At 29.9% G+C, this 57,671-nt stretch carries 50 protein-coding genes, 5 pseudogenes and 1 other annotated feature; of the genes and pseudogenes, 45 read left to right on the top strand and 10 right to left on the bottom strand.

Annotation, left to right across the window (positions count from 1 at the left end):
* The first annotated feature begins 740 nt into the window (after positions 1-740).
* From T483_RS0128080 to T483_RS0128045, 8 genes are all read left to right on the top strand, one after another.
* A complete protein-coding gene (locus T483_RS0128080; protein ID WP_026889803.1) occupies positions 741-2,249 on the top strand; it encodes an IMP dehydrogenase in 1,509 nt (502 codons plus the stop codon).
* Between the two features lie 623 nt (positions 2,250-2,872).
* Complete coding sequence (locus T483_RS0128075) at positions 2,873-4,759, top strand: endonuclease MutS2 (RefSeq protein WP_026889802.1); 1,887 nt, start codon at positions 2,873-2,875, stop codon at positions 4,757-4,759.
* Between the two features lie 739 nt (positions 4,760-5,498).
* Positions 5,499-6,752, top strand: coding sequence for an HD-GYP domain-containing protein (locus T483_RS0128070; RefSeq protein ID WP_026889801.1), 1,254 nt, complete (start codon positions 5,499-5,501; stop codon positions 6,750-6,752).
* A gap of 636 nt (positions 6,753-7,388) precedes the next feature.
* A complete protein-coding gene (locus tag T483_RS0128065; RefSeq protein WP_026889800.1) occupies positions 7,389-8,093 on the top strand; it encodes a response regulator transcription factor in 705 nt (234 codons plus the stop codon).
* Complete coding sequence (locus tag T483_RS0128060) at positions 8,068-10,254, top strand: sensor histidine kinase (protein ID WP_347460445.1); 2,187 nt, start codon at positions 8,068-8,070, stop codon at positions 10,252-10,254. The genes T483_RS0128065 and T483_RS0128060 overlap by 26 nt, the downstream gene beginning before the upstream one ends.
* A 123-nt stretch (positions 10,255-10,377) precedes the next feature.
* Positions 10,378-10,560, top strand: coding sequence for a hypothetical protein (locus T483_RS0128055; protein WP_026889798.1), 183 nt, complete (start codon positions 10,378-10,380; stop codon positions 10,558-10,560).
* A gap of 755 nt (positions 10,561-11,315) precedes the next feature.
* Positions 11,316-11,657, top strand: coding sequence for a hypothetical protein (locus T483_RS0128050; RefSeq protein ID WP_026889797.1), 342 nt, complete (start codon positions 11,316-11,318; stop codon positions 11,655-11,657).
* A 439-nt stretch (positions 11,658-12,096) separates the two neighbouring features.
* A complete protein-coding gene (locus T483_RS0128045; RefSeq protein WP_051560593.1) occupies positions 12,097-13,152 on the top strand; it encodes an alpha/beta fold hydrolase in 1,056 nt (351 codons plus the stop codon).
* A 64-nt stretch (positions 13,153-13,216) separates the two neighbouring features.
* Here T483_RS0128045 and T483_RS0128040 read toward each other — a convergent pair whose 3' ends face one another.
* Positions 13,217-14,629 carry a peptide MFS transporter gene (locus T483_RS0128040; RefSeq protein WP_035790661.1) on the bottom strand — a complete coding sequence of 471 codons (1,413 nt, stop codon included), beginning with the start codon at positions 14,627-14,629 and terminating at the stop codon, positions 13,217-13,219.
* Positions 14,630-15,001: 372 nt separating this feature from the next.
* Between T483_RS0128040 and T483_RS0128035 the strand changes: the two genes are divergently transcribed.
* From T483_RS0128035 to T483_RS0127965, 13 genes are all read left to right on the top strand, one after another.
* Entirely contained in the window at positions 15,002-15,904 is a 903-nt protein-coding gene (locus tag T483_RS0128035) for a M15 family metallopeptidase (protein ID WP_026889794.1), read from the top strand.
* 33 nt (positions 15,905-15,937) lie between these two features.
* A complete protein-coding gene (locus tag T483_RS0128030) occupies positions 15,938-17,050 on the top strand; it encodes an amidase domain-containing protein (RefSeq protein WP_026889793.1) in 1,113 nt (370 codons plus the stop codon).
* A 155-nt stretch (positions 17,051-17,205) separates the two neighbouring features.
* On the top strand, positions 17,206-17,760 hold the full coding sequence (locus tag T483_RS0128025) for a GNAT family N-acetyltransferase (protein ID WP_026889792.1): 555 nt from the start codon (positions 17,206-17,208) through the stop codon (positions 17,758-17,760).
* Between the two features lie 202 nt (positions 17,761-17,962).
* Positions 17,963-18,219: a binding site (T-box leader), on the top strand.
* A 127-nt stretch (positions 18,220-18,346) separates the two neighbouring features.
* The gene (gene aspS, locus T483_RS0128020) at positions 18,347-19,636 is read left to right on the top strand and encodes an aspartate--tRNA(Asn) ligase (protein ID WP_026889791.1); all 1,290 of its coding nucleotides are present in this window, start codon (positions 18,347-18,349) and stop codon (positions 19,634-19,636) included.
* A 275-nt stretch (positions 19,637-19,911) separates the two neighbouring features.
* Positions 19,912-20,196, top strand: coding sequence for an Asp-tRNA(Asn)/Glu-tRNA(Gln) amidotransferase subunit GatC (gatC, locus tag T483_RS0128015; protein WP_026889790.1), 285 nt, complete (start codon positions 19,912-19,914; stop codon positions 20,194-20,196).
* A gap of 15 nt (positions 20,197-20,211) precedes the next feature.
* Positions 20,212-21,651, top strand: a complete 1,440-nt coding sequence (gene gatA / locus T483_RS0128010) for an Asp-tRNA(Asn)/Glu-tRNA(Gln) amidotransferase subunit GatA (RefSeq protein ID WP_026889789.1) — start codon at positions 20,212-20,214, stop codon at positions 21,649-21,651.
* Between the two features lie 13 nt (positions 21,652-21,664).
* Positions 21,665-23,104, top strand: coding sequence for an Asp-tRNA(Asn)/Glu-tRNA(Gln) amidotransferase subunit GatB (gene gatB, locus T483_RS0128005; RefSeq protein ID WP_026889788.1), 1,440 nt, complete (start codon positions 21,665-21,667; stop codon positions 23,102-23,104).
* A gap of 193 nt (positions 23,105-23,297) precedes the next feature.
* Positions 23,298-25,169, top strand: coding sequence for a hypothetical protein (locus tag T483_RS0128000; RefSeq protein WP_026889787.1), 1,872 nt, complete (start codon positions 23,298-23,300; stop codon positions 25,167-25,169).
* Positions 25,170-25,758: 589 nt separating this feature from the next.
* Positions 25,759-26,157, top strand: coding sequence for a MerR family transcriptional regulator (locus T483_RS0127995; RefSeq protein WP_026889786.1), 399 nt, complete (start codon positions 25,759-25,761; stop codon positions 26,155-26,157).
* Between the two features lie 96 nt (positions 26,158-26,253).
* Entirely contained in the window at positions 26,254-28,014 is a 1,761-nt protein-coding gene (locus T483_RS0127990) for a 1-deoxy-D-xylulose-5-phosphate synthase (protein ID WP_026889785.1), read from the top strand.
* 391 nt (positions 28,015-28,405) lie between these two features.
* Positions 28,406-29,260, top strand: coding sequence for a DUF3737 family protein (locus tag T483_RS0127980; RefSeq protein WP_026889783.1), 855 nt, complete (start codon positions 28,406-28,408; stop codon positions 29,258-29,260).
* On the top strand, positions 29,250-30,422 hold the full coding sequence (locus T483_RS0127975) for a MalY/PatB family protein (RefSeq protein WP_026889782.1): 1,173 nt from the start codon (positions 29,250-29,252) through the stop codon (positions 30,420-30,422). The genes T483_RS0127980 and T483_RS0127975 overlap by 11 nt, the downstream gene beginning before the upstream one ends.
* A gap of 332 nt (positions 30,423-30,754) precedes the next feature.
* Positions 30,755-31,297 (top strand): cyclophilin-like fold protein, encoded by a 543-nt coding sequence (locus T483_RS0127965; RefSeq protein ID WP_026889781.1) that lies wholly within the window; start codon positions 30,755-30,757, stop codon positions 31,295-31,297.
* Positions 31,298-31,518: 221 nt separating this feature from the next.
* On the opposite strand, the pseudogene T483_RS29960 reads toward T483_RS0127965, so the two are convergent.
* Both T483_RS29960 and T483_RS0127950 read right to left on the bottom strand, forming a co-directional pair.
* Positions 31,519-31,836 (bottom strand): annotated as a pseudogene (locus T483_RS29960) (carboxymuconolactone decarboxylase family protein); the annotation flags it as partial.
* Between the two features lie 350 nt (positions 31,837-32,186).
* Positions 32,187-32,609: a cupin domain-containing protein gene (locus T483_RS0127950; protein ID WP_026889780.1), complete on the bottom strand. Its 423-nt coding sequence runs from the start codon at positions 32,607-32,609 to the stop codon at positions 32,187-32,189.
* A 442-nt stretch (positions 32,610-33,051) separates the two neighbouring features.
* Between T483_RS0127950 and T483_RS0127945 the strand changes: the two genes are divergently transcribed.
* Positions 33,052-33,660: a hypothetical protein gene (locus T483_RS0127945; RefSeq protein ID WP_026889779.1), complete on the top strand. Its 609-nt coding sequence runs from the start codon at positions 33,052-33,054 to the stop codon at positions 33,658-33,660.
* A gap of 133 nt (positions 33,661-33,793) precedes the next feature.
* Here the strand turns inward: T483_RS0127945 and T483_RS0127940 are convergent, their stop codons facing one another.
* Complete coding sequence (locus T483_RS0127940) at positions 33,794-33,988, bottom strand: hypothetical protein (RefSeq protein ID WP_026889778.1); 195 nt, start codon at positions 33,986-33,988, stop codon at positions 33,794-33,796.
* A 246-nt stretch (positions 33,989-34,234) separates the two neighbouring features.
* Here T483_RS0127940 and T483_RS31410 point away from each other — a divergent pair.
* The 3 genes and pseudogenes from T483_RS31410 to T483_RS0127925 form a co-directional block, all read left to right on the top strand.
* Positions 34,235-34,393 (top strand): annotated as a pseudogene (locus T483_RS31410) (AAA family ATPase); the annotation flags it as partial.
* Positions 34,383-34,568, top strand: a complete 186-nt coding sequence (locus T483_RS0127930) for a hypothetical protein (RefSeq protein ID WP_026889777.1) — start codon at positions 34,383-34,385, stop codon at positions 34,566-34,568. The pseudogene T483_RS31410 and the gene T483_RS0127930, both read left to right, overlap by 11 nt.
* A gap of 196 nt (positions 34,569-34,764) precedes the next feature.
* Positions 34,765-36,432, top strand: coding sequence for a tannase/feruloyl esterase family alpha/beta hydrolase (locus T483_RS0127925; protein ID WP_026889776.1), 1,668 nt, complete (start codon positions 34,765-34,767; stop codon positions 36,430-36,432).
* 475 nt (positions 36,433-36,907) lie between these two features.
* Here T483_RS0127925 and T483_RS32370 read toward each other — a convergent pair.
* Positions 36,908-37,072: pseudogene (locus T483_RS32370) on the bottom strand (sigma-70 family RNA polymerase sigma factor); the annotation flags it as partial.
* A gap of 676 nt (positions 37,073-37,748) precedes the next feature.
* On the opposite strand from T483_RS32370, the gene T483_RS29955 reads away from it, so the two are divergent.
* The 9 genes from T483_RS29955 to T483_RS0127875 all read left to right on the top strand — a co-directional run bounded on the left by T483_RS29955 (position 37,749) and on the right by T483_RS0127875 (position 43,559).
* Positions 37,749-37,952, top strand: coding sequence for a hypothetical protein (locus tag T483_RS29955; protein WP_051560591.1), 204 nt, complete (start codon positions 37,749-37,751; stop codon positions 37,950-37,952).
* 74 nt (positions 37,953-38,026) lie between these two features.
* A complete protein-coding gene (locus T483_RS0127910) occupies positions 38,027-38,908 on the top strand; it encodes a LysR family transcriptional regulator (protein WP_026889775.1) in 882 nt (293 codons plus the stop codon).
* Between the two features lie 407 nt (positions 38,909-39,315).
* Positions 39,316-39,660, top strand: a complete 345-nt coding sequence (locus T483_RS0127905) for a MerR family transcriptional regulator (protein WP_026889774.1) — start codon at positions 39,316-39,318, stop codon at positions 39,658-39,660.
* 15 nt (positions 39,661-39,675) lie between these two features.
* Positions 39,676-40,257 carry a histidine phosphatase family protein gene (locus tag T483_RS0127900; RefSeq protein ID WP_026889773.1) on the top strand — a complete coding sequence of 194 codons (582 nt, stop codon included), beginning with the start codon at positions 39,676-39,678 and terminating at the stop codon, positions 40,255-40,257.
* Between the two features lie 82 nt (positions 40,258-40,339).
* The gene (locus tag T483_RS0127895; RefSeq protein WP_026889772.1) at positions 40,340-40,741 is read left to right on the top strand and encodes a MerR family transcriptional regulator; all 402 of its coding nucleotides are present in this window, start codon (positions 40,340-40,342) and stop codon (positions 40,739-40,741) included.
* A 244-nt stretch (positions 40,742-40,985) separates the two neighbouring features.
* Entirely contained in the window at positions 40,986-41,519 is a 534-nt protein-coding gene (locus tag T483_RS0127890; RefSeq protein WP_026889771.1) for a flavodoxin family protein, read from the top strand.
* A gap of 71 nt (positions 41,520-41,590) precedes the next feature.
* The gene (dmpI, locus tag T483_RS0127885; RefSeq protein ID WP_026889770.1) at positions 41,591-41,776 is read left to right on the top strand and encodes a 4-oxalocrotonate tautomerase DmpI; all 186 of its coding nucleotides are present in this window, start codon (positions 41,591-41,593) and stop codon (positions 41,774-41,776) included.
* A 241-nt stretch (positions 41,777-42,017) separates the two neighbouring features.
* A complete protein-coding gene (locus T483_RS0127880; RefSeq protein ID WP_026889769.1) occupies positions 42,018-43,343 on the top strand; it encodes an MATE family efflux transporter in 1,326 nt (441 codons plus the stop codon).
* A gap of 27 nt (positions 43,344-43,370) precedes the next feature.
* A complete protein-coding gene (locus T483_RS0127875) occupies positions 43,371-43,559 on the top strand; it encodes a transketolase C-terminal domain-containing protein (RefSeq protein WP_196244933.1) in 189 nt (62 codons plus the stop codon).
* 189 nt (positions 43,560-43,748) lie between these two features.
* On the opposite strand, the gene T483_RS29950 is transcribed toward T483_RS0127875, so the two are convergent.
* Both T483_RS29950 and T483_RS29945 read right to left on the bottom strand, forming a co-directional pair.
* Positions 43,749-44,024 carry a MarR family winged helix-turn-helix transcriptional regulator gene (locus T483_RS29950; RefSeq protein ID WP_242841940.1) on the bottom strand — a complete coding sequence of 92 codons (276 nt, stop codon included), beginning with the start codon at positions 44,022-44,024 and terminating at the stop codon, positions 43,749-43,751.
* Between the two features lie 116 nt (positions 44,025-44,140).
* A complete protein-coding gene (locus T483_RS29945; RefSeq protein ID WP_278247499.1) occupies positions 44,141-44,548 on the bottom strand; it encodes an MFS transporter in 408 nt (135 codons plus the stop codon).
* 316 nt (positions 44,549-44,864) lie between these two features.
* Between T483_RS29945 and T483_RS0127860 the strand changes: the two genes are divergently transcribed.
* Entirely contained in the window at positions 44,865-46,622 is a 1,758-nt protein-coding gene (locus T483_RS0127860; protein WP_026889766.1) for a 1-deoxy-D-xylulose-5-phosphate synthase, read from the top strand.
* 233 nt (positions 46,623-46,855) lie between these two features.
* Here T483_RS0127860 and T483_RS0127855 read toward each other — a convergent pair whose 3' ends face one another.
* The gene (locus tag T483_RS0127855; protein ID WP_026889765.1) at positions 46,856-47,284 is read right to left on the bottom strand and encodes a MerR family transcriptional regulator; all 429 of its coding nucleotides are present in this window, start codon (positions 47,282-47,284) and stop codon (positions 46,856-46,858) included.
* A gap of 208 nt (positions 47,285-47,492) precedes the next feature.
* Between T483_RS0127855 and T483_RS0127845 the strand changes: the two genes are divergently transcribed.
* From T483_RS0127845 to T483_RS29940, 9 genes and pseudogenes are all read left to right on the top strand, one after another.
* Positions 47,493-47,903 carry a cupin domain-containing protein gene (locus tag T483_RS0127845; protein WP_026889764.1) on the top strand — a complete coding sequence of 137 codons (411 nt, stop codon included), beginning with the start codon at positions 47,493-47,495 and terminating at the stop codon, positions 47,901-47,903.
* A gap of 58 nt (positions 47,904-47,961) precedes the next feature.
* Positions 47,962-48,282: a carboxymuconolactone decarboxylase family protein gene (locus tag T483_RS0127840; RefSeq protein WP_026889763.1), complete on the top strand. Its 321-nt coding sequence runs from the start codon at positions 47,962-47,964 to the stop codon at positions 48,280-48,282.
* 301 nt (positions 48,283-48,583) lie between these two features.
* Positions 48,584-49,153, top strand: a complete 570-nt coding sequence (locus T483_RS0127835) for a histidine phosphatase family protein (RefSeq protein WP_026889762.1) — start codon at positions 48,584-48,586, stop codon at positions 49,151-49,153.
* Positions 49,154-49,420: 267 nt separating this feature from the next.
* The gene (locus tag T483_RS0127830) at positions 49,421-49,903 is read left to right on the top strand and encodes a flavodoxin (protein WP_026889761.1); all 483 of its coding nucleotides are present in this window, start codon (positions 49,421-49,423) and stop codon (positions 49,901-49,903) included.
* 91 nt (positions 49,904-49,994) lie between these two features.
* Complete coding sequence (locus tag T483_RS0127825) at positions 49,995-51,032, top strand: aldo/keto reductase (RefSeq protein ID WP_026889760.1); 1,038 nt, start codon at positions 49,995-49,997, stop codon at positions 51,030-51,032.
* 41 nt (positions 51,033-51,073) lie between these two features.
* Positions 51,074-51,214, top strand: a complete 141-nt coding sequence (locus T483_RS31400) for a hypothetical protein (RefSeq protein ID WP_155268555.1) — start codon at positions 51,074-51,076, stop codon at positions 51,212-51,214.
* Positions 51,215-51,587: 373 nt separating this feature from the next.
* Positions 51,588-52,484, top strand: coding sequence for a MurR/RpiR family transcriptional regulator (locus T483_RS0127815; protein WP_026889759.1), 897 nt, complete (start codon positions 51,588-51,590; stop codon positions 52,482-52,484).
* 383 nt (positions 52,485-52,867) lie between these two features.
* Positions 52,868-54,748, top strand: coding sequence for a beta-glucoside-specific PTS transporter subunit IIABC (locus T483_RS0127810; RefSeq protein WP_026889758.1), 1,881 nt, complete (start codon positions 52,868-52,870; stop codon positions 54,746-54,748).
* Positions 54,749-54,772: 24 nt separating this feature from the next.
* A pseudogene (locus tag T483_RS29940) lies at positions 54,773-56,189 on the top strand (6-phospho-beta-glucosidase).
* Positions 56,190-56,419: 230 nt separating this feature from the next.
* Here the strand turns inward: T483_RS29940 and T483_RS0127800 are convergent.
* Both T483_RS0127800 and T483_RS0127795 read right to left on the bottom strand, forming a co-directional pair.
* Positions 56,420-56,638 carry a DUF2922 domain-containing protein gene (locus tag T483_RS0127800; protein WP_026889757.1) on the bottom strand — a complete coding sequence of 73 codons (219 nt, stop codon included), beginning with the start codon at positions 56,636-56,638 and terminating at the stop codon, positions 56,420-56,422.
* Positions 56,639-56,681: 43 nt separating this feature from the next.
* A complete protein-coding gene (locus T483_RS0127795; RefSeq protein WP_026889756.1) occupies positions 56,682-56,906 on the bottom strand; it encodes a DUF1659 domain-containing protein in 225 nt (74 codons plus the stop codon).
* A gap of 243 nt (positions 56,907-57,149) precedes the next feature.
* On the opposite strand from T483_RS0127795, the pseudogene T483_RS32365 reads away from it, so the two are divergent.
* Positions 57,150-57,671 (top strand): annotated as a pseudogene (locus T483_RS32365) (hypothetical protein); the annotation flags it as partial.

Below are 57,671 nucleotides of genomic sequence, written 5' to 3'. Positions count from 1 at the left end.
CAACTAAGACCTGAACTTATGCATATAACTAATCGAATACTGATTAAGCTGTTGTTCCAGTTTCTAAGGAAATTATGATGGATGATTCTAATATCACAAGTTGCATCCAAGATGCTAACCTCAAAGGCGAGCTTTGAACAACTTTTAATCTAAGAATCAGAACTATCAAATTCCTAATGAAACATTTCATATTATGACCTTATGGTTACAAAAGCATAATTGTTATTTATAGTTAGGATATATTTCATAGTATGATTCAACTTATAATTGGTTTACCTATATAGATATCCAAATTATTAATTAAACTTATTATGTGAACATAATATTTACTATATATAAAGGGTTATCTTGGCTAGAAATCATAAATATATTTGTGGAGAAAACATTTGAAAATGAGCTGCTAAGATTCTTAGTTGTAGATTGTTCCGCTTTAGCTTGTCACACTGAAAGTGGGAGCATGCTAAAGTGGTGAAATCTGCTGCTTAGAATCTTCAGGGATATTTTCATAGCTTTTCGGAACAAAATATTTATGATTTCGGTAAGTTATCACATACATATAGTTTTAAAGTAGGATATCTATATATTAATAGGAATGATTTAGCGTATATCGATATATAAAGTTACATTAAATTTTGGTAGTATTTTAAAATAAGTAAATAGATTTTGTTTTACATTGACAATAATAGGATAAATATATTATTATATACAAAATATCTAAAATGTAAAAGGAGTAAGATAAAATGGCATATTATTTTAATGAACCATCCCATACTTTTGGAGAATATTTATTAGTACCAGGTTACTCTTCTGTAGACTGCATACCACAAAATGTAAGTCTGAAAACACCTCTTGTTAAGTTTAAAAAAGGTGAAGAATCTCCATTAAGCATTAATATACCTCTAGTATCGGCTATAATGCAGTCCGTATCAGATGATAAAATGGCAGTAGCTTTAGCAAAAGAAGGCGGAATTTCATTCGTATATGGATCTCAGTCAATTGAAAATGAAGCTGCGATGGTTGCAAGAGTTAAGAACTATAAGTCAGGCTTTGTTACTAGTGATTCTAACATCAAACCTGATACTACTTTAGACGAAGTGGTAGAAATAAAAGAGAGAACAGGACATTCTACTATGGCAGTTACTGAAGATGGGACTCCAAATGGAAAACTTCTTGGAATTGTAACAAGTAGAGACTATAGAATAACTAGAATGGATTTAAGTACTAAGGTTTCAGAATTTATGACACCTTTTAGTGAACTTATATATGCTGATGCTAATATAAGTTTAAAAGAAGCAAACAACATAATTTGGGATAATAAATTAAATATGCTGCCATTAGTTGATAAAGATCAAAAGTTAAAATACATGGTGTTCCGTAAAGACTATTCAGCTAATAAGGAAAATTCAAATGAACTTATTGATTCACAAAAAAGATACATAGTAGGAGCAGGTATTAATACTAGAGATTATGCTGAAAGAGTACCAGCATTAATAGAGGCAGGAGCAGATGTATTATGTATTGATTCATCTGAGGGATTTTCAGAATGGCAAAGAATAACAATTGATTATATACATAAGAATTTTGGAGAAAACATAAAAGTCGGAGCTGGAAATGTTGTTGATAGAGATGGATTTATGTTTTTAGCTGAAGCAGGAGCTGATTTTGTTAAAGTTGGAATAGGTGGTGGATCTATTTGTATAACTCGTGAGCAAAAGGGTATAGGCAGAGGACAGGCAACTTCTCTTATTGATGTAGTTAAAGCTAGAGATGAATATTTTGAAAAAACAGGAGTTTATATACCTGTATGCTCTGATGGAGGTATTGTTCATGACTATCATATTACCTTGGCATTGGCTATGGGTGCAGACTTTATTATGTTAGGAAGATATTTCTCAAGATTTGATGAAAGTCCAACTAATAAAGTAAATATAAACGGAAACTACATGAAAGAGTATTGGGGCGAAGGTTCAAATAGAGCAAGGAATTGGCAAAGATATGACCTTGGTGGAGATAAGAAATTATCTTTTGAGGAAGGTGTTGATTCATATGTTCCATACGCTGGAAGTTTAAAAGATAATGTAAGTATAACACTGAATAAAGTTCGTTCTACAATGTGTAACTGTGGTGCTCTTACTATTCCAGAACTTCAAAAGAATGCAAAAATAACATTAGTTTCTGCAACAAGTATCGTAGAAGGAAGTTCTCATGATGTAATGTTAAAAGATAATCACTATAATGCTCAGCAGTAAAGAATGTTTTGCGATAGAATTTAAATCTTGCAATATATAACTACAATTATTACTTGGAGTAATCAGAGAAAATTAAAAATTGCAATGTGAGATTACCAATTTTTAATATCATAAGTGTTTAAATGATAAAGATTAAAATTGACATCATCTAACTCATATTATATTATATAATATATAGATTTCATTGGAAGGAAGTATTTTTGTGAGTGTTTAGTATCTTAATTATAGTAATTTAATATTAATTCAAAAAGAAGTATTCTATACTTTTATTTCTTGTTGAATTAATTACAACTATTAAAAGATACGAGCCACGAATTTGCTTTCAAAAGATAGGTATATTTCTATCTTTATTTGATGTTGAATTTTTTAGCTGTGGAGGTATCCACAGCTTTTTTGTTTGTTTAAAAATTCAAACTATATATGTATTGCGATTATTTTTCTACATTTTGTATACAGGAATTTACTTATTCTAAAAACATACTAAGTGTAATTTTATTATTGCGACATAGATAAATATTTGATGAATGTATACATTGCATTAAATATTAGTTTGCTAAGTAACACTATTCTGAAATCTATACCCTTATTCGTGGCTTGAATATATAAGAAAAGGAAATAAAAGAATGAATAATGCCACATTAGAAAAATTAAATTATAAAGAATTAAAAGAAATTGTAAAATCATATTGCGTAAGTAACTTAGGGAAAAAGTTAATTGATAAATTAGTTCCAAGTAATAATATAAAACAAGTAAGAAGAATTATTAAAGAAACTTCTGAAGGGAGAAGACTAATCGATGCATCTTATCATATGCCCCTTGAAGGCGTATTCGATATATCTCCATTAATTGAAAAAATAGAAAAAGGTGGGGTGCTGGAGCTATCAGAAGTGATTACAGTAGGAGATTTTCTTAGAGGATGTAGAAAAGTAAAAGCATTCGTTAAAGATAAAGAAGGATATGCAGAAACCTTAAGTGCATATGGAGAAAACATTACAGATTTAAAATATATTGAAGATGAAATAAATATGGCTATTAGAGGAACTATTGTTGATTCTAATGCTACAAAAGAGCTTAAAAAGATTCGTAGAAGCATCGAGCTTTGTGAAGAAAAAATAAAAGAAAATATAGAAAAGTTTATTAAGAATCCAAGTAATAAGGAATATTTGCAAGAATTTTTTGTTAGTATAAGAAATGGAAGATATACAGTTCCTATAAAAGCAGCGTATAAAAATCATGTGCAAGGGACTATAGTTGAAGCATCTTCAAAAGGCACTACTGTGTTTATGGAACCAGCTTCAGTATCAAAATATACAACTGAATTAATAACTTTAAAGGCAGAAGAGAGTGTTGAAGAATACAAAATATTAGCTACATTAAGTGAACTGATTTTTCAAAAGCATCAGGAAATAAAAATAAATATCGAAGTTATCTCAGAATATGACATGATACTTGCAAAAGCAAAATATAGTAAGGAAATAAACGGAATCGAGCCCAAACTTAATGACTACGGTTATATAAAAATAGTAAAGGGAAAATATCCATTAATTAAAGAGTGTGTTCCACTGGATTTTGAAATAGGAAATAAATATAGAAGTTTAATTATAACTGGTCCCAATGCAGGCGGAAAGACAGTTGTATTAAAAAGTGTTGGATTACTGACTTTAGCAACATTAAGTGGATTTCATATAAGTGCACATGAAAATACTGAGATTGCAGTATTTGATGATGTTTTTGTTGATATTGGTGATAATCAGAGTATAGAAAATGCTTTAAGTACATTTTCCTCTCATGTAAAAAATTTAGCGGATATTTTAAAAGAAAGCAGCAGAAATTCATTATTGCTTTTTGATGAAATTGGAAGTGGCACAGAACCAAATGAAGGAGCTGCACTTGCTATTGCAATTTTAGAAGAATTTTATCATAAGGAGGGTATTACAGTAGCAAGCACTCATTATGGGGAAATTAAAAATTTTTCACAAAATCATCCAGACTTCGAAAATGCAGCTATGGAATTTAAAAGAGACACTTTGGAGCCATTATATAAACTTCATATAGGAAAAAGTGGAGATAGTAATGCTTTATATATATCAAGAAAAATGGGGATTAGTGATAATATAATTGAAAGAAGCAGAAAATATATTCAAACGAAAGATTATAATTATAATTTAGTAAAAGAAAGTAAAATTTCTAAAGCGGAAATAGAAAAATCTGAAACTCATGAGTATATTTATAGAGTTGGAGATAAAGTATTACTGTTAGATAAAGATGCAAGTGGGATTGTCTATAAGGAAATTGATAGGTTAAATAATATAATTGTTTTATTTAACAATGAATTTATAGAAGTAAACTGCAAAAGAATTAAACTTGAAATTAGCGCTGAAGAATTATATCCTAAAGATTATGATATGAGCCAGCTATTTTCAAGTTATAAGGAAAGAAAACTTAATAGAGATATTGAAAGAGGATCTAAAAAAGGACTCAAAAAATTTAGAAAACAGGAAGGTATATAAATATCCAACGTTAAAACTTAGACTCATGCGATGACTCAACGAAATCAAATACATTTTTATTCCACAGGGCTATGAAAATTTCGCTGAAAGCACTAAATGGGAGCTTGTATCCACATAGCTTGCTCCCGTTTATAACGTGACAAGCTGATGTGGAACAAGCTTCAATTAAGTGCTTTTGGCAGCGAGATTTTCAAATGCCTATTTCATAAAAATATATTTGATTTCTAGTATGGCAGCATATTTTAATTATAGGTTGAACCCTTAAATTGGATATCCATAAAGTTAAAAACGAAAGAATATAAGAATTTAGGAATAAAGGAATTTAAGAATTTAAGAATTTAAATCTTAAACAAGGAAAGAATTTAAAAAGTTAAAAGTGAAAAAATTTTTAACTAAAAAATATAAAAAGTTAACAATTTATAGTGTTTTCAATGCTTTGAACAATTATATATAATACAAAAATAATTATTCATGATAATTCTAAAAATATTGCAAGAATTTTAGCCGTAATTATGAATTGCAAAATATATATTAAAACGGGTTATCTTATAAAGGTGTATGAACCAATAAGATAACCTTTTTTATAAAAAATTTAAGCGTGTATTAATTCTTTCTAATTCAGGAAACATGTATTAAGTAAGCCTTTTTATTGGTAAATAATAATGCTATAATATGAACAGATTATTACGTATGTCGTAAGTGATAATTTTACTGTTACTGAATGAATTGGAGGAAATACATGAAAGAAAACTTGGAAGTTACATTAAGGCAAATGATTCATATTATTCATAGAGCTATTAATTCTGTGGACAAAAGGCTTTTGAATCATGGGGAAAAAGTTGCATATATAATGTTGAATTTATTAAAAGCAAAAGGAAATTATAATAACGAGGATATGCTTAAAATTTGCGTAATATCAATTTTTCACGATATTGGTGCATATAAGGTTGCGGAAAGAGATAAGCTTGTTGATATTGATATAAAGACTCCATTTGATCATGCTATCTATGGTTCATTATTCATAAAATATTTTTCGCCATTACCTAATTTATATAATATAGTTCTAAGCCATCATTTTACTTGTAAATATTTTAAGGACAAGCATATGGATATTCTATCTAAAGAAGGAATTATATTAAGTTTTGCCGATTATATTGATAGGGTATATTTATCAAAAAAAGAATTAACGAAAGATTTTATTAGAGATCATTCAGAAGAGTATTCCAATGAATATATAGAACTGTTATTAGAAGCAGATAAAAAATTTAATTTTATTGAAAAGCTTATAGATAAAACTTATATTGAGGAGCTGTATGACTTTTTTGGTACTAGAATACTTACTAGAGATGAGGTTGTATCTTATAGTAAAATGTTAGCTTATTCAATTGATTTTAGAAGTGAAGCAACAGTTAAACATACTATATTAGTAGAAGCTGTAAGTTATCAGATTGCAAAGTTATGTGGCTTAGATGATAAAACTTTATCAAAAATTAAAATAGCAGCCGCGCTTCATGATATAGGAAAGATTGCTATTCCAGTAGAAATTTTAGAAAAGCCGGGAAAACTTACAGATGAAGAGTTTGAAATTATGAAAAGCCATGCTATTATAGGATATGAGATTTTAAGTGATTTAAATATAGATGATATAAGAGATATAGGAATATTTCATCATGAAAAATTAGATGGTGCGGGTTATCCTTTTGGACTAAAAGGAAATGAGCTAACTAAAGAAATGAGAATAGTAGCAATAGGAGATATTACTAGTGCCTTATTAGGGGTAAGAAGCTATAAAGAGGAATTTAGCAAAGATAGGATAATTAAAATTCTAAATAATATGGCTAAGGATAAGAAAATTGATTTACATATTACTAATTTACTTATAGATAATTATGATTTTGTAATTGATGAGGCAAAAAAGCAGGCTAGCGATTTAATGGCAAAATATTTAAATATAACGACTGAATATAAGCAATTATTAAAAAAGTATTCGTAAAGACAAGTAAATATCATATGATCCCAAGCAATTAATTATATGTGCTATATAACTAATTGCTTGGGATTTTTAGTTGAAAAGTTATTTTTCATAGAATTTCTAAATTTCTTTAGAAATTCTTTCGATTTAATTGTAAACTATCTTTATTTTTAAATTGTATATTTTAATTGTAGCTAATCAGTATATAAAAAATAAATATGTTGTATTTGAGGCTATACACTTTGCCTTAATTAAATGCTTAAATTACTAGAATCTTAAATGCAAGTATACTAATGAAGCATATTATCATCTAAGAATAGGAGGTGCTTATGGGAGAATCTTTAATTCTATAATTTACAATCTTGAATTTTATAAAAATAAGACTAGTAGGAAAGGATATTTATGAGTTTGGAAATACTTCACATATGATATATAATAAATTTTATGTGAATTTTATTCCAAGTTAAATAAGAATAGGAATTTTAATATGTATTATAAGATTAATCAAATATATATTGCAAAGATAATTCTTCATGACCATTGTAAAAATATTGCAAGAATTTTAGCCGCAATTATGAAGTGTGCATTGTGAATTGCAACATATATATGAATTAATTATTATTTGTAAATTATAGTAAGTGAGGGTGTTAAAGAATAATGAATTTTTATAATGTTTTAATAGTTGAAGATGAAAAAGAAATATGTGATGGAATAGAGATATACTTGAAAAACCAAGGCTACAATGTTTATAGAGCAAGTAATGGAATAGAAGGATTGGAGATAATAGAAAATCAAACTTTACATTTAGCAATAGTTGACATAATGATGCCAAAGATGGATGGAATAACAATGGTGATGAAACTCCGTGAGAATTATGATTTTCCTGTAATAATGCTTACTGCAAAATCAGAGGAAATGGATAAGATTCTTGGTCTTAATATTGGTGCAGATGATTATGTTACAAAGCCTTTTAATCCAATGGAATTATTAGCTAGAGTAAATTCACAGCTTAGAAGATACTCTAAATATTTAAATGTAGTAAATGAATCACAAGTAAAGAGTAATAATTTTATAATTGGAGGGCTAGAACTAAATACAGATACAAAGGAAGTAACTTTAGATGGAGAACTGGTAAAGCTTACGCCTTTAGAATTTAAAATCTTACACTTATTAATAAAAAATCCAGGAAGAGTATTTCCTGCAGAGGAGATATATGAAAAGGTCTGGAATGAAGATGCTATAAATACTGACACCGTAATGGTTCATGTTAGAAAAATAAGAGAAAAGATAGAAATTGATTCAAAAAATCCAAAATATTTAAAGGTGGTATGGGGAGTTGGATACAAAATTGAAAAGCAGTAAAAAATCATATGTTACAAATTTAGTAGCATTTACAATACTTATAATAATGGCGTTTAGTATTTTTGGCTTTTATCCAAAGATAAAGGAATGGTCTAAGGGAGAGCCTTCACCTCCTTATGAAGATTATGAATTAATGAGAACTATATATCAAAGTAATTATGTTTTATATAAAGATCTCTTGAATCAAACAAGTCAAGAAGAATTAAGTGCTGATAAAATTTATATAAAATCATATGATAAAATTTTAAAAAATAATGAGAATTTAGATTATAATGAAGAGTCAAATAACAATTTGGATATGGCTAGAAAATTCGATGATATTTTAGATTTATGGAAAGACAATCTAAATAATGACTATAAAAATTTGAATTATTTAGTTCAGACTAATGATATGTCTATGAAGAAGACTAATACGGAAAACGATTTGAGTCTATTAGAAGATGAAACTAAAAGTAAAGATTTAAACGATGAATATGCTTTTTACATGGTAGTAAAATATGATGAAAATGGAGTTGCTACTGTAAATAAGGTTTATGGTGCCGATGATTATGTAATAAGAAATAGGTTTTTGGATCTTACTATGAAAAAACTTTTTGATGGTGATTATATCGCTATAAATAATATAAAATTTAATCCTATTAAAAACGTGACTTTTGTTTATGGAATTCCTAAGGATTTAAAATATTTTGATAGAATAAGTTCACTTGTAGATAGCTCACAAAATAAAATATACAACAGAGCTGTAGCAACTGTTGTTTTATCAATATTAGGTATTGTGTTAATATTAGCGTTGTTAGTGCCTTATAGGATAGGAAGAAATGTATTTGGAATTAAATATCTCGAAAAGATACCATTTGAGATCAACTGTTTTATTCTTGGTATTGGAGGAATTGGTTCTGGGGTTGTACTTGTATCTACTATTATTGAAACGTTAAAGAATACACTTATTAAACCGGGAATAGATAAGTCGTTGGAAAGTTTTGCTGTAATTATGATAAATGCAATTATATGGACTATAACCATTTATGTCATTTTTGCAGTGACTATGCTCTTGAAGTTTATAATTAATACAGGAGTAATTAAATACTTTAAGGAAAAATTATTAATCATAAAAATAGTAAATTCCTTGAAAAGGTGGTTTAATAATTTATTTAATTATATAGGGAATATAGATTTAAATGATAAATCCAATAGGTTCATTATAAAAGTTATTGGCGTAAATTTGGTAATAACATTAATCTGCTGTATTTTCTGGTTTTTTGGAATAGTAATAGCATTCATTTATAACGCAATATTATTTTATTCAATTAGAAAACAGTATGGAGATATAAGAAATAAGTTCAGTATACTTTTAAATGAAGCAGATAGAATTGCTGGTGGTAATATAGAAGTAGAAATAGCAGATGATTTAGGAGTGTTTAATCCACTAAAAGATAGAATTGAAAAAATAAAAGATGGTTTGAAAAAAGCGGTAAATGAAGAGGTTAAAAGTCAGAGAATGAAGACAGAACTTATTTCAAATGTTTCGCATGATTTAAAAACACCACTTACTTCGATAATAACTTACACTGATTTATTAAAAAATGATAATTTAACTGAAGAAGAAAGAAAATCTTATATTGATACAATTGATAAAAAATCTCAAAGATTGAAATTTCTAATTGAAGACTTGTTTGAAGTAAGTAAGGCTACTAGTGGAGATATTAAGCTAAACTTAGTGAATGTGGATATTGTGGAATTAATGAGACAGACGCAAATTGAATTAGATGATAAAATAAAGGATTCAAAGTTAATATTAAAAAATAGTTATCCTACAAGTAAAGTGATATTAAATCTTGATAGCCAAAAAACCTTTAGAATTTTTGAAAATCTAATAATAAATGTAGTCAAATATGCGATGAAGGGATCAAGAGTATATATAGACATAATAGATCATGAGAAAAATGTAGAGATTACAATAAAAAATATGTCTGCAGAAGAGCTGAATTTTGATCCATTTGACATTGTAGATAGATTCCAAAGAGGAGATAAATCAAGGAATACAGAAGGATCTGGTCTTGGTCTTGCAATTGCAAAGAGTTTTGTTGAAGTTCAAGGTGGAACATTTAATATAGAGATAGATGGAGATTTATTTAAGGTTGTAATTAAATTTAATAAGTAATGCGTGGAGTGAATTTGTTAACAATAAACTAATGCGGCTTTACTAGTTAAGCGATTTTTAATATACTTATGTTAGAGGTCACAATTAAAAAATAATAAGTTGTTAGTTAGTAAAGGAGGCATTATGTTTACCAAGGAGGAACTTTTAGTAATTGAAGATGCATTAAAAATTGCAGATGCAGAATATATAAAGTTAATTGATGAAAATAAAAATAATAAAAATAGAATGGTTGCATTTAATAGAAAGCAAAAGAAATTATGGCTAGTTCAAAATAAATTAAAAAAACTTAAAGAAGAACAACATTAAATTTAGACTTATGCAATAATCCACCGAAAGTAGAAACATTGTTATTTCACAGGACTATGAAAATTTCGCTGAAAGTACTAAATTGCAGGTTGCACCACTAATGCTTGCTCCCAATTTCATTGTGACAAGCATTAATGGAACAACCTACAATTAAGAGCTTTTAACAGCTCATTTTCAATGCCTGCTGCATAAAAATGTTTCTGCTTTCTAGTATGGAATTTATTGCAAAGTATGAATGAAATTCTTAAATTGTTTATCTATGAAGAAGAACAATAATACTTTATAGTAGATTCATCTTATTGAAAAAATGATGAGCCTACTATATTTTTATGCAATTATAATTTATATTCTAATTATAGATATCCAAACTAAAAGATATACCTATATTTTAATCTTTGTGAATTATACTAGAGATTAGATACATGTTTGTGAAAGAGGCATTTGAAATTGAGTTGTGATTGTTCTTAGTTGAAGGTTGTTCCATTTTCTGCTTGTCCTAAACTTATTTTGGAGCATGCAGAAGTGGGTTCAACCTTCAACTTAGAACTAACTATCCAGCGAAAATTTCATTAGTCTGCTGGAACAGATTTGTATCTAATTTCGGTTTTGCCACACATAATATAATTTAAAATTTGGATATCGGTTATAAGTTATTTGAATCGAATTGGTTTGCTAAAAGAATGTTAGCATATTATAATATTTTAGTATGAGATTACTGTTTTATATTAATATAAATCAAAATAGGAGCGATATGTATGAATAAATTATTTCAAATTAAAGATTTAGAGTTTTATGAAGAGGATTTTGTTGATGATATAAAAGATTATGAAGATATAATCGATATTATTGATGAATTAAGTGAAAAATTAAGTTATGAGATTATAGAAATTGCAGGTTCGAATGGGTGTTGTGATAAGACAAAGAAAAATTATCTAGTTGAGATAATTGGATATATTGATGAAAATGATGAATTTATTACTAAAGAGGAGAGAGACGCTTTAGGAGTTATGGATCTAAATAAGAGATTTGATTTATTTGTTATAACAGTACATAAGTGTACCGCATGTAATAAGTGGGTGATTTCCATATTGGAATAATGATATAAATAACATAATTAAGGCATAATCAAAAAAATAATAAGTCCATCTGCTAAGCCTATTTCCAATTATGCTTCATCAGCTTATTGCCTAGTAGGCTTGCTATGAGTCCAATCTACTTCGCATTTTGGACTTGCTATTTTCTTTCATATGCCTAAATCTTTAAAAGGTTTTTTATTCTTTAGGAATTTATATTCCAGTAAAATCTGTGGATAACTTAAAAAGGTTTATTAGATAGTTTGGGTATTTTAAAAAGAATAAAAAAGAAATCTTATTCGCCTGCCAAGTTTTTCTCACATACGTTCGAAAAGGCAGATGCGTAAAAAAAATCTACGGCTCCACGGTCACCTACGATTTTTTTATAAATTTATGCAGAAAGGATACAAAGTTATTGGAAAATCATAGAATAATAAGAAGCAATAGAATCAAAGTGATTTGTATGATCCTTGCAATAATTACTAATCTATTTATAAATATAAATCCATGGATTATAAATGCGAATGCATCTGTGTCAAAGAGTAATTTAGGTGAAATATATATATCTGAATCTAATTACAATGAAGATATGAAAAGTGAAGCAGAACCTTATATAAAAGGAAAACTAGAGTCTGGATATATAAGTGGGGATAAGGACGTTAAATTGTACTACGAAAAATATAACATAGAAAATGCAAAAGCTAATATAGTAATATCTCATGGATATACTGAAAGTTTAGTTAAGTATCATGAATTAATATATTATTTTTTAAAAGAAGGATATAATGTATTCGGAATTGAACATAGAGGTCATGGTAGATCTGGTACACTTGGAATAGCTGATAAAACCCAAGTAAATGTAGAAAATTTTAATCAATATGTAATTGATTTTAAAAAATTCATGGATGAAGTTGTTATGCCAAATAATCAAGGTAAAAAGGTCTTACTGTTTGCCCATTCAATGGGGGGAACTATTGGAACAAAATTCATAGAGGATTACCCAGATTATTTTGATGCTGCGGTATTAAGTGCTCCTATGCTTGAGGTTAACACTGGGAATATACCCAAATTTCTAGCTGATATTATAGTAGAATTTGAAGTTGCTATCGGTAATGGTGGAAATTACGTTTTAGGTAAGAAAGCATATACACCAGAGTATAACGTAAATGAGATTGGAACAAATTCTTTGAATCGTTATAAATATAGTCATGATATAGTAGATAATAGCGAAGAGCTTCAAAGAGGAGGCGCTAGTTATAATTGGACAAAAGAAGCTTTTGATACAACGAATGAAATTATAAAACCAGAAAATGCATCAAAGGTGGAAATTCCAATATTGTTGTTTCAAGCCGATAATGATACTTATGTAAAGTCAGAAGGACAAAATAAATTCGCAAGTAACGCAAAGAATTGCGAAATAAAAAAGATAGATAACTCTAGACATGAAATATATTTAGAAAAAGATGAAATTCAAAGACCATATTTAGATGAATTATTAGATTTTTATGATAAGGTATAATTTTTTAAACAAAAACATAGAAGCTTGTCTTTATATACAAAGACAAGCTTCTATTCATAATATATTATTCCATCATTGCTGCTAATTTTTTATTAAATAATAAGAACAATATTCCCATTATAATTGAAGTAGCAGCTATTCCAGCGAATATTTGTAAGTGTCCTAAAGTTTCTGTGTAACCAGCAAGTCTTCCTGCTATTTGATTAGCAACAAAGCTGCTTAGAAGCCATACGCCCATTAGGAAAGATGCAAGTTTAGCTGGCGCTAATTGACTTACCATTGAAAGTCCAACTGGTGATAAGCAAAGTTCACCAATAGTATGGAAGAAATAAGTTCCTACAAGCCATATCATGTTAGCTTTAATAGCAGTATCTTCTATATTTCCTCCTCTTTGCATAACAGCACCAACCATAAGTAAGAAACCAAGTCCTAACAGTATTGAACCTGTTGCCATCTTTTGAGGAATACTTAAATCACCACTCTTGCTGCAAGCTAATTTATACCATAGCTTTGATACAGGGATTCCAAGTATTAATATAAACAATGGATTTAATGATTGGAACCAAGATACTGGTACTTCCCATCCATTTACTGACCTATCTATAAAATCTTGTGTGTAGATAGTAAGTGAACTTCCAGCTTGTTCAAAGCCTGTCCAGAATATTATAGCAAAAGCTGTTAATATTAAAATAACTGCAGTTCTATGTTTTTCTTGTTTAGTTAATGGTTTAGTTTTTGATTTATTATCGTTATTGGAATTAGATTTAGCTACACCTACTGGTGCTTTACCAATATCTCCAAGTAATTTGTTTGCTAATGCATTGAAGATTATTTGTCCTAAAATCATTCCAAGCCCTGCAACTAAGAAACCATATCTAAATCCGTAGTGTATAATTTCTCCTGCTTGTGTAGTAGCCATTGTTTTTTCTGCTAAAGTACCACATATAAGCGGTGCTAAAAATGATCCGGCATTTATTCCCATGTAGAAAATAGTGAAAGCTGAATCTTTTCTTTTATCACCATCAGGATATAAATGTCCAACCATTGTTGAAATATTTGGTTTAAAGAAACCATTCCCGATTATAAGTAAAAATAAACCTATGTACAATGTAGTCATACTTTGGTTTGAGAATAATGTTAACTGTCCAATAGCTATTATTATTCCTCCAATGGTGATAGCTTTTCTTTGTCCTAAGTATCTATCTGAGATATATCCGCCTGCTAGTGGAGTAAGATATACAAGAGATGTGAAATTTGCATATATAGTCATTGCAGATACCTTATCTACACCAAGTCCACCTCTTATAAATTCTGTAGTTAAATACATTACAAGCAATGCTCTCATACCATAGTAACTAAATCTTTCCCACATTTCTGTAAAGAATAACATATACAGACCTGGAGGATGTTTCATTTTGCTTGTTTCTCTTGATGAAACATCTTTCATCATTATATCGCTGTCTTTTTTAAGTTCCATAATAAACCTCTTTCTTTGATATTTTATTAACATAACAATTTTAGCAACAAATTCGACAACTTGCAAATTTTTGCTTACAAAAATGTTAAATTATAACCTATAATAGTGGTATTTATATGAAAAATTAAATATTCTATATAAAAAGTTTAACAATAGAATCCTTAAAAAGAGTTGTTGGATTAGCAATATATTAAAAAATGATGGCTTTTCATAAAAAAGTCATATTTTTTGATATTAATTAAAAAAATTAATTCATATATGTAATTTTTCAATTTGTTTAGTAACTTTTTATAAAAAATTATTGTACATAGTATGTTTATTCTTGGGACAGTATATATTTATAGGATTAAAAAAGGCGGTGAAATATAATTGATAAGAAAAATTAGTAATTTTATAATATGTTTTTTTGTTATTTTTAGCATACCTATAGATTCAAAAGCATCAGAAGGTAGGGATTACAAAACAGAGATGAAACAGGATATTTTAATTCTTATGTTATCATATCCTCAATATATAGTAGATGTAGAAAAGAAAAGTGATGATGAAGTTTACATAATCATGAAATCAGGTAAAAAAATTATTTATGATGATAAGAAGGAAAAAAATCATGAAGTAAAATTAACAAATCCTGATTTGCAAGATATGTTAGAGCAAGACTACCCATTAGAAAAAAATACAGAGATCATGGATAAAAGTTTTGATCCTGGTAGAGCTAGACATTATGAGTTACTAGGTGAAGTCTATGGAAATTCTAAGGGAGCAATTGAAAAAAACTTAGCTAGTTTAAAGTATGGATATACTAATTATCAATTCAATAAGCAAAATAATGCTAATGCGTCTTTAGAAGCAGCCTTGAAAGAATTAATGCCTTTAGCAAAATCAAGACCAGATATAGGAAGTATACTTTATCCTGCCAGCGGAACATTTAATTATAGGGTCATATCTGGAACAGGAAGACTAAGTCCTCATTCATATGGAATTGCAATTGATCTTAAAAGTGATAAGAGGGATTATTGGAAGTGGAGCTCAGAAAAAGCCGGAAAGGAAAGACTTGGTGATTATCCAAAAGAATTAATAGAAGCCTTTGAAAAAAATAATTTCGTTTGGGGAGGAAAATGGGGGCATTTTGATATTTTACACTTTGAATATAGACCAGAAATAATATTAAAAGCTAGATGTTTTAGCAATTGGAACAAGGATGATGAATGGTTCCAAGGCGTTCCTATAAACGAAGAAACCAATAGATGTATTGAAATAATTAACAGTAAATTATAGCAGAATGACTTCATTTAGAAAGGGGTATTATAGATGCGACTCTCTAAAATTAAAAAAAATCAGTCAAGATTTGTAATTATCTTAGTGTTCATTGTGTTTTTATCATTGATTACTAGTGATAAAAGTGGCATTGTATTTGCTGATACTAGTACTGATAATGAAGTGAAAAGTATCGTAGAAAATATATTTGCAGTAAAAAATAAAGCTATATTGAGTAAAGATTTGGATTCGATTAAATCTCTATATGCTACTGACACTAGATACGGTCAATGGGCATATGAATATGAACAAAAAAAAGTAGAATACGTTAATAACTGGGCTGAAAAGCAGGGAATACAATTTGTAGACATCGTCCCTAAAGTGGTAATTAAAAAATCTAAAATTGGAGATAACAAATGCTCTTTTAGTTTAATTTGTAGTACTGAGTATAAGTACATATATCCAGATCAACCAGAAGCTATAAATAGTTCAAGAATGGGGACTTATCATTCTTTTCAATTAAGTAAGAGGGATAATAATTGGATAATAACAAAGGAGTGGTATACAGATCCATTTGCTGATTCTTTAAGTTTAGAAAATATTAAAGCAGATGAGATTAAACAATATATATCATCACAGCCTCCTAGAGATATTTCTAATATTAACGAAAAAAGAAAAGGAGCAAAGGAGTATGCAGAAAGATACTGCGGAGCAGCAACAATTGAGGAATACGGCTTTAAATATAATAATAAATATAGAGATTTTAATCCAGAGGGTGGAGATTGCGCAAATTTTGCTTCACAAATACTACACGATGGAGGAAAATTCAAGGAGAATGCTATATGGAACTATGACAAAGGAAGTGCAACAGGCCCATGGATAAATGCCGGTAAGTTTACTCATTACATGATTAATAGTGGAAGAGCGTCGGTAATTGCGAGAGGAAGTTATGAAAAGGTATATAAGGCTTCTTACAAATTACTTCCTGGAGATTTCATTGCATACGAAAAGAAAGGCGATATAACTCATGTATCAACAGTTACAGGAGTCGATTCTAAGGGATATTCTTTAGTAACATGTCATAATACAGATAGAAATAACGTACCATGGGATTTAGGATGGAGCGACAAAAGGATTAAGTTTTGGCTTATTAGAGTTCATTACTAATAAATTTGCCTTAAGGGGTAATTAAATACACTTTAAGGCGTTTATTTAATTATAATAGTTTTATATAATCAAATTATTATAGTATAATACAAATCAGATATTAATCATTAAGGGGGGACTAGTAAGAAATATATTTGTATTCTTACTAAAATAAAATGAAACAATTAGTATTAAATAAAAAAGACACAAGTATTGTACAAGCTCAGTTGAAATTATTGGATATAAGCTATATCGATAAAATTATGAAATTACAAGAGGATGTATATACAAGATTAGAAAACAAAGAATTTTTTGCATGCTCAGATAGAAAAGAATTTGAAACTGCTATAAATGAAAAAGGTATAGTTTTGGGTTGTGTTTCATTAGATGAAGAAGAATTAATTGCTATAGGAGCATATATTGAATATGGGCATGACGAACATAATTATGGACATGATATAAAGATTCAAGGGGAAAAGCTGCTTAAGGTAGGACAGATTGAATCAACTATGGTTTTAGATGCGTATAGAGGAAATAAACTTCAAAAGATAATATGTGAATCTCTTGAAGAAATAAGCAAAAAAGCAGGAATGAATTGCATTTGTGCAACAGTTTCACCTGATAATAAATATAGTTTGAATACATTTGAAAAACTTGGGTATAATGTTATGGAAGATAAAATAAAATATGGTGGATTAAGAAGATTTGTTTTAATGAAAAAATTAAAATGATACACTTTAAGTGCTATGAAGAAGTAATTTATATCAGTATGCATTGTAAGAAAATTATTCATAAAACAGTAAAATTTGAAATTTTATTAACAAACTTTTAAAAAAAGTATTGATTTATAAATTATTTTGCAATATAATGAATTCCATAAAGCAAATGTGCTTATAATTAATAAAGAAATTAGTATTTTAGAAATTAAAATTTATATATGCAATGATGAAGAAAAGTAAATTCAAATAGATGATTTTTAGAGAGTGGATGATGGTGAAATATCCGCATGAGTCTTGAATCGAAAGAACACTTCGGAGCTATTAACCGAAATTTTATGTTAAAAGAGTAGGCTTAATCGGGCCCATACCGTTAAAAGTGGAGAGTATAAAACAATTATGTTTTGTATTTCATTGAGGTGAGTTTTTTATAAACTAACCAGGGTGGTACCGCGAGTTAATCTCGTCCCTGTGCATAATGCATAGGGACGAGATTTTTTTGTTAATAAATTTTAATTAAAATAAAAATATTTACTTTTACAAAATATCTATAAAAATTATTTGTAAAAATAATCAATATATGGGAAAAGGAGCAATAATCATGAAAAGAATATTTATTAAAGATTTAGCAGTTAACGGGGAAGAAACAGTATTACTTAAAGGTTGGGTTCATAAAATTCGTGATCTTTCACATGTTTCATTTATCTTACTTAGAGATAAGTCTGGGATAATTCAATTAGTATGTACTAAGGAACAAATTAAAGGTTTAAGACTTGAAAATGCAGTAGAAGTAACTGGAATAGTTCGCGAAAATGAAAAGGCTCCAAAGGGTATGGAAATTGAAGTATCAGATATTAAAATAGCAGGAACTGTATATTATGATAAATTACCATTTGAAATTCAAAGCTTTAAAGAAAAGGCTGCTCTTGAAACTCAATTGGATTATAGAACAATAAGTCTTAGAATTCCTAAGAAAAAAGCAATTTTCAAGGTTCAAAATGAAATTGAAGAAGCATTTAGAATGTTCTTCAAGGGTAATGATTTTGAAGAAATCCATACTCCAAAGATAACTCATTCTGGAACAGAAGGTGGATCTGAAATGTTTACTGTTAACTACTTTAACAGAAGAGCTTTCCTTGCACAAAGTCCTCAATTCTGGAAACAAATGATGGTTGGAGCAGGTTTTGAAAGAGTATTTGAAGTAGGTTATGCATATAGAGCAGAACTTCATAATACATGGAGACATTTGAATGAGTATGTGAGTTTAGATATTGAAATGGGCTTTATAAAAGATGAAACTGATCTTATGGATATGGAAGAAAACTTTATAAGATATTTATATAAACACTTAAATGAAAAATGTGCTGAAGAATTAAAATTATTTGATGTGGTTCTTCCTGAAGAGATTAATATACCAAGAATACCACTTGCTAAAGCTCAAGAAATTTTATTAACAGAATTTAATAAAAAATCGCCAGTAGGAAATATTGATAATGAGGGCGAAGCTCTATTCCATAAATATGTTAAAGAGAAATATAACAGTGACTATGTATTTTTAACAGAGTATCCAACAGCTAAGAGACCAATGTATGCAATGGAATGTGAAGAAAACAGAGAAATGACAAAGAGCTTCGACTTAATATTCAAAGGCGTTGAAATTACAACTGGTGGTCAAAGAATACATGACTATGAAATGTTAAAAGCTAAAATGGAAAGATTAGGATTAAAACTTGAAGATTTTGCTTTCTATTTAGATACATTTAAATATGGAATGCCACCTCATGGAGGATTTGCAATAGGTCTTGAAAGAATCACAATGCAAATATTAAACCTTGGAAATATAAGAGAAGCATCATTATTCCCAAGAGACATGAAGAGATTAACACCTTAAGTGAGAATCCAAATTTTACATTTGGATATTCGAACTTACTCAGCGAACATAGTGAGTCGAGTTTCCTTAAGTAGAGAACCAAAATCTTTGATTTGGTGTGAATCACTTACTCAGTGAGCGAATGCGAATCGAGTTTCCTTAAAATGAGTTATTCAATGGAAACCTGAAAAAGTTTCTATTGAATAAAGCTAATTAGTTTATGCAAAGTTAATGAATTTTAACATAGTGTTTTAAAACAGCATTATAATGACAAAAAAATTGATGAGGTGAAATAAATGAAAGTTAGTATTGATGAAGTAAAATATATAGCAAAGCTTTCTAAATTGAGATTTTCTGACGAAGAAGCTGGTAAATTTGCAAAAGAATTTGAAAATATTTTAGAGCATTTTCAATATTTAAATGAATTAGATTTAAATATTAAAGAAGATATAGATAATAAAGCAGAATTAAAGCCAGTGGTAAGAAAAGATGAAGTTAAATCATTTGAATGTAAAGATTTATTTAGAAATGTTAAAGATATGCAAGATACTTATATTAAAGTACCAAAGATTATTGAATAGGGTGGTGACTAGATAATGCAAATGAATATTAAAGAAATGGTAGAAAAAATTAAAAGTGGAGAATTAACTAGTGAAGCACTAGTTCAATCATATATTGAAGAAATTACAAAAAGTGAGCCTACTATAAATGCGTTCTTAACACTTACTTGTGATGAAGCATTAGCTAAAGCTAAAGAAATAGATGCTAAAATAAAAGCCGGTGAATCTCTAGGAAGACTTGCAGGTATTCCAATAGCAATAAAAGATAATATTTGTACAGAAGGAGTACATACTACTTGTGCATCAAAAATGCTTGAAGATTTTATTCCTCCATATGATGCAACTGTAATAAAAAAATTATTAGCTGAAGATGCAATAATTATTGGTAAAACAAATATGGATGAATTTGCAATGGGATCTTCAAATGAGAACTCGGCATTTAAAAAGACTTTAAATCCAAGGGATATAACTAGAGTTCCAGGGGGATCATCAGGTGGATCAGCAGCAGCAGTTGCAGCAAAATTCGCACCAGTGTCATTAGGATCTGATACAGGTGGATCAATAAGACAGCCAGCTGCATTTTGTGGAGTTGTAGGTTTAAAGCCAACTTATGGATTAGTTTCTAGATTTGGACTTATTGCTTTTGGTTCATCCCTAGATCAAATTGGACCATTTTCTAATTCAGTAGAAGACAGTGCTTATATTTTAAATATAATTTCTGGAACTGATGAATATGATTCTACAAGCATAAGAGATTTAAAAGAAATAGATTATACTGCTGGTCTTCAAGATGGAATTAAGGGAATGAAAATCGGTGTCCCTGAAGAATTCTTTGGTGAAGGATTAGATGAAGAAATTAAGGAATCAGTAAAAAATAGTTTAGATAAATTAAAAGAATTAGGAGCAGAAGTTGAAACATTTTCTCTTCCTATAATTAAGGATGGATTAGCAGCTTATTATATAATGTCATCTGCTGAAGCAAGTACTAATTTAGATAGATATGATGGAATAAGATATGGTTATAAGACTCCAAATTACACAAATCTAGATGAATTAGTTGAAAACAGTAGAACTGAAGGTTTTGGAGCAGAAGTTAAGAGAAGAATAATGCTTGGAACATATGCACTTGCTTCTGGATATTATGATGCTTATTATAAGAAAGCAGATGCTTTTAGAAGAAAATTAAGATATGATCTTAAAAAGACTTTTGAAAAATATGACTTAATAGTAGGACCAGTTTCACCTGTATTACCTTTTAAAATTGGTGAAAAAAAGGCTGATCCATTATCAATGTACTTAGCTGACATTTACACTATTAATGTTAATTTAGCTGGAAATCCAGCAATATCAATTCCAGCAGGAAAGAGCAAAGAAGGCTTACCAATTGGAATTCAATTGATGGGTGATATGTTATGCGAAGAAAAAATATTCAAAGCTGCATATAGCTTAGAGCAAGCTTTAGCTATTGAATTATAGGAGGGGAATTACGATGAATTTTGAAACAGTAATAGGACTTGAAATACATGCAGAATTAAAATCGAAGACAAAAATTTTCTGCTCTTGTTCAACTAAATTTGGAGCAGAACCTAATGCTAATACATGTCCAATATGCACAGGGGTTCCTGGAACGCTTCCAGTGCTTAATGAAGAAGTTGTAAATTTAGCAATAAAAGCAGGAACTGCACTAGGATGTACAATAAATAAATATAACAAAATGGATAGAAAAAATTATTTTTATCCAGATCTTCCAAAGAATTATCAAACTTCACAATTTGATTTACCAATCTGTTCAGGTGGGCTTGTAGAATTTGAACATGAAGGAAAGCAAGTAAAAGTTAGATTAAATAGAATTCACATAGAAGAAGATGCTGGTAAGCTTGTTCACGTAGAAGGAGAACCAATTTCTTTAGTAGACTATAACAGAGTTGGAGTCCCTCTAGCAGAAATAGTTACAGAACCTGATTTAAGGAGTGTTAGTGAAGCTGTTGCCTTTATGAAAAAGCTTAAATCAATTTTAGAGTATGGTGAAATTTCTGATTGTCGTATGGAACAAGGATCGTTAAGATGTGATGCTAACATTTCATTAAGACCAGTTGGACAAAAAGAATTTGGACTTAGAGTAGAGCTTAAGAACATCAACTCTTTTAGAGAGCTTCAAAAAGCTTTAGAAAAAGAAGAGAGAAGACAAAGAGAGCTTTACACTTATGGAGAAGGTCATAAGGTAGTTCAAGAAACTAGAAGATGGGATGCTGCAAAAGGTAAAACAATACCAATGAGATCTAAAGAAGAAGCAGATGATTATAGATATGTAGTAGAACCGGATTTACCACCAATTATAATCTATGATGAACAAATTGAAACAATAACTAAATCATTACCTGAAATGCCAGATGAAAAGAAAGAAAGATTTTTAACTGCATATGAACTTACAGAAAAAGAAGTTGATATTTTAATAGGTGATAAAGGACTTGCTACATTCTTTGAAAAAGTTGTAAAATTAGGTGTTATGCCTAAAGCAGCTTGTAACTGGATATTAGGCGATATTTTAAGAATATTAAATGATAGAAAAATAGAATCTGAAGATATGACACTTGAAGCTGAAAACTTTGCAAGGCTTCTTAAGGTAGTTGAAGAAGGTAAAATTAGCAATAATGTAGGAAGAGAAGTTCTTGATGAAATCTTTGATGAAAACAAAGATCCAATGAAGATGATTGAAGAAAAAGGTCTTATGCAAATTAGTTCATCTGATGAACTTGAAAAAATAGTCGATGAAGTAATTGCAAATAATCCTCAATCAGTAGAAGACTTTAAAGCAGGAAAAACACAAAGTGCTGGATTCTTAATGGGTCAAGTAATGAAATTGTCAAAAGGAAAAGCAAATCCTAAGGTAGCAAAAGAACTTGTAGATAAAAAACTTAGTGAGATTTAAAAATTAAATTGAAATGGAGAGCGTGCATTCTATATGCAGAAGCTCTCCTTTTTATTTTAACTGATTTAGTAATTAAATAATTGTGAAATTTGACTTGTTTTAGTGGAATAAATATTTACAAAAAATAATATTATATATTAACTTATATGTTAAATGCTCAAGCTCCATTATATTTTAATAAAGGGAGGAAATTATGGGGAATATCATAAACAAATTTGAAAATGAAACTAAGACAAGGGTAAACGTGATAGATCTTGAGAATTTAGGGAAATCTCAATTGCAAAAAGTGGTTATTAAAGATGGAATTTTTGAAGAAACAGATTTTTTGAAAAACGACAACTATATTAGCTTTCCGACAGAAATATTATGTTCGTCTACAAAAAGCGATTTTATTAATGTTTATTTATGCTTGAAAAGTGAACTTAGTCTAGTTGAAAAAATCAAAGATGAGATTATAAAATCACTATATGAGGCTTATCTAATTCTTAATAATGATAATTGTGTAGAAAACGATAATTTTAGTGAAGAACGTTTTAAGAAAGCTTTTTATAATTCTTTAAACAATCAAATTAATAATATTTCCTTAATTAAATTTTATGAAGTGAATAGTATACAAAAGGTATTTAAAGATATCAATTTTAATGAATTGCTTACCGAATTAAAGAAAATAAATTCTTCTGATGACTTTGATACTTTTGAAGAGAAAGATGAGCATATATGGAAGAGTTATTTTGGAGATTTCAAAGATGAGTTTCATAAACATTATAGCAGATGGTTGAAAATGACTTCAGAGTGCTATGAATATAATGAAGATGGGCATGAATATGCTAATGAAGCTCAAGACTATGCTAATAAATTTTTAAATAAGGATTTCCGAAACTTGTGTAATATCATTTATGGAATAAATACTTCTTGTGATCTTATGGTTGAAAGGGCATACATTAAGGTTCCTGCTAGTAAAGCGCAATATTTAGGAATAATATTTATTGATTGTCCTACAGGTAAAAATATAGCAAAGACAATAGAAAATCGTATTGGTGAGGATTATAGAGAATTATTTATGGTTATATCTAAATGCAGTAATAAGTTAGAACATCTTTCGAAATTGAAAGAAAATATAAATGCTACTACTTTAAATAAGAGAATATTTTATGTCTTAAATGAGTTTGAATCATATAAAAATTATTTATTTGAAAACGACTTATTAGATTCTAATTCTAGAGAAGATTTAATAGATACATTAAAATATGATACAGCTAAAAAATTAGGGATTAAAGGAGATAAAGTTATTGTAACAGAACAATTTAAAGATATAGACAAAAGAACATTAGGTAAATTAAACACACGGAATGATTTTGTGCAATTATTAAGACTAATTAGAAAAGAAAGCGAAAGGTTAAGCAAACCTATAAAGATTAAATCATCAAATAAGGAAGGATTAATTAGTATTTCTTTGAATCAAGAAAGAATGATTGTGCAAGCTCTTATGGGAATGCTTTATGAAAGATATAAAGGATACCTAGTTGAGCAGTGGAAGAGAATCATTGCTGATGAAAGTGAAAAAAGCGATATAAATCGTAAAAATTATACTTACAGTGAGATTCATACAATAATAAGAAATCGCAAAGATAATTATAAAGAATATAAAGTTACAGCATGTTTAACTGCAAGAAAAGATAATAAACCAATTGATTTTAGTATGAAGAGTGGCGATTATAATGATAGCAAAAGAATATTAAAAATGCTGGTTGATTATGGTTATCAAACAGTTGGATTTGGTCCTAATGAAAATAAAATTTTAGTAAATGTTAATGGTGAAATATCTAAGGAAGATAAAGAGAAATTAATAAAATCCATTAAAGAAAGGCTTGAAGAAAACGCCATAAATTATTTTGAAAGTGCATTTCTAGTAGATATATCAAGAAAAAAATTTAACACAAATAATTTATACGAGGCTTTGGAAATTGAAACAAATATAACTATTGATGATTTTTATAGTGCGTTTAAAGAGATGTTCAAAAAAATTAGTGATAATATAGTTAGGCATGAGGTCCGTCTCCAATGAAAAATAAAACACATAGATAATGCTAAGTAACTTATACTACATTGGTTTGATAAACTGTACTTTTATACAGCGATTAGATTATAAATTATAGATAAAAAACTTCAGTATTACTAATTCATATAAACTGAAGTTTTTTTTGATGTCTAAAATTATAATTAATCCATAGAACCTATATTTTGACTTTACTACATAACTAGATGTGTACACCCAATATGGAAAATTTAAGATAATATTCATAATTTGAAAACAACTGAATTTAAGTAACTATGCAGTTTATAGTAATAAAATTTATTTCAGATATAATTTTAGATATAACCTATAGAGGTATCAATTCAATGAAGAAGTAGAAAAATATAAAGAATCCGGTTCTACAAACATTCCTGAATTAAATCGGAATTGTAAAAATGAGTTTGAAAAGCAGCAGATTTATCAAGATGAAGTAGAAGATACTGAATAACATACTAAAAAGATCATATCAGAGAATTTTAAAAATAAGGTATTGACATAAAGTTAACTTTACCCTTTATGATAGGTGTGTAAGTAGAGTTAATAATAATTGGTGAGAACTAATTGAAGAGAGGAGAGCCATATGAAATATACTATTGGTCAGGTTGCAGCAAAAATGGGAGTTACGATTCCAACCCTGCGTTATTATGATAAAGAAGGTCTTCTTCCTTTTGTGGATAAAAAGCCAGATGGAACTAGAATTTTTAAAGATGAAGATTTTCAGTGGTTAGAGATCATAGCATGTATGAAAAATTCTGGAATGTCAATAAAAAACATAAAAAAGTATATGGATTTATGTCAGGAGGGTGATGCTACTCTTAATAAACGGCTAGAGATTTTTTTTGAAAGAAAGGAAGCTGTTCAAAAGCAGATGGAAGAATTAAATAAGGTGATGGAAACCATTAATCATAAGATATGGTATTATGAGACAGCAATTGAGGCGGGTACAGAGACAGTTCATCAAATCAAAAAGCATGAGTAAAGTGGCAAAGAATTCTTGTAGATGAAAGAAACAGAATACGATTTTATCTTAAAGTCATAAACAATTGATTAAAAATACAAAAGGAGAGATTTAAAAGTGCATTTAGAAAAAATTAATTCACCAGAGGACGTAAAAAAATTATCATTAGCTGAAATGATTCAGTTGAGTTCAGAAATCCGTCAGGTACTCCTTAAGAAGTTAAGTGAACACGGAGGGCATATTGGCCCAAATCTTGGAATTGTGGAACTAACAGTTGCATTACACTATGTATTTAACTCGCCAAAGGATAAGATTGTTTATGATGTCTCTCATCAAAGCTATATACATAAAATGCTTACTGGAAGAAAAGATTCATTTATTAATTCAGAAAAATATGACGAAGTATCTGGTTATTCGAATCCAGAGGAAAGTAAACATGACTTCTTTAATATAGGCCATACTTCTACATCTATCAGTCTTGCTTGTGGCCTTGCAAAAGCAAGAGACTTAAAAGATGAGAATGACAATGTAATTGCTATCATAGGAGATGGTTCACTAAGTGGCGGTGAAGCATATGAAGGTCTAAATAATGCTGCCGAAACAGGAAGAAACATGATTATTGTTGTAAATGATAATGACATGTCTATTGCAGAAAATTATGGCGGCTTATATAAAAATCTTAAAGAACTTAGAGATACAGAAGGCAGATGTGAGTGTAACTTCTTTAAAGCAATGGGCCTTGATTATTATTATGTAAAAGACGGACATGATTTTGAGCAGTTAATTAGTGTATTTAAAAAAGTTAAGGATACAGAACATCCAGTAGTTGTTCACGTTCATACGGTTAAAGGAAAAGGTCTTGAATTTGCTGAAAAAAATAAAGAACAGTGGCACTGGGGAATGCCTTTTGTACTTGAAACAGGAGAATCAAAGTTCCCTATGGGCGATGAAGAGGATTATGGAAATCTTACAGGACAATATCTGTTAGATGCTATGAAAAAGGATCCAAAAGTAGTTGCCATTACCTCAGGAACTCCGGCAGTGTTTGGTTTTTGGCCAGATAGAAGAAAAGAAGCAGGAAGACAATTTGTAGATGTTGGTATTGCTGAAGAACATGCAGTTGCTCTAGCTTCAGGAATAGCAGCAAATGGTGGTAATCCAGTTTACGGAGTGTACAGTACATTTCTTCAAAGAACATATGACCAGCTTTCACAGGACTTGTGCATAAATAATAATCCAGCAGTATTACTTGTATATCTAGCATCTGTTTATGGAATGAATGATGTGACACATCTTGGGCTTTTTGATATTGCAATGATGGGAAACATTCCAAACATGGTATATTTGGCACCAACATGCAAAGAAGAATATTTTGCAATGCTTGAATGGGGAATTAATCAAAAAGATCATCCAGTGGCTATCCGTGTTCCAGCAATGGGAGTAATCGAAAGCGGCGTAGAAGATACAACTGATTACTCTATTCTAAATAAATATCAGATGAGTAAGAAAGGAAAGGATGTTGCAGTTATTGCACTTGGAGATTTCTATCAATTGGGAGAAGAGGTAGTTGAAACAATTGCCAAAGAAAAGGGAATAGAAGCAACATTAATTAATCCAAAATTTATTACTGGATTGGATGAAGAGATGTTAGAAAGCTTAAAGGAAAATCATGAATTGGTAATAACCTTAGAAGATGGTATTTTAGAAGGTGGTTTTGGCGAGAAGATTGCGAGCTATTATGGGTTAGCGGATATGAAAGTAAAGAATTATGGAATCGGAAAGAGTTTCCAAGATCGCTATATTCCAGAAAAGTTATTAAAAGAAAATGGTATATCGTTAGAACAAATCATGTACGATATTATGAAAGTTATCAAATAATATAGTAATTGAAGTAAGTACAGAGAAAGTTCTTTTTAATTGCTGATAGTTTTCATGTCAGTACATCTAAAGCAGGGCTTCTAGTAAGTTTGCTTGCACTTGCTGTTGCTATAGCTGGGGCAATTGTGCCACTATTATTCTTAGGGATAAATCGCAAGAAGGTAATGTTACTTTTTTATATAATTACACTAAATAGTAGGCTTTGTCATGGAGTATTACTTTTACAAAAAAGTAGATATTCTATGGTGAAAGCCTTTATTGTTGTAAGAAATAGAATTTAAACCTTATAAATTTAAATTTCAAAAGGGATTGACATAAAGTTAGCTTTATCCTTTATGATTGGATTATAAGTAGAGTTAATCACGAGTTTAAATGAAAGAGGGATAAATTTATGGAATTAATAAAACAACAGATGCTGACTGGTGAGAGAGCATTATTTAATAGTAAAGATTTGCAGATTTCATATTGCACGTTTGCTGATGGGGAGTCTCCTTTAAAGGAGAGTCAAAATATTAAAATAGATTACAGTACTTTTAAATGGAAATATCCATTATGGTACTGCAAAAACATTGTTGTAGAAGACAGTACACTATTTGAGATGGCTCGTTCTGGAATCTGGTATACAGAGAATATTGATATTTCAAATACAATTATTGAAGCACCAAAGAACTTTAGGCGTTCAAAGGGTATTACTTTGGAAAATGTTACCATGCCGAATGCCGACGAGACTTTATGGAATTGTGACAATATTTTGTTCAAAGATGTAACAGCCAAGGGAGATTATTTTGGTATGAACAGTTCAAATATTAAAATTGACGGATTTGAACTGGTTGGAAATTATTCTTTTGATGGAGGAAAAAATATTGAAATTCATAATGCAAAAATGCTGTCAAAAGATGCATTCTGGAACTGTGAGAATGTAACAGTTTATGATTCATTTATTTCAGGCGAATACTTAGGCTGGAATTCAAAGAATGTGACTTTGGTAAACTGCACTATTGAAAGTCTTCAGGGCATGTGCTATATGGACAATCTTGTAATGAAAAATTGTCGATTATTGAATACTACTTTGGCATTTGAATATTCCACAATAGATGTACAGATTATTAATAAAATTGATAGTGTAATGAACCCAATCAGTGGTATTATCAGGGCAGAAAGTATTAGTGAATTGATTATGGATGAAACTAAAATAAATCCAAAGAAAACACAGATTATAACGGAGGGGATGAAACATGCCATATGATTTTGGAATATTAACAGATAGGCGTAATACTAATTCTCTAAAGTGGGATGTTGGTGAAAATATCCTTCCTATGTGGGTAGCTGATATGGATTTTAAGACAGCACCAGAGATTATAAAAGCAATTCAGGAAAAAGTGGGGAAAGGTATATTAGGTTATACTATTGTACCAGATGATTGGTATCAATCTATCAGTAGCTGGTGGGAAAGAAGGCATAATTTTAAGATAGATAAAGAATGGTTAATTTTCTGTACAGGAGTTGTACCAGCGATCTCAAGTGCAGTTAGGAAGATGACATCAGTAGGAGAAAATGTACTAGTACAGACTCCAGTTTATAATATTTTTTTCAATTCAATTGTGAATAATGGAAGAAATATTGTAGAAAATAAGCTGTTGTATGATGGAAAAGAATACAGTATTGATTTTAAAGATTTAGAAAATAAACTTTCTGATCCACAAACAACCATGATGATTCTCTGTAACCCCCACAATCCAATAGGGAAGGTATGGGACAAAGAGGTATTGAAAAGGATTGGAGAGCTGTGTCTTAAATATCATGTGCTTGTTCTTTCGGATGAGATTCACTGTGATTTGACATATACACAATATGAATATATTCCTTTTGCATCTGTCTCGGAAATCTGTGAAAAGAACAGCATTACCTGTATTGCACCAACAAAAGCATTTAATATAGCAGGATTGCAGACGGCAGCAGTAGTAATTCCAAATGAGATACTTAGACACAAAATGAATAAGGCGTTGAACACAGATGAAGTAGCTGAGCCTAATGCAATAGCTATTGAAGCAACAATTGCAGCATTCACAAAAGGAGAAAACTGGCTGAATGAACTTCGACTTTATTTGGAAGAAAACATAAAGTTTGTAAAGAAGTTTATGGAATCAGAATTGCCAGAATTATATTTGATACCTGCCCATGCAACTTACCTCTTGTGGGTTGACTGTAGGCCAGTTACAAAGGATACATCTTCTTTATGTAAGTTTCTTCTTGAGGAAACTGGGCTATATGTTTCTAATGGAGAATCCTATGGAAAAGCAGGGAGAGGATTCATCAGAATTAATATAGCATGCCCCAAAGAACGTCTTGAGGACGGAATTACACGCCTGAAAAAAGGAATTAAATTATATCAGTCAAATCTTAATTGAATCTATCTGATAGCTAACATCCGTAAAACTCCTACTTTTTTAAGCAGGAATTTCACGGATGCTAGCATTATAGATATCTTAGTGAAGATGCATACAAAAAGTGGCTACTGAGCCAAAAGAACTGCATGTGGATCCCAGTGCTGGCCATGTTGGTCTCTATGATAGAACAGATTTAATTCCATTTGATAAGGTAGAATCATTTTTTATAGAAAATATATAAATTCTGAATTATTTATAAATATAGTCGATAGTAATTAAAAAGTTAAATTTTGTGCTATCAGCTATTTTTTGATTGTACCGTATAGAATCACTATAGAGAAGGAGGAGATAGAGTGAAAAGAATCTTACCTATATTTCTTATTATTGTTGTAATTTTTACTTTTGCAGGATGTAGTAATAATGCAAAGAACAACGATAGTACATCACCTGAAACACATGATGTTTCTCAAAGCAGCTCAACTAATGAATACAATAAAAGTAAAATAGAGAATAATAAGGAGGCCATACAAGTGAAAAAAACTACTACTATAAATATCACAGTAGGAAATACAATATTTGCCGCAACTCTTGAGGATAACGAAACTGCTAAAGCGTTTGTTAAACAGCTGCCGTTAATAGTAGATATGTCTGAACTTAACGGAAATGAAAAATATAATTATTTGTCAAGTAATCTGCGTGCAGATGCGTCAGCTATCCCAGGCAAAATCAGTGAGGGTGATTTAATGCTCTATGGTGACAACTGTCTTGTTCTTTTCTATAAGACGTTTAATACTTCATATAGCTACGTAAAGATCGGTCACATAGATGATACTACAGGTCTTAATAAAGCTTTAGGATTAGGTAGTATGAAGGCTATGTTTTCTGCCGGTGAATGACGCAAGTAAGTTTTTAACAAATGGATAAATTAAAAGATTCTTGATAAGAAATAAATTAATCCTAGTAAAGCAGCATATTGCCTTACTAGGATATTTTAATGGTATTTTTGAAGTTATTAAATGTATTGAAATTTTGGCGATTACCCTTTTATATTGCAAATAAAAGTCTACAATATAAAAGCGAGTTTATTTATGATTAACCATCAATAATATATTAATAATTATTCAACATATACTTCTTTCGCTAGAGCAAACGCTGCCCACGCATTAGGCCATCCCACATAGAATGCAAGATGTGTGATAATTTCTGATATTTCTTCAGCACTAACACCATTGTTCTTCGCATTGACAATATGATATTTAAGAGAATTATCAAATATTCCTTTTGTAATCAGTGCAGTTACAGTAATAATACTGCGATCTCTTAATGGTAATTTATCTTCTCTTGACCAGACTTCCACGAAAAGAACATCATCATTTAATTCTGCAAATTTTGGCGCAAAAGTTCCAAGGGCATCTCTGCCGCTGTTTGTTTTTTCATAATATTACGTCCTTTCTTCTAATTAAATATTTCCTTTAATATAATTAGTTCAATAATTTCATTATTTTTATATTGCAGTGATTGCTTAATAAGATTACAGCTATCTAATAAATAATATTACGGCTTTTATGCATAATAAAATCTATTAGTCAGTGCTGTGTTGTTTTAGTAATATAAATCTTATTTTTTATACTGCAGCATATGCAGTCATTAAAATATCTAAGATTTCTTCCGCAGTTAAAGATCTATATCCGCCTGGAAGTAATGTAGTTGAGGTTGCAATTAGTGGAAGCATATCTTCTGTTGCCCCAAGTTCCTTAAGGCTAGTTACTATACCACATTCTTTTACTATTTTAACTTTCCATATTGCTCATCAGTTACTGGTTCGCACCATTCATTCTTGGATTCTTCGCCTGGTACCTCAATTGCTAAATGTGCAAACCAGCTATCTGGTGCTGCTCCATGCCAATGCTTTACACCAGCTGGGATATTTACAACGTCTCCAGGATGAAGTTCTCTTGCTTCTTTTCCAAGTTCTTGATAAAATCCTCTTCCAGCTGTAACTAGAAGCATCTGACCGCCACCTGATTTCGCGTGATGTATATGCCACCAGTTGCGACATCCAGGCTCAAAAGTAACATTCCCAACTATAACTTGTTCTAAAGACAGCATATTCAAATAGCTTTGTCCTGTAAAATATTTTGCATACGCATCGTTTCTTTCGCCCATAGGGAATACAGTAGCTGCTTTTAATTCTTCTAAATTACTCATTTAATATAACCTCCAAATTTTATAATGTTTCACTTTATGTTGTTCATTTTGTATTTATCTAATTATGCAACACAAAATGCTATTCTTTTATCCTACTACCTAAACCTAAGTTTAGGTCAAGCGCTTTTTTTATAATTATATACTTTTAACATTTTATAAAGATTTATGGAAGAATTATCAGGTGTTTTCTACAGAAACTTTTATTGGAAGAATCACTAACTTACGAGTGTAACGAGCATAATCAAAAGGTATTAATAGCGTCCTTTTAAAAATGTTTATTTGCTAGATAATAAGATCAATATTAGATATATGAAAAACTTGTAAATAAATGCAATTATAATATAATATTGGTGTGAACTTGTATTTGTACAGAATAATAAAAACGTTGATTTGGTTAAAAATGAAAATATAGTGAAAAACTTAAGAAGGGTGGTTCAGGCATATGTTTAAATCAGCTAGATTTTATGCAATTATTAGTAATAAAAGCTTAATTATAAAAAAGGAAAATGATGATTTAGAAAGTATAAATGATTTTGAGTCATTTATACCAAATGTTCCGTTTTATTATCATTTCTTTGATGAAGACAAGCCTAGTATAGAAGATATTAAAAGCGAAATTATAAAATTAAGAATGAGAAATTTAACAATTATACTTCCTGATGATGCCATGGATCTTGAAGTAGATAGAAGAATACTTACAGAATTTTTTTTACTACGTGGAATAAAAAAAGTTCAAGTGAAGGCCCAATGTTTCTATTTAAGCTCATTTAATGAAAAATACATCTCTATTTCTAGAACTACTAGAACAATGGTTTTGCAATATATTGTTAATAACAAGCCTATTGTTAAAAAGTATTATGACAAGAACTATACGGACGTTAAGGAAATTGCACTAGAAGTGAAAAATCTTCATACTAGCTGTGAATATGAAAATACACCTGTATATATAAATAACATTAATAATGATATGGAAAAGTTCGAAGTGATTGGAACTTTGGTCTCATTAAATGATATTATTAATAATATTATGAATTCTGAAACGGATAATTAGTTAAAAGCCTTTTCATATTGTGCATTGAAATATAATTCAAATTTATATTGAACTATTTAACTTAATGTGCATAAAGAAAAAAGTTATCAAAGCAAAGCAAAAAATATAAGTAAATTTAAAGGCAATAAACACTTCAAAATGAAGTGAATAGCATTACATCATTAGATTTACATTTTGAATTAGTTTGAATAGTATCAGAATCACCATAAAAAGAGAAGGAAGATATGTAGTCACCAGATAGAGAAGTTTCACTAGTGAATCCACAAACTTCAGCTTCATCATATTTAAAATTATTTCTAGGAACATTGGATGTTCTTTTTATAGGCATAAATTATATATCGCCCTTTAGAATTCCTTTTATATACTATTGTAAAAGATATATGCTTATTTATTAAATATTCTAAAATTCTAAAGAATTTGGGAATATTTATTCTTAAGAATTTTACAATATAAGAGAAATCTTTGATAAAAAGCAGATAGCTCTTGCCATTAGAAATTCTATTTTCAATGGTGAACTTAGATGTTCTTTGCTATATAATTCTATAAATAATATACATATGAGAAAATTAATTCTATGAATGAATTTAACAATTTTATAACTGATTTAATTGAATTCACAGAGAAAAAAGTAGTTTTAATAATAGATGAAGTAGATAAAAGCTGTAATAATCAGCTTTTTTTAGATTTTTTAGGAATGTTAAGAATTAAGTATTTATTAAAGAATGAAGGGAAGAAGCGAAAGTCAATTTAGATATTTTAGACGTGAAATTGAATATACAGAAGGTTCATTAAATAAATTAAAGCAATCTCTTACTAAGGTTGATGATGCAGCATCCTTAAATGAAATTAAAATTCATTTATCTAAAATTAAAAACATAATGAGGTTTTTTACAAAAAAGTTATTATGAAAACTTATTGAATATTAGCCCAAATCAGTATAACATATTTATATATGGAAATATATGTTAAAATTTGCATTATATATAAATCAAATTTTGCTAATTTATGATTTTATCAATCTTATATTAATAGGAGGGAGGTTCAGTGGTTAGACATCAGATAATACTCTGACAATGTCAGTCAAAAGTAAGGAGTGACGAAAAAATGAAAATTTCAAAGAAAAGTTGGACCGCCGTAAGTGCTTTTGCTACTAGCTGTGTGTTCATGTTTAATGGAAATAGTGCAGTAGCCTCCACTAATCAAAAAGATTCTATAGTTATTGCTACATCATCATCCACTAATCAAAAAGATTTTAAAGTTTATGATGCATCAAGCAATTTTACGATACCAGCAGAAATTCCTGCATCGAAAATAGGGCTGCCTACATCAGGTGCTACAATTAGTTCAGCAATTATAGTGAAATCTGATGAAAAGGGTAATCTGAATGGAGAATACTGCAAGGTATTAGGTGCAATCCATCCAGTAGATAAAAATGCGCCAGACATTAACTTTCAGGTTAACCTTCCTGTAAAATGGAACAGTAAAATATTACAATATGGTGGCGGCGGATTTGATGGTGCTCTGGTTACTGCTGATAATGGATATTACGGGCAAATGGTTTCAGATCCAACACCTTTGGCTCAAGGCTATGTGACATTTGGTAGTGATAGTGGTCATGTAAATTCTTCATATTGGGATAGTAAATGGGCGCTTAATGATGAAGCCTTGAATAATTTTGCTTCTGATCAGTTAAAGAAAACAAAAGATACCGCACTAGAAATAGTACAGGCTTTTTATAAATCCAAGCCGTCTCAGGTATATTTTGTTGGTGGTTCTAATGGCGGACGAGAAGCGTTGAAGGTTGTACAACGTTTTCCAACAGAATATAACGGCGTTATTTGCTATTTTCCTGTATTAAACTGGGTACCTAAAGCAATTACAGATAGCAGGAATGGAGATGCCGTAAAAGCTAATAATGGAGCAGGTTGGATCAGCCCTGAACAGTATAAGCTTGTTAATCAAACCATACTTGGAATAGATGATGGATTAGACGGTGTTAAGGATGGCATAATAAGCAACATTTCCGGAGCTGAAAAAAAGAAGGATGAAGTTTTAAAAGCTTTAAAAAATATATTATCAGATGCTCAGATAAAAACATTAGAAACATTTGCTTCACCAATGAAATTTAATTATCCTCTTGCCAATGGATTAAACACTATGCCAGGATATCCTGTTTTTAAGGGAGCACCTTTAGCCGATATGTATCTAAACCAATTTGGTACAGCGCCAACTGCTAGGGATGGTGTGATGACAGAATCTGGGGATGCCGTTATTAAAAATATGATAGTTCGTGATGATAATTTTAATCCTGAAAATTTTGATGCAGATAAATGGCGTGATAAAGTTGTGCAAGCTTCAGAATTACTTGATGCTACAAATCCAGATATCTCAGCTTTTAAAAATAATGGAGGAAAATTGATTCTTATTCATGGAGCGGGAGATCAAATTGTTACCTTCCAAGGCACAATTGACTACTATAATCAGTTAGTTAACAAATTTGGTAAAGACCCCCTTGGAGAGTTTGTAAAATTCTATATGGTTCCAGGAAATGGCCATTATAACTCAGAAACCTGGAATATGGGATCCGATACATTGGGTGCATTGGATCAATGGATAGTAAATAATAAATCTCCTGAGAATTTGATTGTAACAGATCAGTCTGAAAAGACTAAAGGCCGCACACGTCCGCTTTTAGAATATCCTGCTTACCCAGAGTACAAAGGAAGCGGAGATGTAAATTCTGCTGGAAGTTTTATTAGCGCTACACCTTAATGAAATGGAAAGAGCTTAATTTTATCATATAATCAAGTGAAACTTGATTCAGGTGGGGCTTGATCACCAGCTGAATCTTAGTTGAACTTATCTAGGGTCGTGCCGATGTTATCTCCTACTTATAGAAGTGGGAGTTTTACAGCGGCTAGACATCAGATAAAATAATGCTGCTTAATCAAATTAATTAGCTATAAGTCGGGATAATTAATACCGACTTATACTTTTTTTCTACTTTTGACATATTGAATAAACACTTAGTGAGTCAAACCATTTGCTTGGCAATGCAAGGCGGATTACAAAGATGAAGAAGCAGCAAGTATGCAGGAAAACTTATATGTTACTTTCTATGGAAATAAGAGTGCCTGTGTCTGATCGTAAACGAGTTATAATTTACGGAATAGGAAGGCTTAGAAAGGGTAATTACTTAAATTTATTATTTTTATTGACTTCATTAATATTTTAAGTAGTTCTTTTTTTAGATAATTAAATTTGCATAATAGCAAGAAATATTACTAAGGATTTTCTTAAGGATGGTTTTCTTTTTTAGAATAGCAGTAGAGTAGTACACATTTTTAATATGAGTATAATCTAGAACTGTATAATTTCTAAAGAATACAAAATCTATAAGTTCTTTCTCATCTTAATGTAGGGAAAGGCACTGGTATGGAAGTATTAGTATTCATATAATAGAAATCGAAACATCTATATAAATATAGGTGTTTAATTTTTTTGCTAGTAAAAAAATGAATTTTAAATATAAATTTTCAAAAAAACTATGGCGTTAAAAATAGAAAAAACACCAACAATTTAGAACTCTAAATGCTGATGTTTTCTAACTTGGTGACCCATAGGAGAATCGAACTCCTGATTCAATGAAAAGGATAATTTAAATAACTATAAATGGCTACAAGTGTTGAGAATACTAATGTCCATATTTTTAAGAAAATATAAGTGGACATATCTAAATAAAACTATGGTGTAAAAATGGTGTAAAATTTAGAATGAGTAAACTTAGTAGGTGCAACGGATGAGGAGCATACGTTAAACTTTTTTATTAATTATTTAGAGATTATTAATCTAGTTTATATTTTTATATAAGTCTAGATAATTTATTTGGAACCTTCAACTAGTTTTATATGCAATACTAATTTCGCGTAAGGTGAATTTACTATTGTAATCAAGAAGTTAGTTTTTCATTTTAGAGATTTTCTTGAATAAAATATTTGACTTGGAGCGAACTTTAAGTGTTATAAATAGGTTATTAATAGTTAAAAAGAGCACAAAAATATGAAGATGATAAAAAGAGTAAAAAAGTATTGGTGATATCAGCCCTGGAAGAGTATGATTTTGATGAGGAACGATTGTTCCTTTTCTGCACTCATGAAGGAGGAGGAACGGGGCATAATGAAAATGATATTAAAGAAATTTGTTCAGGTGCAAAGGTGAAAAAAGAACTTGTAATTTATGGAGGCAACGTGAAGAGTGCAAAAAATTCGATAGTTAATTGGATTGAAAAGTAAAGGAACAAAAAGTTATAATAATATTAATATAAAATAACTTTTTTAATATGTAGAAGGTAGACGGAGAAATTAAAATGGAGATACGAGTATTAAAATATTTTTTGACAGTTGCTAGAGAAGAAAGTATTACGAAAGGCGCGGAAATACTACATATAACTCAGCCAACGTTATCTCGTCAATTGATGCAGCTAGAAGAAGAATTAGGTGTTCAATTATTTACAAGAGGAAAATCTAAGATAACTCTTACTGATGAGGGAATGCTTCTTCGCAGAAGAGCTGAAGAAATTTTAGATTTGGTTGGTAAGACGGAAAGAGAGTTCGGAGAACAGGATAACCTAATTACCGGTGAAATATTTATTGGTGCTGGAGAAGCTAATGCTATGCATGTTCTGGCCAATTTAATTAAAGAATTTAATAAAGAATATCCGCAAGTGAAATACGGTCTATATAGTGGCAATGCAGATGATATTAAGGAAAGAATTGATAAAGGACTGATAGATATTGGGTTGCTTACGGAACCAGTTAATATTGAGAAATATGATTTTATCAGGCTTCCTAATAAAGAAACTTGGGGAGTGCTTATGCATAAAAACAGTCCGTTGGCTAATAGAGAGAATGTAACGCCAGATGACTTGATTAATATGCCAGTTATAAACACTAAACGTCCTATAGTTCAAAATGAAATCGAAAATTGGTTTGGTGTTCAATATGAAAAACTTAATGTTATTGCAACCTATAACCTTATTTATAATGCATCAATTATGGTAGAAGAAGGGTTAGGTTATGCTATATGTTTTGAAAAATTAATCAATATAAATGATGAAACAAATCTATGCTTTAAACCGTTCTATCCTAAACTTGAAACAGGAACAGTTATAGTATGGAAGAAACATCAGGTATTTTCTTCAGCAACAACAAAATTTATTGAAAAAATCATTAATGCCTTGAAGGTATAATTTGAAATAGAAAATAGGTATTAGACATACTAAATACATTAAGATAATATGTAGGTATTCAAAAGAAAACCTGCATTTTTTTTATTAAAATTTGGTAAAGGAAGGGCAAAATATAACTGAGTAAAAAAATAAAAAACAAGCGCGTGCACCGAGAACTAAGCCATTTGGATCAGAAGAATTTGATATATCAGATAAAACTATTATTATATGGTTAGGAAATGCGGGAACATTTATTAATAGCAGATCAACATGTATTATGACTAATCCTGATGACTTATATGGACTTGTTGAAAATGCATAACGAATTTATGTACTTGCACATGGAGAGGCTTTCAAACTCAATAGATTAAATTAAACAGCAAAATGAGAGTGAGCTTGATCTTGCATTTTTTAAAGGAGGCAGAAGAATGAAGATTAAAGAAGTGAGTGAAAAGTTCAATATTTCTATTACAGCATTAAGGTATTATGAAAAAATCGGATTACTCGATGATGTGAAAAGAGTTAATGGTGTAAGAGAATATGAAGATAAGGATATTAGGCACCTAAGTGTGATTATTACCTTAAAGAATGTGGGACTCAGTAACGATTCAATATTAAAGTATATAGAATTATTAAATCAAGGTGATATCTTTAACATAGAAAAGATTCATATTTTGAAGGAGCAGAGACAAAAACTACTAGATGAAATACACAATAATCAGAAGAATTTAGACTGTTTAGATTATTTAATATATAAGATGAAAAATAATTGATAATGAGGTGATAAAATGGCAAAGACGTTATATTTAATGAGACATGGACAAACTTTATTTAATTTGCGTCGCAAAATTCAGGGATGGTCTGATTCTCCACTAACTGAAAAAGGGGTAGAACAGGCTAAAACTGCGAGAAGGCATTTCAAGGATCATAATATAACTTTTGATCATGCTTATTGTTCAACATCTGAGAGATGTGTTGATACTTTGGAAATTGTAACAGAATATAAGATGCCTTACACAAGATTAAAGGGATTAAAAGAGATGTTTTATGGCACTTATGAAGGTGAAAGTGAAGATTTAAATCCCAAAACACCTAAAGATTGTGAAACATTTTATTTGCCTTATGGAGGAGAATCTTCGAATACTGTAAGAGATAGAATGATGAAAGCATTAACTGAAATAATGGAAAAGGAAGATCATAATAGTGTTCTTGCAGTGTCACATAGCGGTGCTTGTTTCAACTTTTTAAGAGGGATTCAAGACCCTATGAAAGAATTAGAAAAAGGATTTACGAATTGTTGTATTTTTGTATATGAATATAAAAACAAAGGATTTAAATTAAGAGAAGTTATTAGGCATAATGAAAGTTGAAAGGTTACGATCTTTTAAATAAAGAGCTTTAGAAATTAATATGATTATTTCATTATTACAGGTCTAAAAAGGGGGGATATAAATGACAATAAAGGAAGCGTCAGGAAAAACAGGGATATCCATTGATAATCTGCGTTACTACGAAAGAATTGGTTTAATTCCAGAAGTTCCTAGGACGGAATCAGGAATTAGGGATTATGATGAAATGGCAATACACTGGATTGAGTTTGCTATGAGATTTAAGAAAGCAGGGGTGTCACTAGAGTCTATCCGTGAATATATACAGCTTGCTTTACAAGGAATTTCAACTAAGGAGGCGAGAAGGGAGATACTAATTGAAACAAAGGCGGGACTAGAGAAAAAAATGCATGACATACATGAGACCATGGAGGTTATTAATTATAAAATTGATAATTATGATCAGAAGTGTGAACCTATTACAAATGAATTGATTGCAGAATGGAAGGAGAGCAGAAAAATATAGAAAATACTTAAATACGGAATATATACCTGAGAAATGTTTTTGACGGGATGTATGAAGAACCTCTTTAAGCAATATAAATATGTTGCAAATAAAGAGGTTTTTTAAGCATTAGAAATAAACAGGATATAAACTAAAAAAACTCTTGACCTTAACTTGACTTAAGGCTTTATAGTTAATATATCGATGAAAAACAAATACAATTAATTGTAAAGAATATAATTTTAAATTTAGAAGGAGAGTAAAAATGAAGGTGACAGTTATTACGGGAAGTCCACATAAGAAAGGTACATCTGCTTTGTTGGCAGATAAATTTATCGAAGGAGCTATTGGCGCAGGACATGAAGTATTACGTTTTGATTCAGCATTTGGAAATGTAAAGCCATGTTTAGCATGTGAATACTGTGCAATCCATGATGGAGAATGTGTACGTAGAGATGATATGAATGCTTGGTATGGAAAAATAATAGAGTCAGATATGGTAGTGTTTGTAACACCAATATATTATTACACAATGTCTGCACAAATAAAAGCAGTTGTAGACAGATTCCATGGAAATAATGCTAAATTATCAGGAAATAAAAAAGCAATGATTATTGCAACTTCTTATGGTGAAGATGCTTCAACAATGGAAGGCTTAGAAAAAACTTATGAAGCTATACTTGGTTTTATGAATTGGGAAGATGCAGGAAAGTTATTTGCAACAGGATGTCCTGTAAGAGAAGTGCTGGAACAAACTAAATTCCCAACTCAAGCATATGAATTAGGAAAATCTATATAACAAGGACCAATGAAAAAATAATAAGTCCATTAGCCTAATTAAAAGTATATAAAGAAAAGGGAGAAATGAATATGCCAGTTATAACAGTAGAAGCAGGAAAATTAAATAAAGAGCAAAAGAGTGAATTAGTAAAGGAACTTACAGGAACTGCATCAAAGCTTATGAATGTGCCTGAGCAAGCTTTTATAGTTTTATTAAAGGAAAATGATCAGGATAACATTGGATTTGGCGGACAGCTTTTGTCAGAAAGAATTTAGTGTTTTAACCATCAGATAGAGAAGCTGATGGTTTTGTTGTATTATAAATAGTATTTGTTGCTATGATTTGATTTATAAAAAGACTATCCTTTCGTTTTATCTGTAGTTTTTAATAATGCCTTTTAAGCATAGTTAAAATAAAATATAAGCATTAGGCGTAGTATAAATCAAATGTTATACTTTAAATAATTATAAGAGTTCACTAAGATAATTTATTTTATAAGGAAGTTGAGGTACTTTTATGTTTTCGAATCAGGCTCTTAGGAAATTAATAATTCCAATATTTCTAGATCAGCTTCTAATTATAATTGTTGGGATAATTGCTACAATGATGGTTTCTTATGCTGGAGAAGAAGCTGTTTCTGGTGTTTCATTAGTAGATATGATAAATATGCTTCTAATAAATATTCTAGCTGCACTTACTACAGGAGGAGCAGTTGTGGTTTCTCAGTATATTGGACACAAAGATAAAGGACAGGCTTGTAATGCAGCCAGTCAGTTAATCACAATATCTTCAATTATTTCTGTAGGAATTACATTAATTGTATTTTTATTTCATAAACCATTGCTACAAATTTTATTTGGAAATGTTGAAGCAGAAGTAATGAATGCAGCGATTACCTATTTTGTTTTATCAGCTTTATCATATCCATTTTTAGCTATATATGATTCGGGTGCGGCATTGTTTCGTTCTATGGGAAATTCACGTGTACCTATGGTTGCTTCCATAATTATGAACTTAATTAATTTAGTGGGAAATGCTATTGGAATATTTGTATTACATGCTGGAGTTATAAGTGTTGGAGTTTCATCAATCCTCGCACGTTTAGTAGCTGCAATAATTATGGTATGTTTATCTCTAAATAAGAAGAACCAGATTTTTATAAGTTTTAGAGAACTTTTATCTTGGAATGTAGAAATGATTAAAAAGATTTTAAATATAGCTATTCCTAATGGTATAGAAAATGGAATTGTTCAATTAGGACGAGTTCTTTTGATTAGCATTATAGCATTGTTTGGAACAGATCAAATCGCTGCAAATGGAATTACAAACAGTTTGGTTGGAATATCAATAAGTTTTGCAACAGCTATGAATCTTGCAATAGTTACAGTTATAGGTCAATGTGTTGGTGCAGGTGATTACAAGCAAGCAGATTATTACACAAAAAAAATAATAAAGATCACATATATAGGAACATTTTGTATTAGTTTAGTGCAAATTTTACTGCTTCCTTGGATATTAAGCTTATATACTCTATCTCCAGAAGTAACTAAATTAACTTATATTCTTGTAGTAATACATAATTGTTTTGCAATATTTTTATGGCCAGTTTCATTTACGCTTTCAAATGGACTTCGTGCAGCAGGAGATGTACGTTTTACAATGATAATTTCAATCAGTTCTATGTTTATTTTACGTATAGCCCTTGGATATATTTTGGGAATTGTGTTCAATATGGGAGTTGTTGGCATATGGGTTGCTATGGGTGGAGATTGGCTGCTTCGATCTATAATTTACATTGTCAGATTTAAAGGTGGTAAATGGAAGGAGTTTCAGGTTATTTAATTCCATTGTAACATCATTGTGTGTATTTTGGGTCAATATAGAAGAAAGATAGAAAAACAAAGCTCAAAAGTGGCAATTATTGCAGTTGGATCGATGTTACAGATGGCTATTGATATTGAAAAGAAGGTTAAAGAAGAGGCTGGTATTGAGATTACGGTAATTAACCCTAGATTCTTAACAGGATTAGATGAAGAATTATTAAATAGGATAATTTAACAATAAAAAAACAGCAATAAACTCAAAAAGGTTTGTTGCTATTTTCTATTTTAATCAATATACGTATGTAAGTTACTTTTCTCTTCAGAAATTACAGATAGAATTTTTTTTAGAGCAATAAGTGTTTGTTCTTCTTCACTATTGGATAAATTCCTTGAAAAAATAGTCTTTATTTCTAGAAAAGTTGGATTATATTATTGGAAGAACTTCCTTGCCCTTTTCAGTCAAATACAATCTATAAACACGGTGATTATTTTTCATTAAGTTTTTTACAGCTTTTGCAGTAGTTGATTTACCTACATATAAAAATTCACTCAATTCTTTCTGACTTATACCTTGATTTTTTGAGATTACATGGAAAAAGTCATGTTGACCACTTTTAATATTTAAATCTATAAGTTTAGAATTTATTATAATTTGAGCATTTCTATAAATTGCCGCATTAAGGTTACTAATGTTATCCATATTTAATTATCTCCTTTATAAAGTGTATTTGTTTGTATAATTCTTTATTTTGAGTATATTTAAGTATAAATTTGAGAATTTAGATATATTAAATAATTTTAGAATTCAACATTCTGCTAAAATTTAAGTTTTTTTCTACCAATAATCAAATAAAGGATAAATGCTATAATAGCAAAGCAACTTGCCAATAGATACATTGGACCATATCCAATATTTGATGAAACTATTCCTAAAATTACTGCACCTAATCCAACTCCGCAATCAAAGGCAGTGAAGAAAGTAGCATTTGCAGCGCCTAATCTTGAAGAGGACACACCAGTTACGGCCATTGTCTGTAAACTTGATTGAGCCGCACCAAAACCTATTCTGTAAATAAAGGCAGTAATAAAAAACATGGTGATATTAGAAGACTGAGATAATAGTACCATAGATATAATTACAAATACAAAACCTAGCCTATCTATTATTTTACCGAATACTGGTCTGGAAATAAATAAAGCTATGGCATATACTGTAAAGAAAATTCCGATATTTTCTATACCTTTATCACGAACTTACTATTGCAAACACGAAGTTACTTTTTTATTTTAGAATCTTACTTAAATTCAGTATTGACTTAGAGTTAGGTCTAAGTGTTAGACTGTATATAAATTATTTATTCTAAAGCGCTTTATGAAGTTGTATCGATAATAAATCTACGCATGAAAAAAATAAATAATATAAAAATACTTATTGACCTTGAGTTAAGTTAAGGGATTATGATAAAAGAAAAGTTATAGACTAAATGGGTTGTGGCGTTAGTAAAACGCCTGCCAAAATTAAATGATAAGGAGAAAAAATATGTTTTTAGAAAAAATAAACTCACCTATGGAGATTAAGAAGTTAAGAATTGAAGAATTAAAGGTGCTTGCAGATGAAACGAGAGCAGCATTAATTAATAAAATTAGTAATGCAGGAGGTCATAGTGGACCAAACCTTGGAATGGTGGAAATGAGCGTTGCCATGCACTATGTTTTTGATTCACCAAAGGATAAATTTGTATTTGATGTTTCCCATCAAAGTTATCCACACAAGATTTTGACTGGAAGAAAGGAAGCTTTTATAGATGCAGCACATTTTGCTGACGTAACAGGTTATACTAATCCGTTAGAAAGCGAACATGACTTCTTTACAATAGGTCATACTTCAACATCTGTTTCATTAGCATTAGGTTTGGCAAAAGGAAGAGATCTTAAAAAAGAAGAAGAAAATATAATTGCAATAATTGGAGATGGTTCACTTTCAGGAGGAGAAGCTCTAGAAGCTCTTGATTATGCAGGAGAATATAATAAAAATCTGATAATAATTGTAAATGATAATGATCAGAGTATCGCTGAAAATCATGGTGGTATATATAAGACGTTACGAGAATTAAGAGAAACAAATGGAGTAAGCTCAAAGAATATGTTTACTGCATTTGGTCTTGATTACAAGTATTTAGAAGACGGTCATGATATTGCAAAGTTAGTAGAATTTTTTGAAAGTGTAAAAGGAATTGATCATCCGATTGTTTTACATATTCATACCATAAAAGGAAAGGGACTTTCCTATGCAGAAGCTAATCGTGAAGCATGGCATGCTGGAGGACCGTTTAATGCAGAAGATGGAACACCTAAAAATGGTGGTTGGGCAAGCGACAACACTGTATTTGAAAGTTTAAAGGAACTTCTTGACAATAATGATAAGGCAGTTGTGTTAAATGCTGGAACACCAATGGGTCTTGGATTTGTTCAAGGTGTTCGTGAAGAGTATGTTGAAAGAGGACAATTTATAGATGTAGGAATTGCAGAAGAAAATGCAGTTGCAATGAGTAGTGGTATTGCAAAAAATGGTGGAACACCTGTATTTGGAACATTTGCTCCATTTTTACAAAGGACTTATGACCAGATGTCTCATGATTTGTGCTTAAATGATAATCCAGCGACAATACTTGTACTTATGCCAGGAGTATATGGTATGAATTCAAATACTCATATTGCTTTATGTGATATCCAGATGTTTGCACATATACCTAATTTGATATATATGGCACCAACAAGTAAAGAAGAGTATAAGCAAATGTTTAAATTTGCCACATCTCAAAAAGAGCATCCAGTTGGAATCAGAGTAGCAGGAATGCTTTCTGAAACAGGAATAACTGATACAACAGATTATTCAGATTATAATAAAAATAAGATAGAAAAACAAGGCTCAAAAGTGGCAATTGTTGCAGTTGGACCTATGTTACAGATGGCTATTGATACTGAAAAGAAGATTAAAGAAGAGACTGGTATGGAAATTACAGTAATTAATCCTAGATTTTTAACAGGACTAGATGAAGAATTATTAAACTCTTTGAAAACAGATCATCAATTAGTAATCACTTTGGAAGATGGTGAACTTATGGGTGGATATGGTCAAAATATTGCATCTTTCTATGGTGATAGTGCAATGAAAGTTAAAAACTTTGGTATTTCTAAAGCATTCCACACAGATTTTAATCCAGTAGAATTGTTAGCGAAAAATGGAATGTCAGTGGAAAAACTTACAGCTTATATCAAAGAAAATGTAAATAAATAAAAGTGTAAGGCATGGATGCATTAGTACTTATTTGTAATTGAAAGAAAAGCCTAAACATATAAAAGTGTAGTTACTCTAATAGGATTCGAGTAACTACACGTGATTTGAGGTTAACTGTTATTTACACTAAATAAGGCTAAAGTTCTAAGGAAATAGAAATTTTAATTATTGCATAAAAGTGGAGACTGTATGAAGATTTATTAAAAAAATCTTCATACAGTCTTCTTGTATTATTATTTTTCTGTATCTTGATTTAAGAATTTCATAGCCAGTTCTTCTCGTAATCCAGGAAGATTAGTTGTACCATTTTCCTTTGAAATTCTATAAAATTCACATTTGTAACTAATTCTTTTTAAAGCATCTTGTAAGAGTGATATTTGCTTTTCAGTTTTTTCTTTTTGATACATGAATAACTCATATCGCTTATCAATTGTAGGATCACCTTCTTCGCACCACTCAAAAAATTGTTTGATATCTTTAAGTGGCATGCCTGTATTTTTCAAGCATTCTATCATTTTTAAACATTCTACATCTGTATCATCAAATACTCTAATATTACCAGAGTTTCGATTAACAAGAGGAAGAAGTCCGCTTTTATCATAATAACGTAGTGTCGATATAGATATATTTAACATTTTTGAAATATCACCAATTGAATACATAAATTACCTCCAAAAAATTTAAATTTAGTATTGACCTCGAGTTAGGTTTAGGTATTACAATACATTTATCATAAGTGATTGAAGAAACTTATGCAAGATAAATGTGTGCTATAAAAGGAAGCTTATGGAGTTTTTTTATGCGTATCAAATATCATTTTACTAATAATGGATTTGTAAAAAACGATAAATTTGAAATGGAGAGAGAAAAATGGAGAGAAAAGAATTAGAAAAAGTATCTGACTTTTTACTTGGAGAAGAAAATACTGCTTATGCACCATATTTTATTGGAAAAAGCTATTTAGGTGTCTTAAATACTAAAGAAGCATTTATTGCCAATGTTACATTTGAACCAGGATGCCGTAATAACTGGCATATTCATCATGGAGGTGGACAGATATTAATCTGTGTAGGAGGTAGTGGCTGGTATCAAGAGTTAGGCAGTGAACCACAATCTTTAAAGAGCGGAGATGTAGTATACATTGCACCTGAAATTAAACATTGGCATGGTGCTGTGCACGATGAGGCTTTTGCACACTTAGCATTATCTGTTCCAGTGGAAGGTGCTTCAAATGAATGGTGTGAACCTGTAACAGATGAGGAATATATGAAATTAAAATAAAGACTAAATGATTTGATAGAATTAATATTGGGTTTATATAGAAAGGAATGGTATGATTATGAAAAAACAAACAGCTGGAAGAGATGCACTTGGTACATTTGCACCTAAATTTGCAGAATTAAATGATGATGTTTTATTTGGTGAGGTTTGGGCTCGTGAGGATAAATTATCACTTAGAGATCGTAGTGTAATTACAGTAACAACTTTAATGACAAAAGGAATTTTTGATAACTCTCTAAAATATCATTTGACAAATGCAAAAAATAATGGAGTTACTGCAGAAGAAATTGCTGAGATTATAACGCATTTAGCATTTTATATAGGATGGCCAAATGCTTGGGCTACATTTAACCTAGCAAAGGAAGTCTGGGTAGATTAGATATAACAGAAAAAAGTATATAAAAAGAAAAGAAAGAAAGAAAATCGTAGAGAAATAAAGAGTAACTATGGTTTTCTATTTTTATAGTACAACTTAGTTATATAAAAAATTAAAATTTTAGAAACCTGAAAGATTTGTTAAATCTCAGATTATTAAAGAAGAATGATGAACGACAATATATTATATATTTTATTATATTTGATATATTAAGTGTTATTATTAATCGCATTTACTGAAAATTCTTTAGAAGAAAAAGAGTATAATTTTTAATTTTTTAAATTCAGGGATAGGAGAGATATATATGAAAAAGATATTATATTTAATGAGACATGGACAAACGATGTTTAATCTTAGAAGAAAGGTTCAAGGATTCTGTGATTCACCACTTACTGAATTAGGAATTAAGCAAGCAAAAGTTGCAGCAAAGTATTTTGAAGATAACAATATTAAATTTGATCACGCCTATAGTTCAACTTCTGAAAGAGCATGTGACACTTTAGAAATAGTTACTGATATTCCTTATAAAAGATTGAAAGGTTTAAAAGAATGGAATTTTGGAACATTTGAAGGAGAAAGTGAAGACTTAAATCCACCGCTTCCTTATGGTGAATTTTTCTCTAAGTATGGAGGAGAAGAAGAAAAAGAATTTCAAAAGAGAATTGTTGATACCTGCAAAAAAATAATGGAAGAAGATAATGAAATAGTTTTGGCAGTTTCTCATGGTGCAGCTTGTAGGAATTTCATGAGATATTGGGCACATACAAGTTCTGTTAATCAAAAAGAAAGAATTGGAAACTGTTGTATATTAAAATTTGAATATGAAAATCAAGAATTTAAATTAATTGAAATTATAAATCATAATTTTAATTAAAATAATAAACATCATGAACTCCTTAATTACTTGAGTTGTGTATTAGGGATATCGCATTAGCGGATTAAAATCCGTTAGGTATAGCTTCTTTTTAGCGTGTATGAAACATTTTTCAAACGAGATATTTTCATAATTATAATTTCTTTAAAAATAGGCACACTTTAATAAGTTTTTCTAAAAAATGTATTGACATTAAGTTGAGTTAAGGGAGTATTCTAAAAGCGTAAGGGTTATTTACTTATAAAATAAAAATAAGGAGATGAAATTATGAGTAAAACATTAGTAGCTTACTTTTCAGTAAGTGGTGTTACAAAAAAGTTATCTGAAAAAATTTCAATAGCTACAGGAGCGGATTTATATGAAATAAAGCCAGAAGATTCATATACAAAGGAAGATTTAAATTGGAATAATAAGAATAGCCGCAGTAGTATAGAAATGAATGATCCTAATTCAAGACCATCCATTGCTGATAAGGTGAATAATTTTGAGGAATATGATGTTATATTTGTAGGATTTCCAATTTGGTGGTATATAGCTCCAACAATTATTAATACTTTTATAGAAAGTTACGATTTTTCAGGAAAGACAGTAGTTACTTTCTGTACTTCAGGGGGGAGTGGTTTTGGGAATAGTGACAAGATATTAAAGGTATGCTGCGATCATTCTGTTAATTGGATTTCAGGAAAAAGATTCAGTGCAGGAGCAACAATAGAAAACATTAGAGAATGGGTAACAGGTTTAGGATTATAAGAAAAAGCTTAGAGGAATATTCAAATACTATACTTTAAAATATGATGCCTATATGAAAAGAATAATTAAATTTCAAAGGAGTAAGATGGAAATGGAATATATTAAATTAGGAAACTCAGATTTGAATGTATCACGTATTTGTATGGGATGTATGGGATTTGGAGATGCAAGCAATGGTCAGCACAGCTGGACAATTGATGAAGAAAATTCTAGAAAAATTATCAAAAGAGGTCTTGAGCTTGGAATAAACTTTTTTGATACGGCAATAGCGTATCAAAGTGGTACTAGCGAAAAGTATTTAGGTAAGGCAATTAAAGATTTTACCCAAAGAGAGGATGTCGTAATAGCAACAAAGTTTCTTCCTAGAACTGTTGAAGAAATAGAAAAAGGTATTTCTGGACAACAGCATATTGAAAAAATGCTAGATAAAAGTCTTGAAAATTTAGGTATGGATTATGTAGATCTTTATATATACCATATGTGGGATTATCAAACACCTATATATGATATATTAGATGGTTTGAATAACGCAGTAAAGTCAGGAAAAGTCCGTAATATTGGAATATCAAATTGTTTTGCATGGCAATTGGCAAAAGCAAATGCTATTGCAGAAAAAGAAGGTTTTGCTAAATTCATTTCTATTCAAGGACATTATAACCTTATCTTTAGAGAGGAAGAAAGGGAAATGGCGCAACTTTGCAGAGAAGATAATATAGCTATGACGCCTTATAGTGCATTAGCTAGTGGAAGATTAGCGAAGAAGCCAAGGGAGACTTCAAAAAGATTGGAACAAGATGCATATGCAAAATTTAAATACGATGAAATGGCTGAATATGATAATGTAATTATTGGTCGTGTATCAGAACTTGCAAATGAGAAGAATGTTTCGATGACAGAAATTTCTTTAGCATGGTTACTAACAAAGGTTGCATCACCTGTAGTTGGAGCTACTAAGCTTCATCATGTGGAAGGGGCAGTTAATGCTGTAAAATTAAAATTAACTGATGAAGAAATAAAGTATCTTGAAAAGCCATATGTATCACATAGATTAGTAGGGGTTATGGCACAGAATACTATTTCTACAAGTACTGAAAAGAAAGTATGGTCTGTGGGCAATCAAAAAGTTTGATTTCTGTGTAATAAAAATAAAAAATATTTATAATAGTTGGTGTGACTAAAGGAAGACAAGTAGAAGATGCCGTTAAAGCTTCAAAGATTGTTTTATCAAAGGAAGAGATAAACAAAATGGAGGAATTAGCAAGACATGCTGATATCCAAACAATTAGAGAATGGGAAAAACCAATGAAATAATTCATAAATGGATTTTAAATTATTAACTCATAATTTATTTAACAATGCATTTAGGGACACTCGAAAGAGTGTCTCTTTTTGCAACTATAAATAATAATTAAGGAAAATATAGTGGATTTTTAGGTGATAGAATTGGTGCTGCTCTAGGAGGTGTGGCTTTAAGAATATTATCAATTACATCAGTAAGTTATGTGGGCGCATTAGCAGTTGTGATTACAGTATAATGGGTCATTTTTATAAGTAAAATGCCTTAAAAGCATGATGAATATAGAATATAGGTATTAGACATAGCCTACAACAGAAGGATATTCTTATATCTATATAGGGAAAACTATTGATATAAATAATTTCGGATTGATTATAGGAGGTTTTTATGTATTTATTTCAAAAAATTGAAGAGATTAAAATGCAAAACAATACAACCAATAAGATTATAGGCGAATTTGTACTAAGAGAAAAAAATAAACTTAATGAATATTCTATGCAAGAAATTGCTGATCTTACATATACATCAAAGGCAACCTTGGTAAGGTTTGCAAAGACCTTAGGTTTTTCAGGCTGGAAAGAATTTATGAAATCATTTATAGAAGAATCTTATTATGAAAAAACTCATTATTCTGATATTAGTCCTAATTTTCCATTTGATAAAAATGATTCAATGAAAGAGATAATAAGAAAATTAAGCACTTTGCAAGTTGAGAGTATTTTAGATACTGCTGATTTGATGGATATCAAAACATTAGAACATGCAGTGGAAATATTGCTATCGTCAAATCGAATCGTGTTATTTGGGTATAGTCCAAGTATTTATATTGAAGAGTTATTCAAAAGAAAAATGATGTCTATTGGAAGACTTGTGGAGGTTGCTCCTATTGGAGAAGGGGGAATGATGTCTGCAGCACTTAAAGAAAATGATTGTGCAATAATTATTTCATATTCAGGAAATAACAAAGAGCGTCAGCCAGTAAGTTTTATAAAGAATTTAAAAGAAAATAAAGTCTCAATGATTGGAATTACAAGTGGTGGAGTTAACTATATGAGGGAAGAAATCTATTGCATACTAACGATATCCTCTCGTGAGCGATTGTATAGCAAAATTGCTGGTTATACAACAGAAGAATCCATCATGCATATCCTAAATATCTTATATTCTTGTTACTTTGCAAGAAACTATCAAGAAAACCTTAATTATAAAATAATGAATTCTCGAGAGCTAGAACAGGCTAGAATTGCTTCTCTTAATAATATGAAGGAAAATACAAATGAATAAAAGAAAGTTGGTTTATTCTATATATTTATAAAACTCTACGATTTGCTTAATTATCAATTTTCTTCAGTAATCTAATATTGAATACTACAAAAGAAGAAACATAATACATTGATTTTTACAATATATCATGTTTCAAAATATTTCACATATTTATCGTTATATATATTGAAAATAAAACCTTGTTTCGGGTTTAGTCATAAGTATTGAATACGTTTTTTTATGTGATAATATAGGCTTATCAAGTACAACGATTACACTTTTCAAAAGATAAATATCTACACTTCATAAGATATTGATTTTAGAGTTTTATAAAATAAGTGTAATTAAAAATATTTCTATGATTTGTAATCGTTAGAAAAATAGAAGAAAAGGAGAAGATATTAATGAGTAAACAATATGAGAAATTAGCAAATGAAATACTCAATTATGTTGGTGGAGCTGGAAATATTAACGATGTATATCACTGTCAAACAAGACTGAGATTTAAGTTAAATGACGAGAATAAATCTAATAAAGAAGCATTAGAAAAATTAGAGGGTGTTGCTAAAGTTATTATTAATGGAGGCGTATTTCAAGTAGTAATTGGACCCCACGTAAAATCAGTTTTTGAAGAAATTGAAAAAAATGTAGAAACAACAAGTACAAAAAGAGAAAATAAAGATGCTAAAGCAGTTGAGAAAAAGAGTGTGGCAGGAACTATTATTGATTTTGTTTCAGGAACATTCCAGCCTATTATACCAGCTTTATCTGGAGCAGGTATGGTAAAAGCGTTACTTGCTTTGCTAGTTGTGTTTAATGTTATATCTAACAAATCACAGACTTATACTATTTTAAACTTTTTTGCAGATGGAGTTTTCTATTTCTTACCTATTTTACTGGCCTTTACAGAAGCTCAGAAGTTAAAGTGCAATCCGATTTTGGCAGCATCAGTATCATTTATTATGATGCATCCCACTTGGGGAGCAATGGTAGCCCAAAAAGAAGCAGTTAATTTCTTTGGAGTTATACCATTCACACTTACTACTTATACATCAAGTGTAATACCAATTATATTGGTTATACTTGTACAATCATATGTAGAAAAGTGGCTTGAAAAATATATTCCTGAATCTGTAAAATTGGTATTTGTTCCAATGCTGACTTTTATAATTATGGGAACATTAGCTTTATCAATTCTTGGACCAATAGGAAGCATTATAGGAAATTATTTAGCATTAATTTTTACATTCTTAAGTACAAATGCAAGTTGGGCACCAGCTCTTATAATTGGTGGTTTCTTACCTATTATGGTTATGTTCGGACTACACAATGGCGTTGCACCACTAGGTGTTATGCAAATGTCTAATTTAGGTTATGATAGCATTTTTGGACCAGGATGTCTTTGCTCCAATATTGCACAAGGAACAGCTGCGTTTGTAGTAAGTTTAAGAACAAAAGATTCAAAAACAAAGCAGCTTGCAACATCAGCTGGAATTACTGGCTTAATGGGTATTACTGAACCAGCATTGTATGGAGTAAACCTTCCTAAACGATATCCATTGATTTCAGCAATGATAGGTGGCGGATTTGGAGGTCTCTATGCAGGATTAACACACACACATCGTTTTGCAACTGGATCTTCTGGATTGCCAGCAGTACTACTTTATATTGGCGATAACACAATGCAGTTTTTATATAATATCATTATCGCATTAATTATTTCATGTGTTGTAACAGCAGTATTAACATACATTTTAAGTTTTAAATATGAAAAAACAGATAAAACTATTGAAGAAGTAGTAGAAGCATCAGAACTGAAGATAGAAGTAAAAGACTCTAGTATTGCTAGTCCATTAAAGGGAACTATTATTGAATTAAGTGAAGTTAAAGATGAAGCTTTTGCATCAGAATTAATGGGAAAAGGAGTTGCAATTGAACCTAGTGAAGGAAAAGTTATTTCCCCTTTTGATGGAAAAGTTGTTTCACTATTTCCAACAAAACACGCAATAGGTCTATTATCAGATGATGGTATTGAAATGCTTATACATGTAGGTTTAAATACAGTTGACTTAAACGGAAAATACTTTGAGGCTGATGTTAGTCAAGATCAAAGAATTAGTAAAGGACAAACTTTAGTAACCTTTAATTTAGAAAAAATAAGAGAAGAAGGGTATATAACTCAAGTTCCAATTATAATTACTAATACTAATGATTATTCAGAAGTAACAAGTAACTGTAGTGGAAATATTGACTATAATGATGAATTAGTAGTTTTAAAAGTATAAATAATTATTTAGGAGTGGATTTTCATGACATTAAGAGAAGAATTTTTGTGGGGGGGAGCAACCGCTGCGAACCAATGCGAAGGTGGATATTTAGAAGGAAATAAGGGATTATCTACAGTTGATGTTATTCCGGCAGGAAAAGATCGTGTGGCTGTAATGAGAGGAAAAATAAAAATGATGGAGTGTGATGAGGAGCATTATTATCCAAGTCACGAAGCAATAGATTTTTATCATCATTATAAAGAGGATATAGCACTACTTGCAGAAATGGGATTCAAGTGTTTTAGACTATCTATAGCATGGACACGTATCTTTCCTAATGGAGATGATGTTATAGCTAATGAAGAAGGGTTAAAATTTTATGATGATGTTTTTGACGAATGTTTAAAATATGGCATAGAGCCACTAGTTACAATAACACATTTTGATGTTCCGATGCATTTAGTAAAGACAATTGGTTCTTGGAGAAGCCGAAAAATGGTAAAGCACTATGAAAGATTATGTGAAACAATATTTACTCGTTACAAAGATAAAGTAAAGTATTGGCTTACTTTCAATGAAATTAATATGATATTACATTTGCCATTTGGAAGCTCCGGCTTAGTTTTTGAAGAAGGCGAAAATGAAGATGCTGTAAAGTATCAGTCAGCCCATCATCAATTAGTTGCAAGTGCAAAAGCAATTGAAATTGCACATGGAATAAATCCGGAATTTAAGATAGGATGTATGTTGGCAGGTGCTAATACTTACCCATATACTTGCGCGCCAGAAGATGTGTGGAAAGCAATGAATAGAGATAGGGAACATTACTTTTTCATTGATGTACAGGCTCGAGGGGAATATCCTAATTATACAAAGAAGATGTTTGAAAAAATGAATATAAATTTAAAAATAGAAGATGGTGATGAGGAACTTTTAAAGAATAATACAGTTGATTTTGTTTCATTTAGTTATTATGGTTCTCGATTAACAAGTGCTGACCCAAATATAAATGCAAAACAGACAGCGGCAAATTTATTTCCAACTTTACGTAATCCATATTTAAAGACAAGTGAATGGGGATGGCAGATTGATTCACTAGGGCTTAGAATAACATTGAATTCATTATATGACCGTTATCAAAAACCATTATTTATTGTTGGGAGCTGCAGATATTGTTGATAAAAATGGAAATATTGAAGATGATTATAGAATTGAATATTTAAGAGAACATATAAAGGCTATGAAGGATACAGTAAATGAAGATGGAGTAGAACTAATGGGATATACACCTTGGGGATGTATAGACTTAGTAAGTTCATCCACTGGAGAGATGAAAAAACGATATGGCTTTATATATGTGGACAAGGATGATGAAGGTAGAGGTACTTTAAAACGTACCAGGAAAAAGAGTTTTTATTGGTATAAAAAAGTTGTAGAAACAAATGGTGAAGAATTATAATATGAGTATTATGAAAATTTAATTTGAATTTTTTTATTACGGAAATATTTATTAAGTGACTTAATGTGCTTTTGTTAGATTAAAAATTATATGATTTCTAAGAGCCTAAGAGTTAGATTTAATCTAGCCTTAAGCTCTTTACTGTTTTTCAAGATATATTTATCATAAGGAACAAATGAAGCTCAGATTTATCCCTGTAATCAGGACAAACTTCCATTTTTATTTAAAGACTAAGCTACCTCAAATTTAGTAACTTGTCTTTGAGTAACTTGAGCACCAGATTTCTTAACTAAATCACCAGAATTAGTTTTGAAAACATTCTTAGCAATTACAGTATCCATAAGTGCGTTAACCTCATCTTTTGTAAGAGTAGGTTTAACTCCAGAAACACTTAAAGTACTTTTTTCACCAGCTACAGTTAAAAAATTCATAGATAAAGAATATTCCATTTAATTTACCTCCAATCTTTAAAATTTACCTAAGAATAAGATCCTAAGAATTTGCTAAACTAGACGATTTATTAATAAAGTAATCTCTAGTATTTGCTTCCATAACACCTTTAATTGCATCTGCAACAGCATATACATTATCAGGTGTAGCATCTGTTTTTATACCTGAAAAAGTCTTTTTTGTATAAATTGGATCACCCGCCTTGTCTAGACCTTTTTGAACTTCAATACTAAGAGAAACAGAGTCTATAGTTTTAGTTACAGCCATAGTTTTAACCTCCTTCATTTTGTTCTCATAAAGGATATATGGTTAAAATTAAGGGATTACATATCTTTTGATTAAATTTAAGTATGATTTTGATACCATATTTTTCGTAGGCAACTTTAAAAATTTACTAAGGCCTATTTACTATGTTTATTTATATTGAGATGGTATAATAATATTAAATAAAAGCTCTATGATTAAAGAGATAAAATATATAAAAAACATCTTTAGATAGGAGGTGCATTGGTGAAACAAATAAATTATGAAGATATGATAATGAAAAGAGCAATGGATATATTTGCAGAAGAAGGTTTGAAATTTTTTGGTATAGATAAAAAAGTAAAAGATACTGGATCTACTGAAATTGTTGTCCTTGAGATAAAGAATATGCTAATGGATTACACTTTCCTAATGGAAGATGATAGTTACATTCATTTTGAATTTCAAACTACTAACAAGGGAATTGAAGATTTAAGAAGGTTTAGAACCTATGAATCTCTCCTTAATTTTCAAACTGGTAAAGATGTTGTGACATACGTTGTTTATTCAGGAGATATAAAAGATCCTATAAGTGAATACAATAGTGGAATAAATTCTTATAAAGTCAATGCAATATCAATGGCTAATAAGGATGGAGATGCAATTTTCAATGATATAATAAATAAAATAAATGATAAAGAAGAACTAAGCAGACAGGATATTATATCTTTAACATTTACACCAATAATGGGTGGGAAGCTTAGTAAAAGTGATAAGATAATAAATGCA

This window comes from Clostridium beijerinckii HUN142 (assembly GCF_000621745.1).
GTDB classification, from domain to species: domain Bacteria; phylum Bacillota; class Clostridia; order Clostridiales; family Clostridiaceae; genus Clostridium; species Clostridium beijerinckii_A.
The sequence above is the reverse complement of the archived record's forward strand: the minus strand, read 5'-3'. Positions and strand labels throughout refer to the sequence as shown.

Bases quoted from the DNA above. Each gene is read 5' to 3' on its own strand.
- T483_RS0127925 (WP_026889776.1), top strand. From the start codon at position 34,765: ATGAAAATTTCAAAGAAAAGTTGGACCGCCGTAAGTGCTTTTGCTACT.
- T483_RS0127930 (WP_026889777.1), top strand. From the start codon at position 34,383: ATGAAGGGAAGAAGCGAAAGTCAATTTAGATATTTTAGACGTGAAATT.
- T483_RS0127900 (WP_026889773.1), top strand. From the start codon at position 39,676: ATGGCAAAGACGTTATATTTAATGAGACATGGACAAACTTTATTTAAT.
- T483_RS0127815 (WP_026889759.1), top strand. From the start codon at position 51,588: ATGTATTTATTTCAAAAAATTGAAGAGATTAAAATGCAAAACAATACA.
- T483_RS0127855 (WP_026889765.1), bottom strand. From the start codon at position 47,284: ATGTATTCAATTGGTGATATTTCAAAAATGTTAAATATATCTATATCG.
- T483_RS0127800 (WP_026889757.1), bottom strand. From the start codon at position 56,638: ATGGAATATTCTTTATCTATGAATTTTTTAACTGTAGCTGGTGAAAAA.
- T483_RS0127845 (WP_026889764.1), top strand. From the start codon at position 47,493: ATGGAGAGAAAAGAATTAGAAAAAGTATCTGACTTTTTACTTGGAGAA.
- T483_RS0128080 (WP_026889803.1), top strand. From the start codon at position 741: ATGGCATATTATTTTAATGAACCATCCCATACTTTTGGAGAATATTTA.
- T483_RS0128070 (WP_026889801.1), top strand. From the start codon at position 5,499: ATGAAAGAAAACTTGGAAGTTACATTAAGGCAAATGATTCATATTATT.
- T483_RS0128075 (WP_026889802.1), top strand. From the start codon at position 2,873: ATGAATAATGCCACATTAGAAAAATTAAATTATAAAGAATTAAAAGAA.
- T483_RS29950 (WP_242841940.1), bottom strand. From the start codon at position 44,024: ATGGATAACATTAGTAACCTTAATGCGGCAATTTATAGAAATGCTCAA.
- T483_RS0127975 (WP_026889782.1), top strand. From the start codon at position 29,250: ATGCCATATGATTTTGGAATATTAACAGATAGGCGTAATACTAATTCT.
- T483_RS0128000 (WP_026889787.1), top strand. From the start codon at position 23,298: ATGGGGAATATCATAAACAAATTTGAAAATGAAACTAAGACAAGGGTA.
- T483_RS0128040 (WP_035790661.1), bottom strand. From the start codon at position 14,629: ATGGAACTTAAAAAAGACAGCGATATAATGATGAAAGATGTTTCATCA.
- T483_RS0128055 (WP_026889798.1), top strand. From the start codon at position 10,378: ATGTTTACCAAGGAGGAACTTTTAGTAATTGAAGATGCATTAAAAATT.
- T483_RS0127835 (WP_026889762.1), top strand. From the start codon at position 48,584: ATGAAAAAGATATTATATTTAATGAGACATGGACAAACGATGTTTAAT.
- T483_RS0127995 (WP_026889786.1), top strand. From the start codon at position 25,759: ATGAAATATACTATTGGTCAGGTTGCAGCAAAAATGGGAGTTACGATT.
- T483_RS0127880 (WP_026889769.1), top strand. From the start codon at position 42,018: ATGTTTTCGAATCAGGCTCTTAGGAAATTAATAATTCCAATATTTCTA.
- T483_RS0127945 (WP_026889779.1), top strand. From the start codon at position 33,052: ATGTTTAAATCAGCTAGATTTTATGCAATTATTAGTAATAAAAGCTTA.
- T483_RS0127795 (WP_026889756.1), bottom strand. From the start codon at position 56,906: ATGGCTGTAACTAAAACTATAGACTCTGTTTCTCTTAGTATTGAAGTT.
- dmpI (WP_026889770.1), top strand. From the start codon at position 41,591: ATGCCAGTTATAACAGTAGAAGCAGGAAAATTAAATAAAGAGCAAAAG.
- T483_RS0127860 (WP_026889766.1), top strand. From the start codon at position 44,865: ATGTTTTTAGAAAAAATAAACTCACCTATGGAGATTAAGAAGTTAAGA.
- T483_RS0127950 (WP_026889780.1), bottom strand. From the start codon at position 32,609: ATGAGTAATTTAGAAGAATTAAAAGCAGCTACTGTATTCCCTATGGGC.
- T483_RS0127905 (WP_026889774.1), top strand. From the start codon at position 39,316: ATGAAGATTAAAGAAGTGAGTGAAAAGTTCAATATTTCTATTACAGCA.
- T483_RS0128045 (WP_051560593.1), top strand. From the start codon at position 12,097: ATGATCCTTGCAATAATTACTAATCTATTTATAAATATAAATCCATGG.
- T483_RS0127895 (WP_026889772.1), top strand. From the start codon at position 40,340: ATGACAATAAAGGAAGCGTCAGGAAAAACAGGGATATCCATTGATAAT.
- T483_RS0127810 (WP_026889758.1), top strand. From the start codon at position 52,868: ATGAGTAAACAATATGAGAAATTAGCAAATGAAATACTCAATTATGTT.
- T483_RS0128025 (WP_026889792.1), top strand. From the start codon at position 17,206: ATGAAACAATTAGTATTAAATAAAAAAGACACAAGTATTGTACAAGCT.
- T483_RS0127910 (WP_026889775.1), top strand. From the start codon at position 38,027: ATGGAGATACGAGTATTAAAATATTTTTTGACAGTTGCTAGAGAAGAA.
- T483_RS0127840 (WP_026889763.1), top strand. From the start codon at position 47,962: ATGAAAAAACAAACAGCTGGAAGAGATGCACTTGGTACATTTGCACCT.
- T483_RS0128030 (WP_026889793.1), top strand. From the start codon at position 15,938: ATGCGACTCTCTAAAATTAAAAAAAATCAGTCAAGATTTGTAATTATC.
- T483_RS0127980 (WP_026889783.1), top strand. From the start codon at position 28,406: ATGGAATTAATAAAACAACAGATGCTGACTGGTGAGAGAGCATTATTT.
- T483_RS0127890 (WP_026889771.1), top strand. From the start codon at position 40,986: ATGAAGGTGACAGTTATTACGGGAAGTCCACATAAGAAAGGTACATCT.
- gatC (WP_026889790.1), top strand. From the start codon at position 19,912: ATGAAAGTTAGTATTGATGAAGTAAAATATATAGCAAAGCTTTCTAAA.
- T483_RS0127825 (WP_026889760.1), top strand. From the start codon at position 49,995: ATGGAATATATTAAATTAGGAAACTCAGATTTGAATGTATCACGTATT.
- gatB (WP_026889788.1), top strand. From the start codon at position 21,665: ATGAATTTTGAAACAGTAATAGGACTTGAAATACATGCAGAATTAAAA.
- aspS (WP_026889791.1), top strand. From the start codon at position 18,347: ATGAAAAGAATATTTATTAAAGATTTAGCAGTTAACGGGGAAGAAACA.
- gatA (WP_026889789.1), top strand. From the start codon at position 20,212: ATGCAAATGAATATTAAAGAAATGGTAGAAAAAATTAAAAGTGGAGAA.
- T483_RS0127940 (WP_026889778.1), bottom strand. From the start codon at position 33,988: ATGCCTATAAAAAGAACATCCAATGTTCCTAGAAATAATTTTAAATAT.
- T483_RS0128050 (WP_026889797.1), top strand. From the start codon at position 11,316: ATGAATAAATTATTTCAAATTAAAGATTTAGAGTTTTATGAAGAGGAT.
- T483_RS0128065 (WP_026889800.1), top strand. From the start codon at position 7,389: ATGAATTTTTATAATGTTTTAATAGTTGAAGATGAAAAAGAAATATGT.
- T483_RS0127830 (WP_026889761.1), top strand. From the start codon at position 49,421: ATGAGTAAAACATTAGTAGCTTACTTTTCAGTAAGTGGTGTTACAAAA.